The sequence below is a fragment of the Cobetia sp. 4B genome (assembly GCF_018831605.1).
GTDB classification, from domain to species: domain Bacteria; phylum Pseudomonadota; class Gammaproteobacteria; order Pseudomonadales; family Halomonadaceae; genus Cobetia; species Cobetia amphilecti.
Genome location: NZ_CP059843.1, coordinates 515,146 through 572,816, shown reverse-complemented (window position 1 = coordinate 572,816; position 57,671 = coordinate 515,146). Strand labels below are relative to the sequence as shown.

The window sequence follows — 57,671 nt, the reverse complement described above, 5'->3', positions numbered from 1 at the left end:
GAATTGTGATATTTAACTAACCAGTTATATTTGTCCATTACTTTCGCATTAGAATTATTAGTCACTCTATCAAGAGCACCTATTAACGACTTACGATGCACCTTATAAATACACCTTGAAAACCTACTGGCTTTAATTTGCTCCTCAATATTTAAACTATTTAGCGAAGGTGACCTTGGATCACCCTGTGCCAGAAGCAGCCCCAGCCAATCGAGATAATAAGCCTCATCATAATCTTTCTTCACCAGCTCTAGCTGGTAATACATTTTATTACATAGATCATTAAGAACAGCCATTAACCTCTTGTTACTATATATATTTTTATCCACGGCTATTCTAGGGTAGACAGCTATCTGAGATTCATTCTTGTAGGCTTTAACTAAGCCTTCGCCGACGGCAAAACTACCATCTATCTTACAAAAACCTTCGCACAACCCCCCTCTAAGAAAAATCCCTTTCTCTTTAAAGCATTCAACAATAAGTTTCATGCTTCTCATGCACAGTAGAAATAATGCATTGGCAGAGTGATACATGTATTTTTTCTCATCATATGGTTCATTAACTTCTTTCGGTACGAAAGTTATAACCATAGAATCAGATATACATGCATATTCAACAGAGTAAAACTCAAAAAAGTTAAAAGCCTGCCCCTTGTATCCATTCCTTAATATATTGTTATCCAATGAAATCTCAAGGTGCTCTTGAAGCCTATTCATGAAAGAAATTAGGGCATCGGCTTTTTCTTCATTAACAACCTTGCCATTTAACTGACTATAACCCAGCATATCTATAAACATAACCCATTGTTTCAACTTCACAACATCGACTCCTCAAAGCGACTGATCTACTCTAAACCAACATACACTTTCAAAAAACATAGATTCACTAGCTAAGCTATACACTAAAACAGCGCACTAAACTTAAAACACTACTAGAGACCTATCTATTTTAAAAACCAACAAACAACCGTGATTCTTATCTATAGTCAACCCTTACCACTATAAAACCACACACTAGATAAATAGTTACTTTTTATCCATGTCAACCATACGACTATACATCACTTGAGACACCATTAATTATAAAATATAAATATAAACATGTATAGAAATACCTACCCTCAGCAGTCGGCTAACACTGTCAGTTCTATCATTTGTACTAAAGATTGAAGTTCTGCATCCTATCTCACAAGCTGCTAGAATCACCGCCCGCTTGTCTCGACAGCGCCTGCACCTGATGCTCCGATCCCTGCTCCCACACCAGCCGATATGACTGCCATGCCAATGACACCGATTGACCGCACCTTTTCCGTTGCGCCGATGATGGAATGGACGACCCGTGACTACCGCGCCTTCGCGCGCGTGTTGAGCCGTCGTACGCTGCTGTACACGGAGATGGTGACCACCGGGGCATTGCTGTTCAATCCGGATCGCGAGCGCTTCCTCGGTCACGACGAGACGGAGCATCCGCTGGCGTTGCAGCTGGGTGGCAGCGACCCGCAGGCGCTGGCCGAGTGTGCGGCGATCGCCGAGAGCTGGGGCTATGACGAGGTGAACCTGAATGTCGGCTGCCCGAGCGATCGCGTGCAGAACAACATGATCGGTGCCTGTCTGATGGGCCATCCGGAGCTGGTGGCCAGGTGCGTGGCGGCGATGCAGGCGCAGGTGAAGATTCCGGTGACGGTGAAGTGCCGCATCGGGATCGATGATCAGGATGAGGACGTCGATCTCGAGCGCTTCATCACCACCGTGGCCGATGCCGGCTGCGACACCTTCAGCGTGCATGCGCGCAAGGCGTGGCTGCAGGGCCTGTCGCCGAAGGAGAACCGCGATGTGCCGCCGCTGAACTACGGCCGCGTGCATCGCCTCAAGCAGGCGCACCCGTCCTTGCATATCGGTATCAACGGCGGCCTGAAGCTGATGGACGAGCTGCACGAGCAGCTGGAGCATGTCGACAGCGTGATGGTCGGCCGTGAGGCGTACCACAACCCCTGGTTGCTGGCGACGGTGGACAGCGAGCTGTACGGCGAGGCCGAGAATCCGCACACCAGCCGCCACGATGCGCTGCGTGCCTTCCGCCCCTACATCGAGAAGCGTCTCGCCGAGGGCGTGCGCCTCAACCACATCAGCCGCCATCTACTGGGGCTGTTCCAGGGTCAGCCGGGCGGCCGCCAGTTCCGCCGTCATGTCTCCGAGAACGCCCACAAGCCGGGCGCAGGCATCGAGGTCATCGATGACGCCATGGCGCGCGTGCCGGAGCACCGGCCCGAGGCACAGGTCGAACAGGCCTGATCGAGCTGGCCTGTTCGCGCCGCTTCTGCTCTCTTCTTCCCTCTCGCTTCTGCCCTCTCCCTCGAGAGCAGCGCTTTCAAAAGACAGTCCCCCGACACCCGGCCCTCGCGCCGGGTGTCGTCGTCTTGCCAATCAGCAAAGTGACGGCACTGCACTGGCAGGCGTGATACCAGACGCAACCCTGCGTCGCCATCTAAGCTAATAACCCCTTAAATACCAACAACATGCATGACTTTCGTTTGATTGTCTGACAAAGCCATCTCACGCAGAATGGCTGACCATACGGACAACAACCGGTCTCGACATCGTCACGCCATGCTTGCGTGATGTCAGCCACACAACTGCTCCGTCATCGGCGATTCCTCCACAGTCCTCCTCTGCAGACCTGTGGGCCGGTCCATGCAGTCCCGTCATCCGGGCTGCGCTGCTTCTGCTGACACTTCCTTCGAGGTTCCATATCCACACACTCCCCTACCGGAGCCAACAGCCGTGAGCTGTTCGGGCATCCGGCCGGACTCTATCTGCTGTTCTCCACGGAACTGTGGGAACGCTTCTCCTACTACGCCATGCGTGCCCTGCTGGTGCTCTATCTCACCGATGCCGTCACCAGTGGCGGGCTGGGCTGGAATCAGGGCGATGCCCTGCAGCTGTATGGCATCTTCACGGGCCTGGTGTACATCACGCCGATGTTCGGCGGAGCGCTGGCCGACAACTGGCTGGGCGCCCGCCGTGCGATTCTGATCGGGGGCCTGATCATGGCGGCCGGGCAATTCGTGCTCGCCGTGCCGCCGGCCATGAGCGGCCTCGATCCCGAGATGCTGCTGTATGTCGGTCTCGGCCTGCTGATCGTCGGCAACGGCCTGTTCAAGCCCAACATCTCCACGATGGTCGGCGACCTCTATCAACAGGGCGATCACCGCCGTGATGGCGCCTTCACCATCTTCTACATGGGCATCAACATCGGTGCGCTGCTGTCGGGCATCGTCGCGGGTTCCATGGCCGAAGGCTATGGCTGGAACGCCGGCTTCCTGGTGGCCGGTATCGGCATGCTGCTGGCGGTCGCCATCCAGCTCATCTTCGCGCCGCGCCATCTGGGTGACCTGGGGGTCGAACCCAGCGCCCGCCGTGAGGCACGCCTGAGCAAGAGCAACAACCGCAAGACGCCGCTGAGCCGCGAAGAGCGTGACCGCATCAAGGTCATCATGGTGCTGGGCCTGTTCACCATCCTGTTCTGGGCCGGTTTCGAGCAGGGCGGCGGCCTGATGGCGCTGTATGCGCAGGACTACACCGACCGCATGCTGATGGGCTTTGAAGTGCCGGCGGCCTGGTTCCAGTCGCTCAATCCGCTGTTCATCATCCTGCTCTCGCCACTGCTGGCGGGTCTGTGGACGCGCATGGACAACCGTGAGCCCAGCTCGCCGGTCAAGTTCGCCTTCGGCCTGATCGCCCTCGGCATCGGCTTCGTGTGCATGATCGGCGCAGTGCTGGAGCAGAAAGCCGCAGGCAGCGCCTCGATGATGTGGCTGGTCGGTGCCTTCTTCTTCCACACTCTCGGCGAGCTGTGCCTGTCGCCGGTGGGGCTGTCGATGGTCACCAAGCTGTCACCGGTGCGCATGGGCGCGCTGATGATGGGCGCCTGGTTCGCCTTCGTGGCGCTGGCCAACTACCTGGCCGGCATGATCGGCTCGCTGGTCGGCGAAGCCGGTGCCATGAGCGTATTCGGCGGCATCGCCATCACCGGCGTGCTCGGCGGCCTGCTGCTGCTGGTGTTCGCCGGCAAGCTGGTGGACTGGATGCACGGCGCGGAAGCGCGTCATGACGGCCCGCTCGAGACCCAGACCAGCCACGGCTGAGTGCTCTGTGACGGTGACTATCGCTGTCGACCAGACGACAGACTGCTGCAACGCAAACGCCCCGCTCAATGAGCGGGGCGTTTGCGTTATCACTGCCAGCAACAGGGCCGTAAGAGAGCGTGATGCGCCTAGATGGAGTCCGGCTCGAACAGCTGCTGGAAGTTGTCGACGGCGCTCTCGGCATCGTCGATCGCATGGAAGCGCGCCACGTGATAGAGCGCCTCGCCCTCATTGGCCAGCGGCAGGTTGGCCATGCCGATGATGATGCCATCCGCGGGTGACAGCACCTCGCTTTCGCTGTTGCCGAAGGGGTCGGCGACGATGCCCAGCACCTGATGCTTCTCGACGCGGTCCCCCAGGCCCACGCGGCTCTGGACGATGCCATCGATGGAGGCACGCGCCCAGCTGGAGCCGTTGGACATCTCCACCGCACGCGAGCTAGGCTTGCGGTCGCGGTCCTTGGCCAGCATGCCGATGGAGCGCATCACGCGCTTCACGCCGCTGACCCCCGGGCGAATCGCCCACTCATCGAAGCGCAGTGCCTCACCGGCCTCATAGGTGATGACCGGCACGCCGCGCTCGCTGGCATAGGCGCGCAGACTGCCCTCGCGCAGCTCGGCATTCAGCAGCACCGGCGCGCCGAAGGCGTCCGCCATCTGGCGCGTGGCATCACTGCCGGTCATGGTGGCGCGGATCTGCGGCAGGTTGGTGCGATGAATCGCGCCGGTGTGCAGGTCGATGATGTGGGTGGCCTGATCGGCGATCTGCTCACGGAACAGCGCCGCCACCCGCGAGCCCAGCGAGCCGCTCTCGCTGCCCGGGAAGCAGCGGTTGAGGTCACGGCGGTCCGGCAGGTAGCGCGTGTGCTGCACGAAACCGAACACGTTGACGATGGGCACCGCGATCAGGGTGCCGCGCAGCCGCGAAAGGCTGGAACTCTTGAGCAGCCGCCGCACGATCTCGACGCCGTTGATCTCGTCACCGTGGATGGCACCGCACACCAGCAGCACCGGGCCGGGCTGACGGCCATGCACCACCTCGACGGGGATGTGCAGCGGCGCATGGGTGTAGAGCTTGGCGACAGGCACATCGACCTGGGCCCGCGTTCCCGGCGCGATGCGGGTACCGCTGATTTCAAATGGAGCGCGTGACATCGCCACCTCAGAGATTGTTCGACCAACGAGCGGCAGGCACTGCGACATGCCCGCCAGATCAGGCTACTCGCCCAGTGTCTCGAAAGAAAACACTGTGCGACATGCGCCTTTTAGCGCATTGGTGCGCCAAGGGAAAGACTTCATTGCAGCGTGTCGGGATGAAGCGCGGGCAGAATTGTTCAACAATGGGCCTTCACGACTCACCTTGCCCGCCCTCTCGACATGAGATGCCCGTGACCGATTCTCTCGACGCCCTGCTGACACTGCCCGATTACTCTGCGCTGGCCTGGAGCGCGATCATCTTCTCGACCTACCTGACCGGCATCTCCAAGGGCGGCTTCGCCGGTGGCTTCGGCTCGCTCTCGGTGCCGCTGATGGCGCTGGCCATCGGGCCGCTGGAAGCCGCCGGCATCCTGCTGCCGCTGTTGCTGGTGATGGACTTCCTGAGCTCCCGCGCCTGGTGGGGCAAGCAGCTGTGGTCGGAGGTGCGCATCATCCTGCCCAGCGCCGCCATCGGCATCGCGGTGGGCGTGGTGCTGTTCGATGAGCTGGACGAGAACATGATTCGCGGCCTGCTGGGTGTCATCTCGCTGCTGTTCGCCGCCTATATGCTGTTCAAACCGACAGCCAGGAAACCGCTGCCCCGCTGGCTGGCCATTCCTGCCGGGGCCACCGCCGGTTTCACCAGCTTCTTCGCCCACGCCGGCGCCCCGCCCTACAACCTGTACATGATTCCGCGCCAGCATCCCAAGGAGACCTTCATCGCCACCACGGTGATCATCTTCGCTGGCATGAACCTGATGAAACTGGGCCCCTACGTGGCGCTGGGCGAGATCAACCTCACCAGCCTCTCCACCTCGCTGCTGCTGGTGCCGGTGGCCTGGGCGGGGGTCAGAAGCGGCCTGTGGCTGCAATCCCGCGTCAACGAGAAGTTGTTCTTCCGCCTGATCATCATCGCGATGGCGCTGGTGGGTGTGCAGCTGATCTACAAGGCCTGGGGCTGATGGCCGCAAGGCCCATCACGGCCTGACGACCACTGCCGCCAGCCATTGAAAACACCCGCCACGGCCCTTGAGGTCGAGCGCTGGAAGCCCCCTTGAGAACGATCGAGACAACGCCATGACACACCACATCAGCTACTACCATGCCCATCTCTACTACACCGATGAGCAGAGCCTGGCCGCCGCTCGCGAACTGGCGGCCCAGGCCGAGCAGCGCTTCACGCTGCGCGTCGGGCGCTTCCACCAGCAGCCGGTCGGCCCGCACCCGCTGTGGAGCTGTCAGCTGTCCTTCCTGCCTGAGGAATTCGGGCGCATCATCCCGTGGCTGGCACTCAACCGTGGCTCGCTGGACATCTTCGTGCACGCCGGCACCGGCGATGACCTCTTCGATCACACCCAGGGCGTGATGTGGCTGGGCAACTCGCATACGCTGAATCTCGCTGCCTTCGCCAGCGAGTGAGCCCGCGGCAAGCATTGAGGCCCGGGCAATGGTTGACGCCCACCGCGGGCCTGACACGCTATCATCGCCTGACACCACTGACTCAAGGATGCCCCCATGACGCGACTGCGCCGCCTTTCCCCTCGTGCTGCCCTGCTGGGTGTGATGGCCTCAGGCCTGCTGCTGGCCGGCTGTGATGACAACGAGGTCGGGGATGTCTCGCTGGGCCTGTTCACCACCAAGGACATCAAGATCGAGAGCCTGATCGACCCCAAGGTGCCGGGCGTGACCTGCCACCTGAGCAACATCGAGGCGGACCTCGACTTCTCCGATCCCTCCGACATGAGCATCGCCTGCCGCCAGACCGGCCCGATCACGGCGGAGATGATCGCCGACATCGACACCTCCAAGAGTGGCGAGGAGGTCTATCGCAAGTCCAAGAGCGTGCTGCTCAAGAGCCTCAAGATTCGCCGCATTCTGGATCGCGACTCCCAGAGCCTGCTCTATATCGCCTACAGCACCAAGGAAACCAGCGGCAGCTTCAAGCATGCGCTGAGCAGCGTGCCGCTGTGGGGCAGCGACGCCTGGCAGGCACCGGCAGCGCAGTGAGGCACCCGAGCGTCTGAATCAAGCCCCGATTGATCAAGCGCTTACTCATCAAGCTCTGACTCAACAAGCTCTGGTTCATCAAGCGAAAGCTTCACCATCATCCCCTTGAAGTTGTGGGCTGTCGCTCCAAGGTCTTGTGTAACGGCTAGCCAGCCGGATTTTCATTCGCATGACGCAAAGGAGTGACACACGATGTCGAGCCCGGAGCACAAGCAGAAGATCTGGAAGCTGATCAAGGATGTGAAGGTCGGCATGTTGGTGACGCAAGGCGACGGCATGCCCCACGCCCGCCCGATGCATCTGGTGCAGGATGACTACGACGGCACCCTGTGGTTCTTCACCCGCGCCAGCGCCGAGAAGGTGTTTGAGGCCAAGAAGGACAGCGAGGTCTGCCTGAGCTTTTCCGATCAGGATGATGGCGTCTACGTGTCGCTGAGCGGTCATGCCAATCTGCACCGTGATCAGGGCCTGATCGACAAGTTCTGGAATCCGTTCGTGGCCGCCTGGTTCCCGGAAGGCAAGGATGACCCCGACGTCACCCTGCTGGAGATCTCGGTGCAATCCGGCGAGCACTGGAAGGCCAAGGAGAGCAAGGCCTATCAGCTCTACGAGGTGGCGCGCGCCAACCTCGACAAGGACCACACCCCGGACATGGGCGAGAACGAGAAATTCGGCACGGTGTAAGCAGAAGCCCGAGCTCGTCATGGAGAGCTCTTTGCAGTGCCCGTGTGAGAGCCAACGCGCACGACCATGCCAGACACGACAACGCCAGCCCTCGGGCTGGCGTTGTCGTGTCTGGCAGCCTGCCGTTTCCAGCAGGCCTGTCATCGGTGGTGAGGATTCAGGTCAGCGAACACCTCAGGCCTTCATGTCGAGCACGATGCGCCCTTCGATCTTGCCGTCGATCATGCGTCCGAAGATGTCGTTGATGTCCTCGAGCTTGCCGGTCTGCACGGTGGCGGCGACCTTGCCTTCCGCGGCGAAGTCCAGCGCCTCCTGCAGGTCCTGACGCGTACCGACGATGGAGCCACGCACCGTGATGCCATTGAGCACGGTGGAGAAGATCGGCAGCGGGAAGTCGCCCGGCGGCAGGCCGTTGAGCACCAGGGTGCCGCCACGGCGCAGCATGTTCTGGGCCTGATCGAAGGCCTTGGGTGATACCGCCGTCACCAGCGCGCCATGCGCGCCGCCGATGTCGCGCTTGATGACGCTCGCCGGGTCTTCCTTCATGGCATTGACGGTCACGGTCGCGCCCAGACGGCGGGCCAGTTCCAGCTTGGCATCATCCACATCCACCGCCGCCACGTTCAGGCCCATGGCGCGTGCATACTGCACCGCCATATGTCCCAGCCCACCGATGCCCGAGATCACCACCCACTGGCCGGGGCGGGTGTCGGTCATCTTGAGTCCCTTGTAGACCGTGACCCCGGCGCACAGCACCGGCGCGATCTCCACGAAGCCCACGCTGTCCGGCAGGCGGCCGACGTAGCCTGCGTCCGCCAGCGTGAACTGGGCAAAGCCGCCATTCACCGAGTAGCCGGTATTCTGCTGGCTCTCGCACAGCGTCTCCCAGCCACCCAGACAATGCTCGCAGTGGCCGCAGGCCGAGTAGAGCCAGGGCACCCCGACACGATCGCCTTCCTTGACGTGGGTGACGCCCTCGCCCACCGCCGCGATGGTGCCAACGCCTTCATGGCCGGGAATGAACGGCGGATTGGGTTTCACCGGCCAGTCGCCATGCGCGGCGTGCAGGTCGGTATGACAGACCCCGGAGGCGGCGACCTCGACCAGAATCTCGCCACGTCCCGGGCGCGGTACCGCGACCTCCTCGATCACCAGCGGTGCACCGAATTCACGTACCACGGCGGCTTTCATGCTGTTATCCATGACGTACTCCTCATCCATTGAAGACTGACGAACATTCAAGAAAGACGGACATTCAAGACAGACGAACCAGCAGAGTTGCGGCGGAGAGTTGCGCCGGAGAGTGTGGGCTTGCGCCTGCATGCGCCAGCGCCCGAGCCAGTGCAAAGCTTGCCTCTCCATTGAAACCGGACGCAGCGCTCCCTGCCCTGCGCCAGATCAAGCAATCGGATCTGGCGCGGGCATCGTTGTCATTTTCTCAAGCAAGAATCGCGGGAGGCGTGCAGCACCACCCAAGGCGGTGGCGCTGCCAGCCAGGCCTAGAAGAAGCCGAGCGGATTGATGTCGTAGCTGACCAGCAGGTTCTTGGTCTGCTGGTAGTGCTCCAGTGCCATCTTGTGGGTCTCGCGACCGACACCGGATTTCTTGTAGCCACCGAAGGCGGCATGGGCGGGATACTGGTGGTAGCAGTTGGTCCACACACGACCGGCCTGGATGCCACGCCCCATGCGGAAGGCGACGTTCATGTCACGGCTCCAGACGCCGGCGCCGAGACCGAATTCGGTGTCATTGGCGATGGCCAGCGCCTCGGCCTCGTCACGGAAGGTCGTGACGGCCACCACCGGCCCGAAGATCTCCTCCTGGAAGACCCGCATCGAGTTGTTGCCCTTGAGCAGGGTCGGCTGGATGTAATAGCCGTTGGCCAGCTCGTTCTCCAGCTGCTCGCTGCTGCCACCGGTGAGCACCTCGGCGCCTTCCTCGCGGGCGACATCCATGTAGGACATGATCTTGTCGAACTGCTCGCGGGAGGCCTGGGCGCCGACCTGCACGTCGGTGTCCAGCGGGTTGCCGCGCTTGATGGTCTTCACGCGCTCCATCACCCGAGCCATGAAGTCGTCGTAGATGCTTTCCTGGATCAGGGCGCGTGACGGGCAGGTGCACACCTCGCCCTGATTGAAGAACGCCAGCACCAGGCCTTCGGCGGCCTTGTCGATGAACTCGGGTTCGGCATTCATGATGTCGGCGAAGTAGATGTTGGGCGACTTGCCGCCCAGCTCCACCGTGGAGGGGATGATGCTGTCGGCGGCGCACTTGAGAATGTGCGAGCCCACGGGAGTGGAGCCGGTGAAGGCGATCTTGGCGATGCGCTTGCTGGTGGCCAGCGCCTGACCGGCCTCAGCCCCGTAGCCGTTGACGATGTTGAGCACGCCCGCCGGCAGCAGGTCATTGATCAGCTCCGCGAGCACCAGAATCGAGGCCGGGGTCTGTTCCGCCGGCTTGAGCACCACGCAGTTGCCGGCCGCCAGCGCCGGGCCGAGCTTCCAGGCCGCCATCAGGATCGGGAAGTTCCACGGGATGATCTGCCCGACCACACCCAGCGGCTCATGGAAGTGATAGGAGACGGTATTGGCGTCGATATCGGCCGCGGTGCCCTCCTGGGAGCGCAGGCAACCGGCGAAGTAACGGAAGTGGTCCGCCGCCAGCGGAATATCGGCGTTGAGCGTCTCGCGCACCGCCTTGCCGTTGTCCCAGGTCTCGGCGACGGCCAGCATCTCGAGGTTCTGCTCGATGCGATCCGCGATCTTGAGCAGGATGTTGGAGCGCTCCTGCACCGAGGTCTTGCCCCAGGCAGCGGCTGCCTTGTGGGCGGCGTCCAGCGCGAGGTCGATATCCTCCGCACTCGAACGCGGGATACGGCAGAAGGCCTCGCCCGTCACGGGGCTGACATTGTCGAAGTACTCACCCTTCACCGGCTCGACGAAGCGACCGCCGATATAGTTGCCGTAGATATCCTTGAACGTGACCAGCGCATCGGCGCTGCCCGGGGAGGCGTAGATCATGGCGAACTCCTGTTGGCCGGATTCACGAGTGGCGCTCGTGATCGACGGCCTGTTGTTGTCGTTGCTGCGCAGTTGTTGTTACTGAAAAGTCGTTGTCGTTGCTGAGAAGTCGTTGTCGTGTCAGCGAAACGCCTGTGTTGGCCCTTCTGCAGTGGCCCCGTTGGCGCTGACCCGCTGCCCGATCCATCAAGAGGTACTTGATCAGGCGACTCTCACAGTCTTGACCACCGACGCCAATCGCGACATGCCCCCATGGGCGGAGACCGTCTCATCCCTTGGGAGGAGAAAAGGAAGGAGAAACGAACGCCGCCATACCGCGAAGGCCGCAAGGCACGACACCACGCCATGACGTTATGCTCAGGCTAGCCATGAACAGAAAAGCCTTGATCAGGATATCGCCCGCCACCGGCCAGGAGCCTCCATGTACCGTCTGTTGATCGCGGATGACCATCCGCTGTTCCGTGATGCCATCAGTCGTACCCTGAGTCTGAGCGTCGCTGACACCCCGGCACCACCCTACGAGCTGCTGCAGGCCGCCAGTCTCGCCGAGACGCTCAGCCTCATCGACGCGCATGCCGATAGCCTCGACCTGCTGCTGCTGGATCTCGACCTGCCCGACAGCCACGGCCTGGAAGGCCTGACGCGCTTGCGCCAGGAGGCAGACTGGCTACCGGTGGCGATTCTCTCCGCCCACGAGGCGCGCGAGACGGTGCTGGAAGCCTTGGCACTCGGCGCGGTGGGCTATCTCTCCAAGTCGAGCTCGGCGGAGGTATTGCGCGAGGCGCTCGCGCGCATGCTGGCCGGTGAGGTCTATGTGCCCGCCCGCCTGATGCGCGCCGCCCCGCGTCCGGCGCTGGCGAGCCAGGCGGCTTCCTCCTCAGCCTCGGCATCGGCCTCTGCACCAGTGCCACCGCCAGCCCCTCAACTCGCGCCGAGCCTCAGCGAAGCGGAATTCGCGCAGCGCTGGCAGACCCTCACCACCAAGCAGCGCGGCGTGCTGGAGCGCATGGTGCTGGGCGAATCCAACAAGATGATCGCCTGGCAGCTGGGCGTGGCGGAAACCACCGTTAAGTCGCATGTCTCCGCCATCCTGCACAAGCTGGGGGTCGCCAGCCGGGTACAGGCGATTCTGCTGGCCAGCCACGCCCTGCCTGCCGTGTCTGGCGCGAGCGCGCCTCCTGCCGCCCCACAACGCGCAACGCCCCGCCGGGGCGCTCACGAATGAGGCACACAGCGGGGCGTTGCGAGGGCCTGCCACCGGCAGGGCTTTTACCTCTCACAAGGGCATAGGAACTGGGGCATAAAGCATGGGGCCTACATCAGCTCGCCGACCAGCACATAGCCATTGAGCAGGATGATGATCGCCGCGACCAGCACCCCGATGGCCGTCACCCAGTGACGATTGACCAGATCCCCCATCAGGCGGCGGTTGGCGGTGAACATCAACAGCGGCACCAGCGCGAAGGGAATCCCGAAGCTGAGTACCACCTGGCTTGCGACCAGCACCTGCTGCTCCGGCAGCTCCATCAGGATGATGGCGATGGCCGGTGCCATGGTGATCACGCGGCGCAGCCACATCGGAATGCGGAAGTTGACGAAGCCCTGCATCACTACCTGACCGGACAGGGTGCCGACGATGGACGAGGACAGCCCCGCCAGCAGCAGCGTGAAGCCGAAGATGAGACTCGCCGCATCCTGACCCATCAGCGGTGACAGCAGCTTGTAGCTCTCGGTGATGGAGGCCACGCCGGTCTCGCCGTTGCCGTGGAAGACCTTGGCGGCCAGCACCAGCATCGCCATGTTGATCAGCCCCGCCAGCGCCATGCCGATGATGACATCCAGCCGGTAGTAGCCCATCACGCGACGACGCTGACCGCTGTCACGCACCCGGATGCGATTCTGGGACAGTGCGGAATGCAGGTAGATGACGTGGGGCATCACGGTGGCACCGAGGATACCGGCCGCCAGGAAGATGGCGTGGCTATCCGGGAAGTTCGGCGACAGCAGACCGTAGATGATCGGCTCCACCGGCGGACGGCTGAGAATGATCTCGAGCAGGAAGCCCGCCGAAACCGCCAGAATCATCGCGCCGATGATCATTTCCATCATGCGGAAGCCGAAACGCTGCATCACCAGCACCGCATAGGTGATGGCGCCGGTCAGCAGCGCCCCTTCCAGCATGCTGAGCCCGAACAGCAGATTGAAGGCCAGCGCCGCCCCCAGGAATTCGGCCAGATCGGTCGCGATGGCGACGATCTCCGCCTGCACCCAGAAGGCCCACACCACCGGACGCGGGAAGCGTTCACGGATGACCTCGGCCAGATTCTTGCCGGTCGCCAGCCCCAGCCGCGCGGACAGGGTCTGGATCAGCATCGCCATCAGGTTGGCCCACAGCACTACCCACAGCAGGGTGTAGCCATAGCGGGAGCCGGCCTCGATGTTGGTCGCGAAGTTGCCCGGGTCGATATAGGCGACGGCGGCGATCATCGCCGGGCCGAGGAATGGCAAGGCGCGGCGCAGGCGGCCAGCGAGACGGACAGGGGAAGCTGTGTGCGCACCACCGGCAGCAGAGGCGTCGCCTTCGCTGCCCAGTGACATGCTTGCGGCATGACGTACGGATTTATCGGACATGACATTCAGCATGGGGGGAAAACCTGCCAGATCAATGACCCGCGAACAGATAGTGAAATATGCGGGAGGCTATGTGATCAGCATACGCTCCAAATACCATTGATTCTCATTAAAAATAAGCGTGATGCTCGATAGGCTCCTTCAATCATCCCCGTGGCGGACGCCTATTTGCCACTGTCCTTGCCTTCTCCCCTTTCCAGTCTCTTCTTGAGGCCCGTTTCCAGCTCCTTTTCCCTCCCCCCCTTCCAGCATCTCTTCCAGCCCTTCTGCGCACGGCTAGCGACGATTGACCAGCAACTGGCGCAGGCGCAGCGGCTTGACCGGCTTGAGCAGAAACCCGAACCCGAGGGCACGCGCCCTGGCCTTGAGCGGCGCCGAGTGGTCCGCGCTGATCACCACCACCGGCAGGCCCGGCCAGCGTTGCCGCAGGCGTTGCGCCTGCTTGAGGCCATCGGGCTGCCCTTCGCCCAGCTGATGATCGACGATCAAGACCTGCGGCGCGGCCACGGCCTGCTGCAACAGCACCTCGGCATCATCGGCGCAGTAAACACTCGCGCCCCAGCCCCCGAGCAATGACTGCATGCCGGCACACACCTCCCGATCATCCTCGACCACCCAGATAACGGTATCGAGCAGCGGCTGCGCGAGCGGTGATGCGCAAGGCTGGCCGGGAGAAGTCGCGTCAGCCGCCGGGCCCACTACGCTGGCAGGCTGCCGAATCGGCACGCGGACCGCGAAGGCGGCGCCGCGCCCCGGCGTGCTGGTCAGCGACAGGGGGTGCTCCAGCAGGCCGGTGATGCGCTTGACGATCGCCAGCCCCAGCCCGAGGCCGCGCTGCTCGTTGTCCTGGCGCGGCGCCAGACGTCGGAATTCCTGGAAGACCACCTCGCGCTGATGCTCGGCGATGCCGGGGCCGTTGTCGGCCACGGTGATCTCCAGCCAGTCACCGCGACGCCGGCACCCCAGCAGCACCCGCCCGCGCGTCGAGCCATCCGGCACATGGCGCAGCGCATTGCTCAGGAAGTTGCGTACCACCCGCGCCAGCAATTGCAGGTCCGACTCGATGCTCAGATGGCAGGCCACGTAATGCAGCTCGAGCCCACGGGCGGCGCCCAGTTGACGATATTCCTCGGCGAGCACATCCAGCAGTTCACGCACCGGGAAGACGGCGACATCCGCCGTCAGCACGCCGGCATCCAGCCGCGAGATATCGACCAGCGTACCCAGCAGACTCTCGACATCTGACAGCGAGCGCCCCAGCCGCGCCACCAGCTCGCTGGGCGTGGAGACGCCCTGCGAAGCATCACCCGGCGTGACGTCAGAAATGGCATCGCCCGGCAGGGAAGCATCCAGCGCCAGCCTCGCCAGTTGCTCTTCCAGGGCGCTGGCGAACAGCCGGGCGGCATTCAGGGGTTGCAGCAGGTCATGGCTGATGGCGGCGAGAAAGCGGGTCTTGGAGTGGTTGGCCGCCTCGGCGGCGGCCTTGGCGGCGGTGAGACGTCGATTGAGCGCCCCCAGCTCATCGAGGGTGCGATGCAGGGCATCGGTGCGCTCGCGCACCTGATCCGCCAGCAGCACCGCATGTTCGAAGGCGGCGTAGGGCGCGCTCGGTGAAGGGCTGCTGGATTCGACCCGCTCGATCAGGGCGGCGTTGATCTTCTCCAGCTGGCGATTGCGCGCCTTGAGGGCGGCGAGTTCGGCGCTCAAGGTGTCCGTCTGAGTCAGGGCGTCCGTCTGAGTCAGAGCGTCCGGCTCGCTCAGAAAGCCCTGTTCGGTCAGCGGCGTATCAGGCGACATCCTGTCCTCCCGTGCCGTCGGCAACCGAGCGGCGCTGGCCGATCACCACGCCCGTGAAGGTCTGGTTGATGTGCATGCCGTGGTGCTGCTCACCGTAGGTATTGAAGCCGATCACCCGATGCCGCCTGAGCATGCGTGAGGCCTCATCCTCCAGTGCCAGCGCCTCGATCTCCATGCGCCGCAGGAAGCAGTCGCAGCCGATGGTCAGCGCGGGCGGCCCCAGGCGCGCCTCCACCTCGGCCAGACGCTGCTCGAGCTGCTCGAGAATCGTCGTGGCCTGCATGGCGGTGAGCACGATGCCGGTCTCCACCGCGCAGTAGAAACTCAGACTGGCATCGTCATTCACGCGCTGGATGGAGCGCACGTAATGCGCCTCGCCGATGCGTACCGCCAGCGGACAACGCGCGAAGACCGCCTCCTCCAGCGCCTCGGGGGCGACGCCGGCCAGCCGGGCGTACTCCTCGGCGGCGGGTTCGGCATTCAGCTCCAGCACGCGGCGCGAATCGCGATCCACCGCCGTCACCACCAGCTTGTCAGCCAGCGGCGTGAGGTGATGGGTGCTGATGACCTCGAACGGCAGCCGCGTATTGACCACCACCACGACCGCCGCCTGATCATGGAAGACGCCATCGGCGTAGACATAGGTGTGCGACAGGCGATTGTCATCCCCGGCGGAGCCACCGAAGGCGGGAATGCTGCCCAGCGCCGCATCCAGCGTCGCCAGCACCTGCTCCTCGCTGCTCGAGAGCCCGTCGAGCAACGTCAACGCGAAGCTGTTGCCCATCACCGGCGCCACAGCCTGCTCGCGACAGCGTGCCAGCAGCTCGTCACTCAGCGCCTGGGCACGCGGAAGATCGAAACCGCTCAGATCATCGATCAGCACCTGCGCCAGCGCGAAGTCACTGCGCGCAAGGCCGATGGCGGTGATGGAGCCACGCGCATAGCCCGCGGGCGTGATCTCGCCAGCGGTGGTGCAGCCGCTCACCGGCACCTCGCCGAAGGTGGCAGCCAGCGCCTGGCCCAGTGCCGCCAGCGGATAATCCGCCGAGCAGAAGAACAGCACCCCGCCGAGACGCTCGCGACTTCCCAGCGCCAGATCAAGCGTTCGGGCCAGCTCAGCCACCGCCGCCTGCGGGTCCTTGAGCTGACTGGCCGCCGTGGCCAGCGCCACGGCATGCATTTCGCTCTGTGGCTGCGCCCTTTCCTTCACGCGACTGCTGACATCCGTCATGTCCCCTCCTCCCGTCGAGCGCGGCGGAGCCGGAGATGACGATCATCCGTCGGTGTCCGGCCTAGAGCACCAGCCCGCTGGCTCTCACCACGCGTCGTTCAATGGCGCCTTCCAGCGTCTCGCGGCGGGTTCCCGCCAGCGTGACCCGCGACTTGGCCCGCGTGATGCCGGTGTAGACCAGCTCGCGGGTCAGAATCGGGTTGGCGCCCTCAGGCAACACGAATAACACATGGCGGAACTCGGAACCCTGCGACTTGTGGACCGTCATCGCGAAGACGGTCTCCACCGCCTCGAGGCGTGACGGCAATACCGCGCGCACGCCACGGTGGAAGCGCTGGATATCGGTGTCCTGCCCGTCACGCTCGGTGTCTGACGTCGCCTCCTCCTCGACCGGGAAGAACACGCGCAGGCGCCCCCCGGCGGCAGGGTCCGGCAGGGTGATGCCGACATCGCCGTTGTAGAGCCCCAGCGCGCGGTCGTTGCGCGTCACCATCACCGGGCGACCGGCGTACCAGCCGCGCTCGTCGGCGATCAGGCCGCGCCGCATCAGCACCCGCGCCACGCGCTGGTTGAGGCCATCGACGCCGTAGGGGCCACGGCGCAGCGCGCACAGCAGCTGGAACTCGAGCAGCAGGTCGATCACCTCACGCGCCGGGCGCCGCTCACGCACGGCCTCCAGCGCCGGGCGGTAGCCGTTGACTACCAGCTTCTCGAGATCGCGGTCCTCCGGGCCACTGAGCTTGAGCCAGGCGATGTCGCGATAACCGGCCTTCCAGACATCGCGCAGCGCCTGACGATCGCCGGCGTTGCTGGCGCGTGCCAGGGCGCCGATGCCACTGTCGGCAGAGAAGCGATAGCTCTTCTGCAGCACCACCACGTGATCGGCGAGGCGGCCGCGTGTCGCTGATGTTTCCTCCAAGTCCTGGCCATCAGGCACGGCGATGGCCTGCTCCAGGGTTTCGCCGGTCAGGCGAGTGAGATCTTCACACAGCGCCGGTGAGTAGCGCGGCGGCAACGCATGCTCGCAGAGATCGCCCAGCACGGCGCCGGCTTCCACCGAGGCCAGCTGGTCCTTGTCGCCGAGCAGAATCAGGCGGGCGTGGGCGGGCAGCGCGCCGAGCAGCGCCGCCATCAGGTCGAGATCGACCATCGAGGCTTCATCCACCACCAGCAGATCCAGCGCCAGCGGGTTGCCGGCGTGATGGCGGAAGTGACGCGAATCCGGCCGTGCGCCCAGCAGGCGGTGCACGGTGCTTGCCTCGCGCGGGATGGCGGCGCGTACCGCGTCTGGCACCTCGAGCTTCGCCACCGCCCCCCGGATCGACTCCGACAGCCGCGCCGCCGCCTTGCCGGTCGGGGCGACCAGGCGGATATCCAGCGCCCGCCGCTCGTGCTGTTGGGCTGTCTCTTCGCTCTCCAGCTCGCCCTCTGCATCGTCAGCGCCACCCGCCAGCGCCTGAGCCTGCAACAGCGCCAACAGGCGCGTGACGGTGGTGGTCTTGCCGGTGCCGGGGCCGCCGGAGATCACCGTCAGGCGCTGACGCAACGCCAGGGCACAGGCCAGCTTCTGCCAGTCCGGCTCGCCGTGCGGGTCCGGCTGATTGCTGGCGAACAGCTCGCGCAGACGCTCGCCCAGCGCATCGCTGACCCGCGCCTCGCCCTCCTCGCTCGGCCCCATCCGCGCACGCAGCCCCGCCGCGACTTCACGCTCGGCCTGCCAGTAACGGCGCAGGTAGAGGCGCTCGCCCACCAGCACCAGCGGGCGCAGCGGTAGATGGCCTGCCGGGGAATCGGCCTGCGCCAGCACGCTGACCAGCCGCGATGCCGCCAATTGCTCGGCCCAGCGCCCGGCATCGAGATCCGCCAGGAAGGCTTCCGGCAGGGCCACGCTGACCTCGGCCAGATGCGCCTCGGACTGCTCCAGCGGCGGCAGCGACAGGGTCGCGCGTGGCTCGGCCAGCGCCCGCGACAGCGACAGGCACACATGCCCGCGCCCCAGCTGGTGGCTGGCCAACGCGGCCGCCAGCAGCACGCTGGCCGGGGCCTCCGGCACATGGCGCGCCATGAAGCGCACCAGATGGGCATCGACGCGCCTAAGCCAGCCCAGCTCCACCCACAGGCCGAGCGTGGCGAGCAGGGTGTCGGCAGTCGGGGCGTCAGGGGCAGCGCTGAGCTGCTGCGTTGGCACAGACATGGTGTCAGACATCGAAGGCCCCCTGCTGGCCGCTTTGCGTGAGTGGCGAGGTGTCGGTGGTGTTGAGGAGCAGGCTGTCCAATGCGGAGCTGTCGCCGCCCAGCCAGAGATCCAGCGCCTCGATCAGCGCCTGTGATGGCCGCCGCTGGAAGACGCCGGGCGTCGCTGTCCCTTCAAAAGGCCGGCCGGGCGTCGCTGTCCCTTCAAGGGGCCGGCCGGGCGGCGCTTCAGTCTCATCCACCGCAAGCGCGGGTGAGTCACCGCCGGCATCCAGGCCACGCAGGAAGACATACAGCACCCCGCCCATGCAGCGCTCGTAATCGTAGTCCTCACCGAGGCGCGCCTTGAGCAGACGATGCAGCGCGAGGGTGTAGAGCACGTATTGCAGGTCGTAGCGGTGCTCGACCATCGCGCGGGCCAGTGACTCGCCAAGATAATCCTCGGGGCGCTCGCCCAGATAGTTGGATTTCCAGTCCAGCACGTACCAGCGGCCGCCGGACTGGAAGGTCAGATCGATGAAGCCCTTGAGCATGCCGTGCATGCGGCGTGGCGCGAGCCTGGGCCGCGAGCGCGGCAACGGTTCCAGCGCGGTGACCACGGCATCCAGCGGCAGACTGCGTGCGTGCACGGCCGGCAGCCAGAATTCCAGCTCCGGCAGCCAGGCCTCCAGCCGGTTGAGCAGGATAGGCTCGCCCTCGAAGCCCTGCAGCGGGCGGGTCAGCGCCTGCTCCAGCCAGTCGGTGAGGCGCGGCTGCCAGCTGGCATCGAAGCCACCGAAATGCAGCCGCGAGCCCACCAGCCGTTCAAGCTCGCCGCGATAGTCATCCGCACCGAGGCGATCGAGATCCACCGCCTCCAGCAGACCATGCAGGAAGGTCCCCGGGCGCGGTCCGCGCGGGAAATCATGCAGATGGATCTCGCCCACCGTCATCGGCAGGCCACCGGCCAGCAGCGGGCCGGACTGCCCCGCCACCTCGCGGTCCGGGCGCGTCAGGCCCTGCTCGCCCTCTTCCAGCGCGATCTCGGTGGCGCCCTCGGGCACGCGGTCATCCGCGGCGTCAGCGGTGTCTTCCAGCGCCGCCGTCACCTGACGGGCATCGGTGAGCAAGGCGGTGTAGGAGGCGATCCACCAGTCATCCTCGATACCGCCCGCGAAGTGGCGCGCGCCGTGGAAGTGCTGATCGCGCTCCGCCGGGGGCTGATATTCGTGGCCTACTGGTGCGGGCAGGCCGGAAACGCGCGCCAGGCCGGCAGACTGCTGATCACACCAGCCGTGCAGCGCGGCCTCGATGGCGCTGGCCTCGATATCCGGGGTATCACTCAGGCCGAGCAGGTAGCCGACGGCGGTGGACGGCAGGCTCAGCTGCTTGCTGAAACCGCCCTTGCCGATGGGCGCCAGTCCCAGCCAGCAGGCGAACTTGGGACGCGTCAGCGCCACGTAGAGCAGACGCACATCTTCCATCAGCCGTGCATGGTCGGCCGCCGCGATGGCCTCCCTGGAGGGCTTCTTGACCAGGATACTGTCATCGAGAGCGTCATCCTCCTGATCGACTCTGTGAGCAGACACTTCCTCGTTATCGTCTTCCTCGTCAGCGCCTCCCTCGTCATCACCTTCCATGTCAGCCGTGGCCAGCCAGCGCTGCTTGAGGGTCAGCAGGCCGAAATTTTTGTCCGGCTCGGCCGCGCGGAAGCTGGCCATGAACGGCAACAGCACGATGGGATACTCAAGCCCCTTGGACTTGTGGATGGTGACGACGCGCACCAGCCCCTCATCACTTTCCAGTCGCTGACTGAGGCTGTCGCTGTCCAGCGCTTCATGGCCGGATTCCAGCGCCTGATGCCACCAGCGCAGCAGCGCCTGCTCGCCATCGAGGCGCTGGGCGGCATTCTGGGCCAGCTCACCAAGGTGCAGCACGTCCGTCAGGGCACGCTCGCCCCCGGCGCGCGCCGCCAACCGTTCCCCGACCCGGAAGTCGCGCATCACGCCGCGCAGCATCGGCAGCACGCCGCGCCGCTGCCAGTCGCGGTGATAGCCATCGAAACGCTCGACCTCACGCTCCCAGGCCAGCTCATCCACCGCGAGGCGTTCGACCAGCGAGAGATCCTCGGCCAGCAGCCGCGTCGCCAGGGCCGCGCGCAGACGGCGGTCATCACGCGGATGGGCCACGGCCTCGAACAGCTGCAACAGCTCGAAGGCCTCCGGCGTGTCGAATACCGAGCTCTTCTCGCTCAGATAGACGCTGCGGATGCCGCCTTCGGCCAGCGCGCCCCGCACCGCCGCGGCCTCGCGGCCGTTGCGCACCAGCACGGCGATATCGCTGGCGGCCACGCCACGCGGCGTCGCATCCGCTTCGTCCATGAACACCAGCCCCGGCTCGCCCGCCGCCAGACGCTGCTGTCCTTCCAGCAAGGCCTGGATCTGGGCGCGACAGGCACCACTCATGGCGCGGCGGTGGTCATCGGCGCTCAGACGCTCACCGCTGGCCCACCACAGGTTCAGCGCGCAGGCGGCCTCTTCGCGGCCATCCGGATGACGCAGCACCAGCCGGGTACGCGTGCCCTGGGCCTCGACCGGCTGGAAGGGAATGTCCTCACTGCCGAAGGGCGCCTGATGCTGGGCGAACAGGGCATTCACCGCGGATACCATCGCGGCGCTGGAGCGGAAGTTGCGCGGCAGGGTGAAGCGCGAGCTGGTGACCTTGCGCGCCGCCAGATAGGTGTCGATATCGGCGCCGCGGAAGGCATAGATGGCCTGCTTGGGGTCACCGATCATCAACAGCGTGCTGGGCGCCTCGCCAGCATTGCCATTGACGGCATCGTTGCCGATGGCATCGTCGTCGGACGGGCCATCGCCCGCCGTCTGCGGATAGATGCGCCGGAAGATGCGGTACTGGACCGGATCGGTGTCCTGGAATTCGTCGATCATCGCCACCGGCAGCTCCTGACGGATCTGGCGCGCCAGACGCTGGCTGGCCTCGCCATTGAGCGACGGGTCCAGCGCGTGATCGAGATCATTGAGCAGGTCCGAGAATTCCCACAGCCCGAGGCGGCGCTTCTCGCAGATCAGGGCGCGGGCGACGCTGTCACGCGCATGCACGGCGACCTGATCCAGCAGTACGGCGTCCGGTGCGGGCACCTCGGCCAGCATGTCCAGCGCCTCGAAGAAGGGATGGCGCGGCGTCTGGCAGTTCTTCTTGGTGCCCTTCTCGAGCTTGGCCTGACTCAGCCAGCACAGCTTCTTGCTGTCGAGCATGTCGGCGGCGAAGTCGTGCTCACCGCTGGCCAGCCAGGCGGCCGTCGCCGCCAGGCGGGGCTCGAGTTCGGCCTCCTTGTAGCTGTTGCCGTTGAGGGCCTTGCTGGCGAAGGCCTCGCCCATCACCGCACGGATGGCCGCCTCATCGAAGCTTTCCTCGACGGCGCGACGGGCGGCCTCCTGCTGCTGACGCCACTGTTCGGCATTGCCGAGCAGCTCGCTCAGGTCATGCGGGGCCTCAAGACATTCGCCGTCGCGGTACAGCGGGCGTGGCGTGCCATCCCGCAGCAGGCCGCGCAGCTCCTCTCCCAACGCGTCAGGCCCGGCCCAACGCCCACGGATCAAGGCCTGCCATTCGCGGGCCAGCGGATAGAACTCGCAGCGCCAGTAATCCTCGACGCAGCGCGCCAGCAGCGACTGGCCATCCTGCAACAGCTCGGCGCCGAAGCGTCCGCCGGCATCGAAGGCATGTCGACTGAGCATGCGCTGACAGAAGCCGTGGATGGTGAAGATGGCGGCGTCATCCATCAGGCGCGCGGCCTGATCGAGGCGCCGTGCCGCGGCAGCCTTGAGGCGCGCTGCGTCCTCGGCGGGTGATGATGTCAGCAGCGGCGCGAGCAACTCGGCCAGCACCGGATCAGGACTGGCACGCTCCAGCAGCGCCTCACGCGCCTGCTTGAGGCGTGCCCGAATGCGGTCACGCAGCTCGGCGGTGGCCGCTTCGGTGAAGGTCACCACCAGAATCTCCGGCGGCGTCAGCGGGCGCGGATAGCAGACGCCCGCGTCCTGGCCGGGCAAGGGCCCGAGCACCAGCCGCACGTAGAGCGCGGCGAGGGTGAAGGTCTTGCCGGTGCCGGCACTCGCCTCGATCAGGTGCTGACCGAGCAGCGGCAGCGTCGGAATATCGAGGGCCTGGCCCTGCTGGCTCTGATCCATCACGTCACACATTGCCGCTTCCTTGTCCTGAGCGATGCCACTCCTCACGCCACTCTCCACACCGCGCATGTCTTCCACTCCGGTATCGCTCATGACGTCGCCTTCCCGGTGGCAAGCTCCACCGCGCGTTCGCCGAGAATGCCCTGCCGCACACCGATCATGCTCTCGATCAGTGGCTGATAGAGCTGCACGCTGTTGAGCACGCCGCCGGCCTGTGCAAAGGCCTCGAACTCCGGCCACAGCTCGCCCAGCGCACCCTCCTGACGCCTGAGCGCCTGGGGGCCCTTGAAGATGTCTTCGCTGAAGCGGGTTTCCATGGCACGCGTCAGACTCTCACCAAGCCAGGGCTTGTGAATGGCCCCGAGCGCCGTCTCAAGGTTTGCGCTGCCGTCAGCGGCCTGCGCCTTGAGCGCACCGAACAGGGCATTGCGATCCTCCTCGCCCACCACCTCCCAGAGCGTGGTCGCCAGTTCCAGCGCGGCCGCCAGCGGCGCCTGCCAGCCCTGGGCATAGGCCTTGACGAGATGGCGCAGCGCGGCCTCGGCCTGCTCGATGCGCAGCGCGGGGAACAGCAGCCAGCGGTCCTCGAACACCGCAAGCCACTGATAGCCTTCACGGCTTGCGCCCTGATCACCTGTCACTTCCCCGAGGCCGGGACGCGCATTGGCCATCAGCCAGTCGAGGTAGCCGGCCAGCAGACGATGCGGCTTGCCGAGCTTCTTGTAGCGCCCCTCCTTGCCGGGCTTGAGGGTGCCGAAGTGGGTCGCCTCCAGCGTGGCCAGCAGGCGGCTCTCGCCCTCGGCGTCATCGCGTAGCTGCTGACGGCTGATCAGACGCGTGGTGAGAGTCACGCGCAGCATCTCGCCGCCCTCATCCTGCATGATCAGCGGTACCTCGAGGGTGCGCGGCGGCAGCGAGATGGCATCGCTGAGCTGGTCACGCCAGCTGGCCAGCTGCTGATCGAGACGCTTGAGACGCGGTTCGATCAAGGCATCGGCAAAGCCCAGCGCCGGCAGCCGCCCGGCTCGGCGCAGACGTTCGGCGGCCAGCGGCAGTGACTGCCCGGCAAGCGCGGCGTCCAGCAGCTCGCGGGTCAGGGTGAAGTTCTCCAGCCCGTCGGGGGCGAAGGGTTCGTTGTCTTCATCCGGCACCTCGGCATCGCGGAAGCGCACGCCGACGCGGTCCAGCCCCAGCTGCCAGGGGCGGCGCAGGAAGCGCGCCAGCGAATCGGCACCGAGGCGCAGATGGGACTCCGGCGCCTGCTCCACCAGCTGCTTCAAGGCAGTCGCTGCCGCCGCTTGCACCTGACTGGCATTGCTTGGGTTTTCCTTAAGTGTTTCAGGCACTTGAGCCTGACCCGCCGCGCGATACAGGCTCGACCAGCTGGCGTCATAGCTGAACAGATCGACGGCCGCTGCCTGGGAGGCATGGAAATAGCGCCGCGAGAACGGCTGCAGCGGGTGTTCGGTGATCAGGCGCTCACGCAGCGCCGCCTCGCGCGAACGCTTGGCGGAGTGCGGCTGCTCGGGCTCCCAGCCCAGCTCGATGTAGTCGAGCAGTTCACCGACCAGCACCGAGGGCGGCCGCTCGCCGTTGTCGCGCTGGTCACGCCCGACCCACGAGATCGACAGGCGATCCCGCGCCGCCAGCAGCGCCTCCAGGAACAGGTAGCGATCATCGTCGCGGCGTGAACGGTCGCCCGCCTGCGGGCGGCTGGCCATCAGGTCGAAATCCTGCGGCATGCGCACCCGCGGATAGTCGCCATCGTTCATGCCCAGCAGGTGCACTTCGCGGAAGGGAATCGCACGCATCGGCATCAGGGTGGCGAAGTTGACCCGCCCGGCGAGAAAGCGCTGGGCGAGACCGCCGCTGTCCAGCTCGCCGCGCAGCGCCTCGCGCACCACCTTGAGCGACAGGCAGCCCTCGAAACCGGCCTGCTGCCAGCCCTTGTCGAGGCGTGAGAGCGCCGCCTGCAGACGCGCCAGAATGTCGAATTCCTCGGCGCTGTCCGGGCTGAGGCTCTCCTCCCACAGCCGCTGCAGCGTGGTGGCCCAGTCCGCTGGCGTGCGCGAGGTATCCAGCCAGCGCCGCCAGCGATCCAGGCTCTCGATCAGCTCGCCGACCTTGCCTGCCAGCTCGGCCTCGAGACCGGCCACTTCATCGAAGGGCACCACGCCGTCGAAGCTCAGGCCGTTCATGTCGACAAGGCCGTCCATCAGATCGTCAATCGGAGCGCCATTCTGCTCATCCCCAAGTTCCCCCTGCGAGGGGCGGCCGGCCGCCGGGGAGCCGGTGGCGTAGCCCAGCAGCATGCGCTCGAGCCCGAAGCGCCAGCTGTTCTCGTCGAGGGGCATGAAGCCGAGCTGCTCGCGGTGCTCGCCGGAGAGGCCCCAGCGCACGCCGCTGTCGGCCAGCCAGCGCCGCAGACGCTCGAGCTCGCCCTCCTCGATGGCGAAACGACGCCGGAAGGCGGCGACATCCAGCGCATCCAGCACCTCGCTGACGCCGAGGCGCCGCTCCGGAAGCTCCAGCAACATCAGCACCAGCCCGAGCAGCGGGTTGGCCTGACTGGCCACGCGGTCGGCGATGGTGAAGGGAATATGGCGCGGATTGCCCGGCGGCAACTGACCGAACACCGCCTCGATATAGGGGGCATATCGGTCGATGTCGGGCACCATCACCAGGATGTCGCGCGGCCGCAGCGGCTCGCCCTCACCGCGCTTCTCGGCCTCATGGGCCCGCTCGAAGGCCGCCAGCAGGCGGTCGTGGAGGATCTCGACCTCGCGCAGCGCCGAGTGGGCACTGACCAGACTGATGGAGTCGTCATCGGCCGCGAGCACCCGCGGACTGCCCTCGGCCAGCGCACGCTCGCCGGGGTGGACCAGTTCGAGTATCTCGTCCTGGATCTGCTGCAGCAGCGGCGCCTGCTCGGGTGGCGTGTCCTCGCTGATGCGCGGCACGAAGACGTCCAGCTCGAGATCGAAGCCGCTGTCGCGCCCCGACAGCGCGCTCTCGAATTCATACAGGCTGACGATGAAGTCACGCCCCTGTGCGCCAAGCCCTGCCAGCAGCGGGTTGGCCTTGAGGTGCAACTCCTCCTCCGCCAGCCCGATCAGCGCCGGCGCCTCGGGGTGACGGGCACGCTGTTGCGCGAGGCGTTCGCTGTCCATGCGCTGGCTGTCTGCTCGCGAACTGCGCCGCACGGCTTCACGGTCGGAGACGATATCGCCCCAGTAATGGCGGCAGGGATTGGTGATCATCAGGTAGATGTCCATCACCCCGGACAGCGCATGCAGCGCATCCAGCGTCTGGCCCGGCAACGCCGAGATACCGAACACGAACAGGCGCGGCGGCAACGGATGACGGCGTGTCGAGGGCAGTGTCTCCAGCGCGCGCGCCGCCGCGACGAAGCGACCATGCAGGGCGGCACGGTGATGCTGGCGGCTGCTGGAGGGCGCATCGGCCAGCACCGCGCGCCACAGTGCCGGCTGCCACTGCTGGCTGTCCGGCAAGTTGTCGGGCAGCAGATTGGCCGGCAGCTCGCTTGCGGCCTGCTGGCGCGCGAAGGCATCCCGGAAGTTGTCGTCTTCCAGCCCGCTCTCCCAACTGCGCACCCACTCGGGGCGATAGTTGAGGTACTGATCGAACAGGTCCGCCAGCTGGCAGGCCAGCTGCCACTGCTGACGTTCGGCCTCGGGGCCTTCGGGCAGCGCTGGCAATGCGTCCTCACCGACCGCCTCGATCAGCTGGCCACGCTCGTCGCGACACAGGTAATCCCTGAGCGGCGCATAGCATTCGGCCTGGGATTCATCGGCCAGCAGCCCCGGCAGCAGGCGCAGCAGACGCCAGGCAAGCGGGCCCTTGTCGAAGGGCGACAGCTCCGGAATCTCGTCGCCCAGCACGCCACCCAAAACCCCGCGATAGGCACGCCATACGAAGCTTGAGGGCAGTGGAAAATCCACCGAGGCGGCGATGCCATCGGCCTCGGCCAATGACAATCTCAGCCACTGGGCCATGCCGTTGGACTGGACGAGGAAGGTTTCCGGCACCAGCGGAGGCTGAGGCGCGGCCTTGATCACCTTGAGGGCCAGATCGCGCAGGTCCTCGAGGTGATTGGCGTGAAGAACGGTAAACATGCGGGCATCCTGCTGGGAGTGACAACCCGGCCATCGTGGCCGTGGCAAGCCGCTGCGCGGAAGAGACAATGAATGGCTCTATCCTAGCGTCGCCGTGGCGCCGGCCCAAACGAAAAACGCGCACCACCCAGAGGGTGATGCGCGTTTTCAGGCAGAGGCAGGCCACAAGGGCCTGTCTCTCATCCTGCGATGCCGGATACGCTGATCAGACGATGCGCATCAGCTCGCGGCCGCGCGGGCTGATCGCCAGCCACAGGCCGAGCACCACGCCCATCAGCGACAGCGCCGCCACGTACCAGGTGGGCGACAGCGGCGAGACGGTCATCATCAGCGAGACCAGAATCGGCGTGAAGCCACCGAAGATGGCGTAGGCGACATTGTAGGAGAACGACAGGCCGGTGAAGCGCACCGCCGGCGGGAAGCCGCGGATCGCGATGCTCGGCACCGCGCCGACGATGCCGACGCTGAAGCCGGTCAGGCAGTAGAGCGGCACCAGCAGGCTGGGGTCTGAGTGCATGGTGGCGAGGAAGACCCAGTAGGTGATGCCCAGCAAGGCGCTCCACAGCACCAGGGTGACGCCGGCGCCGATGCGATCGACCATGTAACCGGAGACGATGCAGCCGACGCACACCGCCACGATCGCCAGACTGTTGGCGGAGAAGGCCGCGGCACGGCTCAGGCCCTCGAGGCCTGCGATCAGGCTCGGCGTCATCAGGATCACGACCACGATGGCAGCGGTCAGAATCCAGGTGACCGCCATCGCCACGGCAATCGCCGGACGCTGTTCCCGCAGGATCATCTTCAAGGGCAGCTCGGCGGCCAGCGCCTTCTTCTGCTGCATCTCGGCGAATACCGGCGTCTCGTGCAACCAGCGACGCAGATAGACCGAGAACAGCCCGAACACGCCGCCGATGATGAACGGAATCCGCCAGGCAAAATCACTGACTTCTTGCGGGGTGTAGACACTGTTGATGGCGCTGGCCATCAGCGAACCGAGCAGGATGCCCCCCACCAGCCCCATCGAGAGCGTGCCGCAGGCCAGGCCATTGTGACGCGGTGCGACGTGCTCGCTGACGAACACCCAGGCACCCGGCACCTCACCGCCGACTGCCGCGCCCTGGAACAGACGCAGGATGATCAGCAGCAGCGGCGCCCACATGCCGATGACGGCATAGGTCGGCAGCATGCCCATCAGCAGAGTCGGCAGCGACATCATGAAGATGGACAGCGTGAACATCTTCTTGCGGCCGAGCGTATCGCCGAAGTGGGCCATGATGATGCCACCCAGCGGGCGCGCCAGATAACCGGCGGCGAAGATGCCGAAGGTCTGCACCTGACGCAGCCACTCGGGAATGTCGGGCGGGAAGAACAGCTGGCCGACGACGGTGGCGAAGAACACGAAGATGACGAAGTCATAGAACTCGAGGGCGCCGCCGAGAGCGGACAGACCGAGTACCTTGATGTCACCACGCTTGAGCGAATTTTCGTTGGGCATATCGTGTGCAGCGGGGGCGGAGCCCGCTGCGGGGACGGAATCGTTCATGGATCTCTGTTTAGCGGGGGCTGGTGTCCAGCGATGGTCAAGGGTGATTCACGCGTCGCACATCTTGTCTTGGAGGCTTTCAGTCGGGGAGACATCATCCTGTCGAAAGACATCATCCTGTCGAGAGACATCATCGAATCGAGAGACATCATCCTGTCGAGGGACATCATCGAATCGAAAGACATCATCCAACCGAGAGTCATCATCGGTCACGGAGCGGAAGTCGTGCTGATGATGACTGAAAGCACCGGGGTTGCCCCGGAGGCGTGGCGATCATGCGGAATCCTGCCAGCGTACGACGCATCACTGCATTGCAAAAAACACAATACAGATCGATGCAATCATGCGTCTCATGTATCGCGTCCAGAGTAGCAAAGGCGACCTTGGCTGGGTAGCGTTCGCTCACTGTTTGGCAGGGGTCTTGCGGGAAATCACGCCGACCTTGCCAAGAGTTGGCATGAAAAACCCCGGCGCCTCGAGAAGGCGGACCGGGGTGGTGAACATCATCCTGTGCAGTTCAAGCAATGAGGGACGTGGTGGGCGTCATGCGGTGAGTCATCTTCCCTCGCCTGCCGGGCGACGCCCGAGGGCTGGATTCAAGCTCAGGTTCATCGACAAGCGTCAGCTGCAGTAGCCCCAGCCTTCCAGGCGCTGACGAATGTCCTCGACCCGCTGGCGGTTCTTGCCGAGATCGGAATGCCCTCTGCGCGAGACGCTGCGCACATGACAGACCCCCTCCTCTTCATTGCAGACGATTTCCACATCATCGACGAAGCCCAGCACGGGGGTGTGGAACTCGGCGTGCAGATAGCCGCCATCTTCGCTGACGATTTCAGCATGACCCATCGATTCTATGATGCCGTGCAACTTCTCCATCGCACTGACGCAGCAATCCTGCGGCATCGGGAGTGGCGCGACATAATGCTTGCTGTCAGTGGCCTGGGAACTGACCCCGTTGGGGGTGCTGGGGGCCGGAGCCAGCATGCCATCATGCAGGCCGAGATTGTCGGGACGAGGTGAAGCAAAAAGACCTTGGCGCATTTCGAATCCTTCCTGTCATCTCTGGGCGTCGGTAACAGCATCCTCTGTCACCAGCCTGATTGTTATCCAAGTCAGCTTGAAGACTTTGCGAAGACTGTGCGCAAGAAAGCCCCATGCGGGCTTCTCCGCTGATGTGATTCGCTGAGGCAACTCCCACACGCTGCCATCGCGTGGGCTTGTCGGTGAATGACAAGGGCCTCGACTTTCAGCGTAGCGACTTTTGTCGATTTTGCCCGTGGAAGGCCTTGATCCAGATCATCTGCCTGATAATGCGCCGCACCTTGAGCGGCTTGAGGCCGTGCCCTCTTCCGCCCCAGCGAAGCCAGACCGTACACTGGGCAGCATTTCACCCGGCCCGGCTTGCCCCAGCCCCAGCCGCCGGCCAGACGACTTCGCAAGGACCCCATCGTGAGCTTCCGCTTTCTGCACACTTCCGACTGGCATCTCGGCCAGAGCTTTCACGGCCAGAGCCGTCATGTCGAGCATGCTGCCTTTCTCGACTGGCTGCTCGGGCAGCTCAAGACTCTGGCGCCGGATGCGCTGCTGATCGCCGGAGACCTGTTCGATGTGGTCAACCCGAGCCTGGCCGCCCAGGAGCTGCTCTACGACTTCATCGTGCGCGCCCACGAGCAGGACGCGGCGCTGGAGATCGTGATGATCGCCGGCAATCACGATTCCGGCTCCCGCATCGAGCTGCCGGCCGCGTTGTTGGCACGTCTCAAGACCCATGCGCTGGGTCGCGTGCGCTGGGTGGATGACTCCGCCGACGGCGGCGATGCCCACAGTCTCGACTGCCAGCATCTGCTGGTGCCCCTGCATGATCGTGACGGCAAGCGCCGCGCCCTGTGCCTGGCGGTGCCCTTCCTGCGCCCGGCCGAGGTCACCGGCCTGAGCAGCGGCGAGCAAGCCGAGCAGGAAGGGCAAGCAGCAGGCAAGGCCGAACGCACCCGCAGCGAGGCCTACCGCGACGGCGTGGCCCGCGTGCACCAGCAGCTGGTCAGTGCTGCGCGCGCCGCCCGCCAGCCCGGCGAGGCGCTGATCGCCATGGGCCATGCCCACATGCGTGACGGCGAGGTGTCCGAGAACAGCGAGCGCCCGATCCTGATGGGCGGCGAAGAGGCGCTCTCGACCAGCCTGTTCCCCGACGACATCGCCTATGTGGCGCTGGGCCACCTGCATCGCCCGCAGCGCGTGGGTGGCGAGGAGCGCATCCGCTATTGCGGCACGCCGCTGGCGATGGACTTCTCCGAGGTCGACTACGGTCACCGCATCCTCGATGTCACGCTCAACAATGACAGCCTGGAGAAGGTCGAGGAGCATCGCGTGCCCTGCCATGTCGCTCTCACGCGCGTCGGGCCTGCGCCCCTGGCCGAGATTACCTCTCGGCTCACGGCGCTGGTCGCCGAGGCCCAGGCGGATCTCGAGCCGACACGCTGGCCGTGGCTGGAAGTGACCGTGCAGCTGGAAGCCCCGCTGATCGACCTGCGCGCCCGTATCGAGGCACTGCTGGAAGGCGCGCCGCTGCGTCTGATCAAGCTGGTCACCCGCTACCCGGCGCCCAGTGTCGAGCATCGTGCGCCGAAAGGCGTGAAGCTCGATGAGCTGGGGCCGATGGGGCTGTTCGAGCGTCACTATCGCGCCACCTATGACAGTGAGCCGGACCCGACGCTGATCGAGGATTTCGCCCTGCTGCTCGAGGAGGTCGAGGCAGCGCGCGAGACGCGCCTCGAAGGCGAGCCGGCCACTCGGTCCGCTCGCAAGCCAGACAAGACTGGCAAAGCAGACAAGGCCAAGGGAGGTCAGGCATGAAGATTCTCGCCCTGCGCCTCGACAACCTGGCGTCGCTTGCCGGCGCGCATGAAGTCGACTTCGAGAAGGCGCCGCTGTCCGATGCCGGCCTGTTCGCCATCACCGGGCCCACCGGGGCCGGCAAGAGCACGCTGCTCGATGCCCTGTGTCTGGCGCTCTATGGCACCACGCCGCGCCTGCGCCAGACGCCGAGTGGCGGCCAGCTGGAGGATGTCGGCGAGCATCAGTTGACGCTCAAGGACCCGCGCAGCCTGCTCCGGCGTGGCTGTGGCGAAGGCAAGGCCGAGGTGGATTTCATCGGCCGCGATGGCCTGCGCTATCGCGCCAGCTGGACGGTCAGCCGCGCACGCGGCAAGCCCGGCGGGCGCCTGCAGAATGCCAAGCAACATCTCCAGCTGCTGCCCACCGGCGATGACATCCAGCCGGCTCAGACCCTCAACACCACCAGCAATGACGCCAAGGCGTTGATCATCGACAGGCTCGGCCTGAATTTCGAGCAGTTCACCCGCGCCGTACTTCTGGCGCAGAGCGAGTTCAGCGCCTTCCTGCGTGCCAATGACAATGAACGCTCGGAGTTGCTGGAGAAGCTGACCGATACCGGCCATTACTCCGAGATCTCGATGGCCGCCCATGAGCGCGAGCGCGCCGCCCGCGAGGCCGTCAATGAACTGGAACGCAAGCTGGAAGGCCAGCTGCCGGCCAGCCCGCAGGAGCGTCAGGCGCTCGAGGAGGAGGTCCGCCTGCGCCAGACGGCCATGACCCGGCTCAGCGAACAGCATGATGCACTGACGGCCTATCACCAGTGGACCACCACGGCGGGCGAACTCGAACAGGCCCTGCGTCAGGCGCAGCAGGAGCAGACCGCGGCTCACGCCGCCAGCGATGGGCTTTCCCGTCAGCGCGAGCAACTCAGCGCCCTGGAAGCTCTCGCGCCAATTCGCCCTGCCCTGCTGCGCCTCACGGCGATCGCGCCGCAGCATGCGCAGCTGGCCACGCAACTGGCCCAGCTGGAGCAGCAGCTCGGCACCCTGTCGCCCAAGGTGGAGCAGGCCCGGGCCGCCAGGCACACCGCCGATGAACGCATGCAGCGCTGCGAGACCTGGCGCGGCGAGCAACTGCCGAAGCTTGAAGAGGCACGTCAGGTGGCTTCGCGTCTGGCGCAACAACGCGAAGCACACGCCAGCCAGCAGAGTGAACAGCACCGCCTGCGCGACACGCTCGGCCAACATCAGCAGGAGCTCGAGGCACAGGATCGCCAGCGCCAGCAGCTGGAGCAGCAACTCCAGCAGCTGCAGGCGACGCTGGTCGACGAGTCAGGCCAGCCGCTGCGCGATGCCGAAGACTATCGTGACCAACTGCAACGTCAGCGCGATGCACTACTGGAGCTCAAGCCCGTACTCAGCGAGCAGATCAGTGGCCTGGCTCGCCGTGATGAGGTGCAGCAGCGTCTTGTCGAGCTGGAGCAGCAGCTGCCCCGACAGCAACAGGCGTTGCGGGATGTAGCTGCCCGGCAGGCGCAGGCATTGCAGGCCCGCGACCAGGCGCGCCACGAGGAAGACGCCGAGCGCCGCCAGCAGGAGCAGGAGCGTCTGGCACGCAGCGACAACGTGATGGCGCTGCGCCGCGGGCTGGTCCAGGGCGAGGAGTGCCCGGTGTGCGGCAGCCACGAGCACCCCGCCGCCGGCCAGGCCGCACCGGCCGAGGCGCTGATCGCTCAGCTGGAGCAGCAGGCCCGCGAGCGCCTTGATCAGCGCCGTCAGGCCACGGCCACCGCGCAGCAAGCCATGGAGTCAGCCAGTCACGAGCACGCCCGCCTCGAGCAGCAGCTCGGCTATCTTCAGCAGGAACAGACCCAGCTGCACACGGAGCTGCAACGCCTGCAGCAGCAGGCGCAGAGCTGCCAGACGAACCTGACCGAGCTTCTGGCCCGGCACTCGCTGTCGGAGCAGCCCCAGCTTGCCCCCTTGCCGCAGCTGCCGGCTGCCCACGCACTGCAACTGATCGAGCAGCGCCTTGGGGAACTGGACGCCCGCCAGAACACACTGGTGACGACACTGCGTCAGCTGACGCCGCTGCGTGAGCAACGCCAGGCACTGGCAACACGCCATGCCACGCTGACGACGCAATGCCAGCATGGCGAAGCACAGCTTCAGCAGTGCGAGACGCAGATCACTGCGCTGGCGCGCGAGATCGAGCAACTCAGCGCCACGCTTGCCCAGCAGCTGAGCGCAGACCCCAAGCGACAGCATGCCAGCGTGAGCGACTGGTCCGACTGGATCGAGTCGCTGACCACCCGGATGCGCAACGAACAAGAGAATGCGCGGCAGGCACTGCAGGAGTTGAGCGACCAGCAACAGCAGCTGACGCAGCAGCAGGCCAACCTGCAGCAGCGCCAAGCGGAGCTGCGCGAGGAGCAAGACTCGCTCGACCGCGAACGCGCGGATTGGCAGGCAGCGAATCCCGGCCTGGATGACGCGCGCATCGCGGAGTTGCTGGCTGTCGAGGATCACGAGCTGCAGGCACTGCGCCAGCAACTGCGCAGTGCCCACGAGCGCGTGGCACGCGCGGATGCCCTGTGTGAGGAGCGCAATGCGCGCCAGCTCAAACACTGGCTGGCCGCTCGGACCTCCAGCTGGCAGACGGTACTCGAGCAGCTGGCAGGACTCGAACAGCTGGCAGCGCCCGCCGTGGAGACGTCAGGAGCAGGTACCGCTGGAGAAGGTCCGGCGAGAGAAAGCACGGCGGGAGAAGGCACCGCAGGAGAAGGCACGGCGGGGACTGAAGAGACGGGCGTCATCCGCGCCCAGGCCCAGCAGGCCCTGGCGCTGCATGCTCGCTTGCAGACTCATCTGCAATCCCCGCAAGAAGATGCCGCTGGAGAGCCGGAGGATGCGCAGACACAGCCCGAGGAAGACACCCACGCGCTTGGCGAGGCGTTGGCCACTCTGATCGCGGCGCTCAAGACACCGCTCACTACCGTGCGCGAGGCCCATCAATCGGCGCAGGCGGCGATACTCAATGATGATCAGCGCCGCAGCGGCAGCGCCGAACTTGGCGAGCAGCTGGCCCGCGCCCGCGCAGTCCATGAACGCTGGGGCGCGCTGTCGGAGCTGATCGGCAGTTCCAGCGGTGCCAAGTTCCGCACCATCGCCCAGGCCTTCAATCTCGAGCGCCTGATCGAGCATGCCAATCTGCATCTGGCCAATCTGGTTCGCCGCTATCGTCTGGCGCGCGGCGCCAGCCCGCTGGGACTGGTGGTGGTGGATACCGAGATGGGTGACGAGCTGCGCAGCGTGCATTCGCTGTCCGGCGGCGAGACCTTCCTGGTCTCGCTGGCGCTGGCGCTGGGCCTGGCGGGCATGGCCTCCGGTGAGCTGCGCATCGAATCGCTGTTCATCGATGAAGGCTTCGGTAGCCTCGACCCGGATTCGCTGGCCCTGGCGATGGAGGCGTTGGATGGCCTGCAGGCCAGCGGCCGTCGCGTCGGGGTCATCTCGCATGTGGCCGAGATGCATGAACGCATTCCGGTGCGTATCGCGGTGCGCCCCTCGGGCAACGGCCAGAGCCGACTGGAGATCGAGGGCTAGCGGCGGTCAGGCGTCACGAAGCCAGGTTCAGCGTAGCCGCTTGAGGCAGCTAGGCATCACGAAGCCGCTTGAGGCGGCGGCTGGCGAGCTGGTCCGCCAGTCGGGTCGGCTCGGGCAGCTTGGTCTTGCCCAGACAGTGCAGGGTCATCGCCAGCGCCGTATCCAGGTTCATGCGCTGGCCCGGCGAGACGAACACCGGCTTGACCTTCGCGCGCGAGCGCAGCACGGCGCCCAGCTGGCTGCGCTGTTCGCGTTTGGGCAGCTCGCTATTCTCGATGATGCCGAGCTCGCCATCCGCTTCACGCACGCGATCCGTCAGTGCGACCCAGTCGCCGCGCGCATCGCCCGGTTCGCCATGCTTGCCGCACAGGCGCTTCTTGGCCACGCCGAAGGATGGCAGGTCACACCACAGGCCGAGATGCGCCGCCACACCCAGGCGGCGCGGGTGCGCGATGCCATGGCCGTCCACCATCAGGCATTCGGGCGCACGCTCCAGCGATTCGAGGGCGGCGATGGCGGCGGGCAGCTCCCGGAACGACAGCAAGCCCGGAATATACGGCATGCGTGTCGGCTGACGGATCAGCTGCTGCTCGAGGGGCTCCAGCGTCGCCAGATCCAGCGTCACCACCGCCGCGCGTGTCACCTCGCCCCCATCCTCGAAGCCGATATCGACCCCGGTGATGGTCGCTGGCCACTCGCCGGGGCTTGCTCCCCAGGGCGGCGTCAACGTCAGTCGAGTGGCCATTTCGCGTTGCTTGGCAACGGCGGCGGCAGGGTCGAGATTCCAATCGTGCAGTGCTGTCATCCACTCACTCATGCATTCCCTCTCGGCGGTTGCGGGTCTCTCTCCCTCAGATGCTATCGATCGCCCTCACCTTCAAGCTGCTTGCCCAGTGAACGCAGCACCTCCGCCGCCTGATTGCGGAAGGTGTCCAGCCCATTGCCGACCTCCCCCATGCTGCGTTCCAGCTGGCGTGACAGGCGATTGGAAAGCGGCTGGTCCGCGCTTGCCGTCAGCTGCTCCGGCGTCATGTCGAGCACCAGACGGTAACGGATATCGCCGGGGGCCTCAGCCGCCAGCGGGTCACTGACCGCCTCACGGGTAAAGCGCGCGAAATCGATGCTGGCCGCCTTGTCACCGCCGTCAGGGCGAATCAGCAGGCGATGGATCTGACCACGCGTATCACTGAGCACATCCTCGACCTTGCCCAGCGCCTCGCCCTGCGGTGAGACCACCGGCGCCAGACGCAGGGCCTCCAGCGAGACCAGCGGCACGCGAATCTCCGGCGTGGCGCTGCTGGTCGGCATGCCGGACTCGGCGTGGGCCGCACCGAGTGGCAGCCAGGGGGGCGCCAGCAGAGCGCACAGCAACAGCTGGCGGGCAGGCGTGGCCTGCAGGCCACGGCGCAAGGCATCGAGTGAAGAGATCATGTGGGCATCCTCGGGAAATGATGAGCGGTGGAGCTATGATGAGCGGTGGAGCTATGATGAGCGGTGGACCTACGCCAGCACAGGATACCAGCCCCCGTAGCGCCTTTCGTCCAGGCACAAAAAAACCGGTACCTCGTGAGAGGTACCGGTCTTTTCAGAAGCCGTGGCCAGCACTGCGATCAGTGCTGACCCGACTCAGGCCTGATCAGGCGCGACGACGGTCGTCGTTGCCACCTTCACGGCGCTGCGGACGAGCGCCCGCACCGTCTTCTGCCAGTTCCAGCGGGCGGCCAGCGACGCGAGCACGCGCCATCTTGGACACGATGCTGGTCGGCAGACCGCTCGGCAGTTCCACGACACTGTGCGTGTTGCGGATGTCGATGCGACCGATGCGTGAACCTTCGATGCCGCCTTCGTTGGCGAGAGCGCCAACCAGCTGGCCCGGCTTGACGCCGTCACGGTGGCCGACGGCCACACGGTAGAGCTTCATGCCTTCACGTGCGACCGGCGCGGAGTTGCGACGCTCACCGCGTTCCGGACGCTCGGTGCGCTCACCGCGCTCGGAACGCTCGTTGCGACGCGCACCCGGCTTCGGCAGAGACTGGATCGGCGTCTCTTCGGCGCGAGCCATCTTGACGAAGACAGCGGCCAGCTCGACCGGGTCGTGACCTTCTTCGACCAGGCTCTGGACCAGAGCGCGGTGACCGTTGGAGCTGCTGCCCAGGGCTTCGACGACGCGAGCACGGAAGGCGGCGTCACGGTGGCCACGGATCTCTTCTTCGCTCGGCAGCTGGCGTTCGGTGATGCGCTGGCCCAGGGCCTGCTCCATCCAGCGAACCTTGCGCATTTCGCGACCGCTGACGAAGGTGATGGCGCGACCTTCACGACCGGCACGGCCAGTACGGCCAGTACGGTGGACGAAGGATTCGCTGTCACCCGGCAGGTCGTAGTTGAAGACGTGGGTGATACGCGCCACGTCCAGACCACGAGCGGCGACGTCGGTCGCGACCAGCACGTCGACCTTGCCACGCTTCAGGCGAGTCACGGTGCGCTCGCGCAGGGACTGGTCCAGATCACCGGACAGCGCTGCCGCGGAGATACCGCGAGCGATCAGCTGTTCGACGACAGTGGTACAGGCGGCACGAGTACGCACGAAGACGATGGCCGCATCGACGGTCTCGACTTCCAGCAGACGGGACAGCGCTTCGAGCTTGGCGCCGCCTTCGACACGCACCATCATCTGTTCGATGGTGGAAGCGGTACGCGATTCGGACTTGATGGCAACCTTGACCGGATCAACCAGGTAGCGGTTGACGATACGCTCGATCTCGGTCGGCAGCGTCGCGGAGAAGAAGACGCGCTGCGCTTCCTTCGGGGTATCGGCGACGACGCGCTTGACGTCATCGATGAAGCCCATGCGCAGCATCTCATCGGCTTCATCCAGCACGAGGGCTTTCAGGCCGTTCAGGTTCAGGCTCTTGCGGTCCAGGTGATCGATGACACGACCCGGGGTGCCGACGACGATCTGCGCGCCGCTCTTGAGGCTACGCATCTGCTCGCGGTAGTCCTGACCACCGCAGAGAGTGGCCACTTCCAGGCCACGCATGAACTGACCGTAACGTGTGAAGTTGACGGCGACCTGTTGGGCCAGCTCACGGGTCGGGGCCAGCACGAGAACCTGCGGTTCACGGCGGTCGAGGTCCAGACGGGTCAACAGCGGGAGTGCAAAGGCAGCGGTCTTGCCGGTACCCGTCTGTGCCTGGCCGATCATGTCACGGCCTTCGAGCAGACTCGGGATGGTCTGAGCCTGAATCGGGGACGGAGTTTCGTAGCCCAGCTTCTCGAGAGAGGTCAGGACGGCAGGCAGCAGGGCAAGATCGCTGAAGCGATCGACGACGGAAGTCGTGGTCATGTATATCTCACACCTAAATGGCTACAAGTAAGGCTTGCAGCTGAAGAATGGGTCGGGTTGAACCGACACGAAGCGTAAGGGCTCCGTCTGGCGATGCAGTCAGGCACGAGGCGCTGGCATCATCAGAAAAAACGTACGAGTGCTGGACGTCTTGGCATGGACGGGCCCGGGTTGCTCTGAAGATGGACGCAATTCCACTTTCAGGCACAACGCTGCGGCGACCGTACAGCAACCAGAGGCTCTTCTACTCAGAGTCTCGGGGCGCTCCATCATGCACACTGTGGACAGGGACGGGTCTTGCATCGCGGCGGCCGGACATCGATCGAATCGAGGGGTCACGGATGGCTGGGGCAAGCTACGCCACGCGGTCCGGGAGGCGCGAAATACCGGCTGATGGCCACAAGAAACGGCGATCACGTCGGGCTCGGCTACTCAGGATGGTGGGTCACTACATGCGAGGAGCTGGCATTCTAGCAGCCTCTCACGCATTCTGCATCCTTTCTTTTGACCTTGGTCGCAGGCCGGCCGCCCTCGGGCAGGCATGCGCCCCGCCATCACGACTCGCTGAACAACCACCTGACAGGAGCCTGCATGACTGACGCGCAAGACCATGACGCCCCCTCCCCACAACATCCCGCCGAGCATGTCACCACACTGTGGGTCGACGCCGATGCCTGTCCGCGCGCCGCGCGTGACATCCTGGTGCGCGCGGCGGAACGCACCGCGACCCCCACCTGGTTCGTCGCCAACCATCAGGTGCCGCTGCCGCGCTCGCTGCACGTCAAGGCGCTGTCGGTCCCACAAGGAGCAGATGCTGCCGATCAGTTGATCGTCGAGCGCGCCCACCCCGGCGACATGGTGATCACCTCCGACCTACCGCTGGCGTTGGAGGCGATCGAGAAAGGCGCGCTGGTGATGACGACCCGCGGCGAAGCGCTGGACAGCAACAACATTCGCGCCAAGGTGCAGATGCGCGACTTCATGGAGAGCATGCGCTCCAGCGGCGAGCACACCGGTGGCCCGTCCGCCTACGGCCAGCGCGAGCAACGCGACTTCGGCAATGCACTGGACCGCTGGCTGGCCAAGATCAGACGCCCGATACCGCGCGCCTGACCCAACCGCCGCTGCTCGCCATCAACTCGGGCGCCACCAACTCGGGCGCGATCAACTCAGACTTCAAGACCTCAGGCGTGACGACGAATGCCCTGGCCCGGCAGACGCTCGCGGTCATGGGGAGCGTCGAGCGCCAGGCTCGGGCCGAGCGGCACGATAGCGGTGGGATTGATGGTCTGCTGACTGGCGTAATAGTGGGTCTTGATATGCGCAAGATCGCAGGTCTCGGCGATGCCCGGCCACTGATACAGCTCGCGCAGATAGTGCGAGAGGTTGGGATAGTCGGCGATACGGAGCTGATTGCACTTGAAGTGCCCGAAGTAGACGGCATCGAAGCGGATCAGGGTGGTGAACAGGCGGATGTCGGCTTCGGTCAGCCACTCACCGGTGAGGTAACGCGAGTCGGCCAGCCGGCGCTCCAGTGAATCCAGGCACTCGAACAGCGCCGTGAAGTGACGCTCGTAGACCTCCTGCCGCGTGGCGAAGCCGGTCTTGTAGACGCCATTGTTGACCTTGTCATAGACCTCGGCATTGATGGCATCGATCTCGCCGCGCAGGTCTTCGGGATAGAAGTCCAGATCATTGCCGGTCAGCGAATCGAAGGCGTCATTGAAGATGCGCACCAGTTCCGCCGACTCGTTGTTGACGATGCGACCGGTCTGCTTGTCCCAGAGCGCCGGCACGGTGACACGGCCGGTGTAGTGCGGGTCGGTCAGGGTGTAGAGCTGGTGGTGATAGCGCACGCCATTGATCGGATCACCGCTGGAGCCTTCTTCCTCGAGATAGCTCCAGCCATGTTCGAGCATCAAGGGGCTGGTGTAGGACATGCCGACCAGCGGCTTGAGCCCCTTGAGAGAGCGCATGATCAGCGCGCGATGCGCCCAGGGGCAGGCCAGCGAGACGTAGAGATGGAAGCGGTCCGCACTGGCGGGCACGGCCGCTTGTCCCTGCGGCCCTTCGAGCGGGGCATCGGGCGCCACGACCCAATCCCTGAGCCGCGCGCTCTCGCGCTTGAATTCACCGCCGGTGCTGTCGGTGTCATACCAGCGATCCTGCCACTTGCCGTCGACCAGTAAGCCCATCTTGCACGCTCCTTATATGGCTTGAGGGGATGCCCCCAGCCTAAGAGTCGAGCGCGACAGCGCAAGCGAATTCACTGCGTGGCAACGATCGAGTTTCTCGAACGATCACGTTGTGCGAGCCCTGTGCTTTTCTCAAGCCCTCACGCTTTTCAGACCCTATACGCTTTCAAGAGCGCCGCTCGCTTGCCTCCTGCTCGACGGCAGCGTGCAGCTGCGCCTTCATCGCTCGGACGGCGGGGCCCGCGCGATCATCGTCCGGCAGATAGAGCATCAACGACACTTCGCGTTCGCCGCCATTGGCCAGCGGCAGTGGCAGTAGCCGCCCCCGGGCCAGGGCCTCGCTCATGCGGGTACGGGGCAGCCAGGCGAAGCCCAGCCCGCGTTCGGCAAGATCGACTGACGTGGCCAGGTGGCTCACCGTCCAGCGCGCCTCGGCCTTGAGCCAGCCGGCATCCATGCCGCTGGAACGACTGCTGTCGCGTACCACCAGCTGGCGATGCTGCACGAGATCACGCAGATCCAGCGGCCGCCCGAGGGCGTGCAGCGGGTGCCCCGGCGCCGCCACGGCGATGAAGGTTTCACGCAGCAACGGGGTGCCGAGATGGCCATCCAGCATCAAGCCGCTGATCAACAGGTCCGCTTCCTTCTCCTCGAACAGCTCGCGCCCGCCGGTCAGCGTCGTCTCGTGCAGCTGGACACGCACCTGCGGGTAGGCCGTCGAGAAGGCTTCCAGCGCCCGTGCCAGCACATCCGGCGGAAACAGCTGATCCACCGCGATGGCGATCTCGCTCTCCATGCCTTCCGACAACGCATCGGCCACATCCTCGAGTGCCCGCGCATTCTCGATCAGCTGACGCGCCCGGCGCAGCAGCAATTCACCCGCCTCGGTCAGCCGGACATTGCGCCCGACCGGCTCCAGCACCTGCACGCCCAGCAAGGCCTCCAGGCGATGCACGGCGTGATTCAGGGTCGAGGGGCTCTTGTGGATCGCGGCCGCCGCGCGCGCGAAGCTGCCGTGGTCCACCACGGCGGCCAGCATCTGCCACTGAGCCAGTGTCACGCGTGACGACATCGGGATTCCTCTTGCAGAACGTACGGAAATGCACGGGGCAATCCTGACATGCCAGACGCAAAAAACCAGACACCTGATACTGCAACCCGACGGGAGCAAAAGAGCATTCTGTGCTGTCAGACTCCCGACATCTGGTCGCAATCCTCGGACATCAGGACGGCATCCTCTGAAATGCAGGAGGCCAAATACGCTATTTTGCGTAACTTTACAAAATTTAACACCAAGCAGGATTTACTGCCTGAACAGCGTTTCCTAAGCAAAAATGGCGCTATTTTCGCCAGACCTCATGTTGCCGGTACCGCCAATTGCGCCGTCAATGATCTAAACAGGGTTGAATTACTCATACTGGACATGCGTCCAGCCTATCGAACGATGGGAACCTTGGTTAAGGTTCGAATGCCTCATTGTTGCCATCTTTTCATTTCACATAACTTTATCGGTCACATATGCTGCGAATCCTTCATTCGCTCCCTCGCGCGCACAAGTATCTTCTTTTACCTGTTGCCACCATGGTTACCGTGCTGGGTGCTCACAAGCTTCTCGAAACATTCGATGCTCCTGATGTCTCTACGGCCTCACAGTCCATCGCCATCGACCTGGCCAGTGCAAATTCCAGCACCCCGGCCAAGCTGCCGCTGGCGATTGCTGCCGCAGACGACACTCAGTCTCCCCTGAGCCCGGCGCAGCTCGCCAATCAGACGGCGACCAGCTCGGCCTCCGGTGACATTCCGCTGGCAGCACTGACGCCCAGCGAGATCGTCGCCATCGATTTCGACATGCCGACGCTGCTGACGGATGCCAACTATCATCCCGACAGCCAGACGACAGGTCCGATCGTGGCACTGGCGCCGGCGGCAGTGAAGACCGCAGAAGCCGTCATCGGCACCGCGACCGACGAACAGGCCGGCGGCACCTCCTATGACGACCTCTCCGTCGACCCGGTCGAGCTCGGCGAAAGCCCGACGCTGCAGACCGAGCTGGCGGCCGAGGAAGTCTATGTGCCCGAGTGGCAGACCTATACCGTGCAGGCCGGCGATACCTTCGCCGTGATGGCGGAGCGCTCGCTGGGCCTTGGCTACAGCGAGACCACGCGCATCCTCAAGGCGCTGCCTGACAAGCGCGTGCTGACCCATTGGCGCATCGGCGACAGCTTCGATTACAAGCTGGATGAAGACGGCAACCTGCTGGCGTTGCGCATCATGAAGGACGCGCGTCGCGGCTTCATGGTCAAGCGTGAGGCCGGCGGTGAAAGCTTCAATGTCGCCAAGATCGAGAAGGCGACCCAGGCCACTCAGCGCATGTTCGCCGGTACGGTCAGTGGCAGCTTCTCCCTGTCAGCGGAAGCCACTGGCCTGGGCGTCGCGGAAGTCAGCCAGCTGACCCAGGTGCTGGGCAAGAAGATCGATTTCCGTCGCGATACGCGCAAGGGTGACAAGTTCCAGGTGCTGGTCGAGTCCGACATGATCGACGGCACCAGCATGGATTCCCGCATCCTCGCCGCACGCTATGAAGGTTCTCGCAAGTCACTGACCGTAGTGCGCAACAGCAGCGACGGCCGCTACTACACCCCCGACGGCAAGGGCCTCGACCCGGCCTTCAATCGCTATCCGCTGGCGCACAAGGCGCGCATCAGCTCGCCGTTCAACCTCAGCCGTCGCCATCCGGTTACCGGACGCATCAGCCCGCACAAGGGCACCGACTTCGCGGTGCGTATCGGCACGCCGGTGCTTTCCACCGCGGATGGCGTCGTCGAGCTGGTCGGCAACCACCCGCTGGCCGGTCGCTATCTGGTGCTGCGCATGGACAACGGCTACAAGACCCGTTATCTGCACCTGTCACGCCCGCTGGTCAAGAAAGGCGAGCGCGTGACCATGGGTGAGAAGATCGCCCTGTCAGGCAACACCGGCCGCTCCACCGGCCCGCACCTGCACTATGAGGTGATGGTCAACAACCGCCAGGTCGATGCCATGCGCGTTCAGCTGCCGAACAACAAGTCTCTGTCCGGCAAGGCGCTCGCCAACTTCAAGCGTCAGTCAGAGAACATGCTGGCCAAGCTGGAAGCCGCCGACAACACTGGCGCCATCGCCAAGGCCTCCACCCCAAGCCAGGGTGACGAGAGCTAACGCGAACCCAGGCGCGGGCCCGCAAGCACAGGGCCTGCGCCTGACATGAAATGTGCCCGATAAAAGAAAAGGCCCCTCACCTCACGGTGGGGGGCCTTTTCTTTTGTCGGTGTCTCATGCCAGGGATCAGGTCACTTCTTCATGCCCTTGTTGGACGCCTGCTCCAGCAGCTCTTCCGCTTCGCTGCTCGCGCCCTCCTCTCGCATCTTGGCCACATCGGCATACAGGCAGACGTAGGTACCGCAGGATGCACAGAACACCTTGTCGTCGGGATTGTGGACCTGCGAGACGCGGACTCGCTGGCTGCCACAGTCCGGGCACGGCTTGGGAATACGCAGTTCCTCGGAAAGATCTGACATGAAGCATTCTCCTGTTCGGTGTCTGGGCCGCTCGCCTTGAAGCTGGTCGATTGGCGTCTCCCCAAGACATGGGGCCACTCGCACGGCATGCAACCCCGCTGGCGGGGAGTCGCTCGTCATTCGGCTCGAGCTACCTCACCGAGATACATCGCCCAGGCACTGCCCGGCACTGCGCTCAGACGCAAAGCCCCGGCACGGTGGCCGGGGCTTGAGGAGCAGACTCGAACAGACAGATGTCACGCGGCGCTGATGCTGCCGGCAAGCGACTCATGGCTGGTGGCGTGGCTTGCGGTGTTGGACATGCGCGCGACGGGGCGCTCCGGCACACGGTGCTGGCCGTGTGACCTGGCGCCATCACGCGTCAGGCGGAACTCTTCCTGCAGCGCCATCTCACGTGCCGCCAGGCGAAAATCGCCCATCGAACACAACGCATGGCCGTTGGGGCACTTGAGGATGTGATCATCCGGCAGATCACGGGCAGGCCAATCCAGCGCTTCGTTGCATTCGGGACACTGAGGGCCATTACGGGTCGGGACTGATGGGGTAAACATGCGCGAACTCCTTTTCGACGCAAAAGATGACGATGTCATGACCAGATTCTCAGTACAGAAAACATCAAGACGTGGCTCGGTTTGCGTGCGCATGATGGAGACAGATAGCGACAGACTCCATTGCACTTTCGGTTAGATGCCACAATTTTATCGCTGGTCAGTCTCTGCGCTCACGGCTGCGGAAGGTATCGCGCAGAGCGCGGAACACACTTCATGGCAGCGCGACCGGCAAGAGTCTGACAGCACTATCTTACAGTCTGATAACACCTCGCGAATGACGCAGATCAAACGCATACCAGATCAGGGGGTATCCGCCGCACCGTTCTTCAGACGGGCGTCAGACGGGTATTCATGGGCTTGAAGCCAAAAAAATCCCGACCAAAGGCCGGGAAAACACTCTCAGGCAGAACAGGACCTATCGCGGAAGCAACGCGGCTCGCCGCAGGTCGACCAGGACGCTGAACAGTCGTCAGCGGTATCACGGAAATCTCGACTCCACCTGCAGTGCCAGATATTCAGTTTCGTTGCCTTGGGCAACAAGCCCGCGACCAGGGCGAAACAGCGAATCCGACTGGCACTGAGGTAAAAATTCTTGTGCGCCCTCACACGCACTGGCGAACACTGGACCTTACAAGCGCTTGCTTCAGGCCGAGGCGTCCAGCTGCTGGACCACCTTCTGCGCCATCAGGGCCGGGTCAATCGCAGCTCGCTTGCGGGCACTGACTTCAAGGCGATCACGCAACATGAACCAGACACCCAGAAACTCATCACATTCTGCACAACTGACGATGTCATCATCTGCCGGGGAATCTTCGAGGTGAACCCGGTTGCTGCCACAGCGTGAACACTCCATGGGAACCTTGCGTACTGTGTTCATCTCGATGCCCTCCATTGGATCCATGATGAAAACCTTGTGCTCGAAACCGGTGGAGCGGGCGACATGACGATGTGAAAACTTGCGGCAACCTGACAAGGGATTGAAAAAGCGCCTCTGCGGCTCCATCAATGTTGTATCAGGTAATCTCCTGCCTGCCCCGCCGTGCTTCGACAGTTGCAAAGTTAGACACTTCCAAAACCTTGTACAAGTTTTAACGCGTATCAGAACGTATCTGTATAGCTAATGTAGACGCATTGGCAGGCGCTTTCGTGTGCGCTGATCAAGCGTTTACCTCTCCCCATGCGCCCGCTGTGGCACGAGAGCGCCCCGCCAGAGCCGTGTAACACTTCGCTACAAAAAAGCCTCTTTTGACGTGCAAAAACATCTTGCCCCACTCGTCAGGCAGCCAATCAGCGAGCAGAAAAGCCTTGAACGCGCACTGATTGCGACATATCCACGTGCATCATCTCGACTTCTTGCCTTGAACGGCGCGGGCCTTGGCATCCAAGCGATCCTTCAGCACCTCATCTCTCTGCTCGCCCCTCTACTCGAACCCTTCGTCAGAGCCCTGCTGACAGAGCGCTTGCGGGCGGCCTGTTCGCGACAGTTATGGAGCACCAGAAAGCCCACTTTCTTGGCACGACGACATTGCCCCTTTACACCTTGCATATGACAGACAGAGAAATTCTCGTACAAGTTTTTCTTCCCCCCCTTGAAACTTGTCGGTCTCGTCAGGATCTCAGTGGGTAGGGTCATGGTTCTGGCGAATCATTTGCGCCACGAGCGAGAAGGAAGCGCTTGAGGGACCGGACCAGAAGTACCGATTCAACACGCAAGGAGTACGGCATGAGCAATATGAACCGCAAACAGATTCTGGGTGCGATCACCGCGACCACGCTGCTGTCCACTACCAGCATGGCCATGGCCAGTCCGCAGGGGCTCTACTCCGCAGATGAGCTGATGGATGCCGATGTCTACCTGCAGAACGATGACAACAACGTGATCGGTGAAGTCGAGGACATCCTGCTCGACGACAATATGCAGGTCGCCGCTCTGGTCGTCGAAAGCGATGACTCCATGGGGCTGGACGAGAACCAGTACGTCGTGGAAACGGGCAAGTTCACCCTCGAGACCGAACAGGGTGATGATCTGGATGCCCTGGAATATCGCATCCACCTCGACATGGATGTGAGCGAGTTCGAGCAGCAGCCGAACTACACCACCGACTGGTGGCAGGACACGCGCAAGAGCGCCGCAGCGGCCTGGGATGAAACCAAGAACACCGCTGCCAGCGCCTGGCAGGACACTCGTCAGGCGACCGCCAATGCGCTGACCACCGCCGGCAACGCCATCAGCGGTGCCGCCAATGACACTGAGCAGGAAATGGAAGAAGAGACTCAGTGATAGCGACCCTGCAAGAGATCACCCGAACCGGATGATCCGCGCCAATGCAGAGGAAAACGCCTCATGCCCCACGGCATGGGGCGTTCGTGGTTCAGGACCACGAAAAATCACGCCAAAGATGCACTGGTGGGGGAAAGAAGGGAAAGAAGGGAAAGAACAGCAAGAGAGGCCGAAGTGACAGGCACAAAAAAAGCCGCCATTGGCGACTTGTCGGGGCACTGGAGCTTTTGAGCATCAGCTGAATGAAACCCCACTGGAAGGCATGCATGGTGGGCCCAGCAGGACTTGAACCTGCGACCAATCGATTATGAGTCGAGTGCTCTAACCAACTGAGCTATGGGCCCATGCAGCGCGCATATGATAGCGAAAGCATGAGCCTCGGGAAAGCCCGAAAACTCAACAACATAGCGATTCCCCCCTCCCGGCTGCGGCGCGAGATGTGCGTTGATCATCCCCGTCAGGCTGCGGCTGCGACGAGTGTCGCGAACCCTTGGAGCCGCCGCCTGTCCAATGTCCCATCTGCAGTATCGAATCTTTTCCAGGCGCTCATGGCGGGCCTCGCCCGATCAAGCCCCTGGCCATCAGGAGTCATGACATGTCATTGCCTTTCTCTCGCTGGACCCGCGCCCTGAGTCGCACGCTTGCACGTCGCTCGACCGGCAAACCCGCCAGCCGCCTCACCGCCACAGCCGCCAAAAGCCGCTTCGGCGCCCCGATCAAGGCCGCGGCACTGGCCTTCGCCATGAGTGGTATCGGTGTCAGCCTGCCGACACAGGCCGCCTGGCAGCTGGTGCCCGACAGCAGCGGCGCCACCGCGACGCTGACCGCGCAGGGCAGCCAGGGCAATGTGGAGCACGTGCATCACCTCAATGGCCTGAGCGGCACCGTGGGAGATGACGGCAAGATGAGCATTCCCTTGAGCGTCGGCCAGACCGACCTGCTCGACAAGGTCGGCGAGCTGCCGCCATGGCTGTCCGGCGTCAGCCAGATGCGCCTGGCCACGCTGACCCTGAATCTTGACCCGCTGGCCATCGCGGCGCTGGAACCCGGCCAGACGACGCGCATGCAGGTGCCCTTCTCGGCCACCGATGGCAACCGCACCCACCGCGAGACCCTGCCGCTGGAGGTCACCCGTCAGGATGCCACCCACCTGACCTTCATCAACGCCGACCCCATCTCGCTGGACAGTGCAGAAGTCGCCAGGAATCAGGTCGGCAGCACTCTGCTCAACCTGCTGGGCTACGGCAAGCTGGTAGGCGACATTCCCGTCACGCTGCAGGGCGAGATGGTCGACCAGTAACCTTCAGCACAGCGCGACGCCGCCAGACAAGCGCGGCGATCCCGTCGCAAGCACGTTCATCGCGTCATCAGAACCGCCCTACGGGGCGGTTTTTTTGTGCCGGTAGCAGCCAAGGATAACGGCCTGCGCCAGCCAGCAAGGACGAGCATGACGGCGATGGTCCGCCCTCATGACGCCACGACATAAGAGAATGATAAAAATAATTCTCATTCATGGTTCAGAAAGCGGTCATCTGAACGTCTACCCACAGGAGAGAACGACGAACAAGAATCATTCCTATATAAATCATTCCGGATGGAACACCGCACTCATGAAAGACTCCGCCGCACATAAAGCCACTCGCTCCCTGCTGATGACCCTGCCCAGGCACCCTCTGGCACTGGCGATTGGCCTTGGCCTGCCCTTCGCCGGTCAGGCCATGGCGGCCGACCACCGTGAGTCTCAGGACGAGACCCTCGACACCATGACGGTGACCACCACAGCGGCTACCAAGACCGACACCGGCTATCTGGAAACCCCCCAGGCCGTCTCCACCATCACGCGCGACGATATCGACAAGCGCGCAGCCGAGACGGTACAGCGTGCCGCGGATTACACGCCGGGCGTCTTCACCAACCAGATCGGTGCCTCCAACCGCTATGACTATCTGGTGCTGCGTGGCTTCTCCGACGGCAGTGTCAGCAACACCTTCCTGGATGGCCTGAAGCTGATGGGTGACTCGGGCTCCTATAGCTCGATGACCATCGACCCCTACTTCCTCGACAGCATCGAGGTGGTGAAAGGGCCGTCTTCCGTTCTCTACGGTCGCTCCTCGCCGGGTGGCCTGGTCGCGATGCAGTCCAAGCGCCCCGAGTTCCAGGACTCCGGCCAGGTCCGCTTCACCGTCGGCGACGACAACGAACGCAGCGCGGCCTTCGACCTCACCGGCCCGCTGGATGACGAGCAGCGCATCGCCTATCGCCTGACCGGCCTCGCCAGTGCCGAGGACACCCAGGTCGACTCCGTCGAGGAAGAGCGTTACGCCTTCTCGCCTCAGATCACCATGGACGTCACCGACGACACCACCGTCACCCTGATGGGCTACTTCCAGAAGGACCCGGAAGGCGGTTACCACTCCGGCCTGCCCTATGAAGGCACGGTGGTCAGCTACAACGGCACCAAGCTCGGCAACGACTTCTACGAAGGTGACGAGGACTACGAAGAGTTCGATCGCACCGAACGCATGCTCGGTTACGATTTCGAGCACCGCTTCAATGACGCTGTCACCGCACGCCAGAAATTCCGCTATCTGCGCTCCGATGTCGACCTCGAGCAGGTCTACGCCTATGGCTGGGCCTCGGACACCGAGCTGACCCGCTACTACTCCGGCGGCGAAGAAAGCCTGCGCGCCTGGACCGTCGACAACCAGCTGGAGAGCCGCTTCTCCACCGGCGCCTTCGATCACACCCTGCTGTTCGGTGCCGACTATCAGACGCGCACCAATGACGTGGACTGGGAATACGGCACCGCCAGCACGCTGGATGTCTCCAGCAGCAGCGATGCCGATGTCTCCATCTATGCCACCGAGAACCAGAAGCGTGAACTGGACCAGACTGGTGTCTACCTGCAGGACCAGATCAGCTGGGGTCGCTGGAACCTGGCCGCCGGCCTGCGTCAGGACTGGGTCAACATCAAGAACACCGATCGTGACTACAACACCACCAGCGAGCTGAACGACAACGAGATGAGCGGCCGCATCGGCCTGATCTACGGCTTCGACAACGGCATCTCGCCCTATGTCAGCTACTCCACGTCCTTCTCGCCGAACTCCTACACCGATGAAGACGGTGACCTGCTCGACCCGACCACCGGCAAGCAGGTCGAGGTCGGTATGAAGTACCAGCCCAACGGCACGCGTGATCAGTACAGCGTCTCGCTGTTCCGCATCAATCAGGAAAACGTCGCCTCCAAGGACCCGGAAGACAGCTACTACACCGCCTACGGTGAAATCGAGTCCCAGGGCCTGGAGCTGGAAGCCCGCACTCAGGTGACCCGCGACTTCGCGCTGCAGGCCGGTTACAGCTACACCGACGTGACCTATGCCAAGGCGGAAGATGGCACCGAAGGCAACGACGCCAACCAGGTACCCAAGCACCAGGTCAGCGTTTGGGGTGACTACGCCTTCAATGAAGGCCCGCTCACGGGGCTGAATGCCGGCCTCGGCGTGCGCTACTACGCCGACATGTGGGCGGATTCCGAGAACACCGAGAAGGTGCCGAACTACGCGCTGGTCGATGCCCTGGTCGGCTACGACCTGAGCCAGATCGGCTGGAGCGGCACCAGCGTGCAGCTCAACGTCAGCAACCTGTTCGACAAGGAATACATCGCGTCCTGCTACAACACCAGCTTCTGCTACTACGGTGCCGAGCGCAGCATGACCGCGACACTGACCTATGATTTCTGATCTCGAAAACTCCGCAGTCCGTCGATTCTGAATCGACCCGCACGACCCGCCGGCGGCAAGGATGTCGCCGGCACCATCGCCCTGAACCCCTCATCGTCTGATAGCTCTGGCGTGTCCAGCACATGACACCGTATTTGCCCGATACAGGGGCGCTCGGTGACGACTCACTCTGCCGATGCCCACGGCAGACGTGACTGACCACGCCGACGGCTTTGCCAACAGCTTCACCAACAACAACGACCGCAAACGCGGCACTTGATGAATGTCCTGACTGGTCCTCGCACCTGAGCCATCTGTCCCAGCTGGCTGCGAGTCTCTTCCAAGTCTTTATCTGCGAACATTCGCATAAGGTTATGTAATGCACAGCCTTCAAGATTCCGCCGCCACCTACGGCGCTGCCGCAGGATCCTCCGTGTCTGACGCCCAGACCGACGCCTGTGCGCGCTCACTGTCCAGCTCGCCACGCGCCGCCTTGTTCTCGCCTGCCAACATGGATGCCTGGCAGACAGGCATGGACCGCATCAGCCAGCTGGTGGCTGAACAGCTCGACAGTGTTCAAAAGCCGTTCAGTGGCATCACCCCGGAGGCCCTGCGTCCGGCCTTTGCCGACCTCGACCTCGAGACGCCCCTCGAGAACCTCGAAGCTGGTCTGGAGGAGCTCAAGTCGCTCTACCTGAAGGATGCCGTCTACTTCCATCACCCCCGCTACATCGCGCACCTCAACTGTCCGGTCGTGCTGCCCGGTGTATGGGCCGAGAGCCTGCTGGGCGCGATCAATTCCTCACTCGACACCTGGGACCAGAGCGCCGGCGGCACCCTGATCGAGCAGCGCCTGATCGACTGGACCACCGAGCGCCTGGGGCTGGGTCCGACCGCCGATGGCATCTTCACCAGCGGCGGCACCCAATCCAACCTGATGGCACTGCTGCTGGCCCGTGATGCGGTCTGCGAGAAGCTGCCCAACCACCCCGGCAACCAGACCCACGGCCTGCCGCCGGAAGCCGGACGCCTGCGCGTCTTCGCCTCCGGCATCAGCCATTTCAGCCTGCAGAAGGCCTGTGCCCTGCTCGGTCTCGGCCACAACGCCGTCATCCCGGTCGCCGTGGATGAGCGCCGCCGCATGGACCCCGTGGCCCTGCGTGACGCCCTCGACAACGCCCGCGCCGAAGGCCTGATCCCGATGGCCGTGGTCGCCACTGCCGGTACCACCGACTTCGGCAGCATCGACCCGCTGCAGGCCATCGGTCGTGAATGCCACGCCCGCGGCATCTGGTTCCATGTCGATGGCGCCTATGGCGGCGGTCTGATCACTTCTCGCCGCCACGGTCACTGGCTCAAGGGCACCGAGATGGCGGACTCCGTCACCATCGATTACCACAAGACCTTCTTCCAGCCGGTCAGCTGCAGTGCCTGCGTGGTACGTGATCGCACCCAGCTGCGCCACGTCACCTATCACGCCGACTACCTCAACCCGGAGCTTCAGGCCCGCGAAGGCACGCCGGATCAGGTCAACAAGAGTCTGCAGACCACGCGCCGTTTCGACGCCCTGAAACTGTGGATGACACTGCGCCTGATGGGCGCCGATGCCCTCGGCGACATGCTCGATTGCGTGATCGGCCTCACCCGCGAGGGCTACCAGCTGCTCGAGGCGGCGCCGGACATCGATGTCGTCCAGGCACCGGAGCTCAGCACCCTGGTGTTCCGCTTCCATGACGCCAGTGAAGAGACCCTCAGCGCCGAGCAGTGGGACGCCTTGAACCGCGAGATCCGCAAGCGCCTGTCACGCAGCGGTGAGGCCATCGTTGCCGCCACCAAGGTCTCCGGCCGTCAGTACCTGAAGTTCACCCTCCTGAACCCGGAAACGCGCCAGGAAGACCTGGCCGCCGTGGTCGAGTTGATCCGCCAGCACGGCCAGGCGCTGGTCAAGGCGCATCAGCTGGCCGTCAGCACTACCGCCCAACCGAACCATGGCGCACCACTGGCCGACATTCCGACCGCCAGCCGTCGCAGTCACACCACAGAAGCCAAGGAAAGCCGTCATGCATGACACCTCGAACCCTCACGTCACATACACTCTGGAAGCGCGCGATGATGTGCTGGACTTCGTTGCCATCGGCATCGGCCCCTTCAACCTCAGCCTTGCCTGTCTGAGCGAGCCGCTGGAAGACGTCCAGGGCGTCTTCCTCGAGCGCAAGGCCGACTTCGACTGGCACCCGGGCATGCTGCTGGAAGATGCCAGCATGCAGACGCCCTTCATGGCGGACATGGTCTCGCTGGCCGACCCGACCAGCCACTTCAGCTTCCTCAACTATCTGAAGCTGCATGACAAGCTCTACAACTTCTACATCCGCGAAGACTTCTTCCTGCTGCGTCGCGAGTACAACCAGTACTGCCAGTGGGCGGCGCGCGAGCTGAGCTGCCTGCGCTTCGATCACGACGTCCAGGACATCCAGCATGTCGGCGACATCTATATCGTACGCGGCACTCGCCCCAGTACCGGCGAAGCCTTCGCCTATCGCGCACGCAAGCTGGTACTGGGCACCGGCACCCAGCCCTACCTGCCGAAAGCCGCCGACGCCGTGCGTGACGTGGTGCCGGTCGCGGGCAGCCGCGTGTGCCACAACGCCCACTATCTGGCGCGCAAGGAGGAACTGACCTCCCAGCCGGCCATCACCATCATCGGCTCCGGCCAGAGCGCCGCCGAGATCTATCTCGACCTGCTGCGCGAGATCGACCAGCACAGCTACCAGCTCAACTGGATCACGCGCTCGCCGCGCTTCTTCCCGCTGGAATACGGCAAGCTGACGCTGGAGATGACCTCGCCGGATTACATCGATTACTTCCACGCCCTGCCGCGTGAGCAGCGCAATACCCTGCTGGCGACCCAGAAGGGCCTCTACAAGGGCATCAATCTCGAGCTGATCGACGAGATCTACGACACCCTCTACGCCAAGCAGCTGCAAGGCGTGGTGCCCACCACCCTGATGACCAATACCGAACTGACCTCGCTGAACAAGCAAGAGACCGACGGCGACTTCACGCTGGGTCTCTATCAGCGCGAACAGCAGCAGGCCTGGCGTCATGACACCAGCGCCGTGGTGCTGGCCACGGGCTATCACTACGTGGCGCCGCCCTTCCTGCGCAGCATCGAATCGCGCATTCGTCGTGACGAGGAAGGCCGCTACGCCGTCGGTCGCTTCTACGCCGTCGACACGCAAAGCACCGCGGATGCCGACGGCAACGAGGGCGATCAATCACCGTTCGCCGGCGAGATCTTCGTCCAGAATGCCGAGCTGCATACCCACTCGCTGGCCGCGCCGGACCTGGGCATGGCCTGCTATCGCAACAGCTGCATCCTGCGCGCCATCACCGGTCGTGAGGTCTATACCATCGAGAGCCGCATCGCCTTCCAGAGCTTCGGCGCGCCCGGCTCTGAAAAGGGCTGTGGCAATGGCTTCACACCGCTGCCCGCCGCACACCTGCCCTACGGCGAGACGGATATTCACGCCGGCACCGCCTCTACCGACAGCTCCTCTATTGGCACCGTCTCTGACACCCAGGCCGACACGACTCACACCGCTGCACCGCAACACCGGGAGACCACCGCATGAACATGCCAGTCGACATCACCAGCGCCGCAAGCGCCGAACAGTCCAGCAGCGCGGCAAGTTCTCACAGTGCAGCGACACCGTCACAGCAGCTGTTCGGGACAACCTCACTCGCCGCGCCGGCACCGCTCGATCTGCTCAGCCCGGCGCCGGGAACGCGCTTCACCCGCCGCGCGGTGGAGCTGGAGCAAGCCCAGGCACGCCTGCGCAAGCCGCAGGATGACAGCACGAGCGAGCGCGCCGAATTCGCGCTGCGCCCGCTCGACCTTGCCGCCGACATGGCGATGGTGGATGAGTGGACCAGCGGTGAACGCGCCAGCTTCTGGGGCATGAGTGATGACCTCATCACCACCAAGTACGACTTCTACCAGGGCCTGGAAGAGAGCCAGCACGCCCAAGGCTGGGTCGGTTTCTACAATGACCAGCCGGCCTTTCTGGTCGAGCTCTATGACCCGGCGCACGACCCGCTCGGCAAGCATTACAGTGTGCAGCCCGGCGACTTCGGCATGCACTTCCTCGTCGCGCCGCGCAGCGAGGACCAGGTCCCCATCAGCGGCTTCTCGCGGGCGGTGATCGAATCGATCATGGCGATGATCTTCGCCGGCCAGTTCCGCGATGAGCATGCCGATGAAGGGAAAGATGCAGTCCGTCCCGTGACCCGTGTGGTGGTGGAGCCGGACAGCCGCAATCGCGCCATTCATCCGCTGAATGCCGCAGTGGGCTTCGTCGATCATGGCCCGCTGGATCTCGACGGCAAGCCGGCGCGCCTGTGCTTCTGCACCCCGCAGGACTTCCGCGCCGCCCTGGCCAGCCGCAGCCCGCGTCTGGACAACGGCGTGACCGCCAACCCGGTCGCGGCCAGCCAGCATCTCACCGGGCCGGACTGGCAGCAGGCCAATCGCCTGCTGGTGCGCAAGGCGCTGGCCGAGTTCAGCCACGAGCGTCTGATCCATCCGCAATGCGCCGATGACTGCGGTACCCGCACCGCCTGCCAGAGCCATGACAACTGGCATCACTTCCGCCTGCCGCTGGCGGCGCAGGTCAGCGACACGCCGCCGGTCAGCCGCCGCGCGGCGGAATATCGCTTCGTGGCGCGCCGTTTCCAGCTCGATCACTGGCTGATCGATGCCGCCTCCATCCAGCGTCTGGATGCCGACGGCAACGCCCTGCCGCTGGACGCGCGTGAGCTGATTCTGGAACTCAACGACGTGCTGGAGATTCCGCCGCGCCTGCTGCCGGTCTATCTCGAGGAGGTCAGCGCCACGCTCGCCTCCAGCGCCTGGAAGATGCAGCGCGCCGTGCGCGAGAATCAGTCCGCCCGCGTGCTGGCAGGTGCCTCCTTCCAGACCCTGGAATCGGCAATGAGCGAAGGCCATCCGTGCTTCGTCGCCAACAATGGCCGCATGGGCTTCGATGCGCTGGACTATCGCGCCTACGCGCCGGAAGCCGCGCAGCCGTTCTCGCTGGTGTGGATCGCCGTGCATCGCGACAACGCCCATTACTCGGCCGTGGATGGTCTCGATCCGCGCCGTCTGCTCGAGGAAGAGCTGGGTGAAGCCGAGCTCGCCCGCCTGGAACAGCAGCTGACCGAGAAGGGTCTTGCGCCCTCCGACTACCTGATGATGCCGGTACACCCGTGGCAGTGGAGCCACAAGCTGGCGATCACCTTCGCCGCCGAGATCGCCAGTCAGCACATCGTCTGTCTCGGCCTGGGGGAGGACCGCTATCAGGCGCAGCAGTCGATCCGCACGCTCTACAACCGCAATCAGCCGAATCGCCGCTATGTGAAGGTGGCGCTGTCGATCCTCAACATGGGCTTCATGCGCGGCCTGTCACCCTATTACATGCGTGCCACTCCGGTCATCAATCAGTGGCTGCAGGGCCTGATCGATTCGGACCCGTCCTTCGAGAAGTGGGGCTTCCGCCTGCTGCGTGAAGTCGCGGCCATCGGTTATCGCGATGATGTGCTGGAAGACGCGGACCCGGCGGCCGTCGGCTATCGCAAGATGCTGGCCAGCCTGTGGCGCGAGAGCCCGGAAGACGTCAAGGACGAGGGCGAGCGCCTGATGACCATGGCCGCGCTGCTGCATGTCGACAACGATGAGAAGGCCTTGCTGCCGGCGCTGATCGAGCGCTCCGGCATCGGCGCCGAAGCGTGGATCGACAAGTGGCTGACGGCTTACATGACGCCGCTGCTGCACTGCTACTTCAAGCACGACCTGGTGTTCATGCCACACGGCGAGAACCTGATCATGCGTCTGCGCGATGGCGTGCCGTGCGGTGCGCTGATGAAGGACATCGCCGAGGAAGCGGCGCTGTTCGCCACCGAGGAGACGCGTGCACTCGAACTGCCGGAAGGGGTCGAGCGTCTGGTGGTCGAGGTGCCGGAACCGATCCGCATCCTGTCGCTGCTCACCGATGTCTTCGACTGCATCTTCCGCTTCGCGGTACCGCTGCTGGTGCGCGAGCAGGTGATGACGGAGGAGGCCTTCTGGTCTCGCGTCGCGGCCTGCATCCATGACTACCAGGATGCCCACCCGGAGATGGCCGACAAGTTCGCGCGTCATGACCTGTTCGCGCCGCGCTTCACGCTGTCGTGCCTCAACCGCCTGCAGCTGCGCAACAACCAGCAGATGGTCGATCTCACCGATCCGTCCGGCGCCCTGCAGCTCAAGGGCGAGCTGGATAACCCCATCGCGGCCTTCGCCCGCCGCTAGGCGGTGACGCTTGGCGATCACCAGGTCGCGATGACCTGGTGATCGCCATGACCCGTCAGCTACGGCCCGTCAGCCAAGACCAGCTAACTACGACCAAGCAGCACCGGGACCGCCCTCGAGACATTCGGGGGCGGTCCTTGGCGTGTCTGACACACAATCATTGATAATGATTCGTAACAACAATACCATTACCCTCCCATCACGACAGATCTCATTGCGAGCCGTGGATGTCCTCTCACGCCAAGCCCCCAGTTCGGCCTCATCGCGACACGGATGAGCGAACGCCTGACGCACACGGGCCAGAAGCTGAAACGCCCGCTGAGCTGCAGGCTTGTGCTGCACAGCAATACCGTCACTCGCTGGACCAGCTGTTTGCCGAGCATCGTCACGAACTGACCGGCTTTCTGGTGCGCCAGCTGGGCTCGCATGAGCTGGCGGAAGACATCAGCCATGAGGTCTATCTGCGTCTG

General features: G+C 64.2%; 38 protein-coding genes and 1 tRNA gene (2 of these 39 only partly in view). 18 read left to right on the top strand and 21 right to left on the bottom strand.

Features of this window, described 5'->3' with window-relative positions; all coding sequences use genetic code 11:
- Positions 1-818: the 5' portion of a hypothetical protein gene (locus H2O77_RS02455; protein ID WP_215823834.1), read on the bottom strand. 91 nt of this gene lie to the left of the window's left edge; the window shows 818 of its 909 coding nt (coding positions 1-818); it begins with the start codon at positions 816-818; its stop codon lies off the left edge, out of view.
- Between the two features lie 465 nt (positions 819-1,283).
- On the opposite strand from H2O77_RS02455, the gene dusA reads away from it, so the two are divergent.
- Positions 1,284-2,291, top strand: a complete 1,008-nt coding sequence (gene dusA / locus H2O77_RS02450; protein WP_215823833.1) for a tRNA dihydrouridine(20/20a) synthase DusA — start codon at positions 1,284-1,286, stop codon at positions 2,289-2,291.
- Between the two features lie 455 nt (positions 2,292-2,746).
- Complete coding sequence (locus tag H2O77_RS02445; RefSeq protein ID WP_225347520.1) at positions 2,747-4,144, top strand: peptide MFS transporter; 1,398 nt, start codon at positions 2,747-2,749, stop codon at positions 4,142-4,144.
- A 128-nt stretch (positions 4,145-4,272) separates the two neighbouring features.
- On the opposite strand, the gene H2O77_RS02440 is transcribed toward H2O77_RS02445, so the two are convergent.
- Positions 4,273-5,298: a succinylglutamate desuccinylase/aspartoacylase family protein gene (locus H2O77_RS02440; protein ID WP_215823831.1), complete on the bottom strand. Its 1,026-nt coding sequence runs from the start codon at positions 5,296-5,298 to the stop codon at positions 4,273-4,275.
- 233 nt (positions 5,299-5,531) lie between these two features.
- Here H2O77_RS02440 and H2O77_RS02435 point away from each other — a divergent pair, with 233 nt between their 5' ends.
- The 4 genes from H2O77_RS02435 (at position 5,532) to H2O77_RS02420 (ending at position 8,031) form a co-directional block, all read left to right on the top strand.
- A complete protein-coding gene (locus tag H2O77_RS02435; RefSeq protein WP_234368262.1) occupies positions 5,532-6,302 on the top strand; it encodes a sulfite exporter TauE/SafE family protein in 771 nt (256 codons plus the stop codon).
- A 115-nt stretch (positions 6,303-6,417) separates the two neighbouring features.
- On the top strand, positions 6,418-6,759 hold the full coding sequence (locus H2O77_RS02430) for a DOPA 4,5-dioxygenase family protein (protein ID WP_043333117.1): 342 nt from the start codon (positions 6,418-6,420) through the stop codon (positions 6,757-6,759).
- Positions 6,760-6,855: 96 nt separating this feature from the next.
- Positions 6,856-7,347 (top strand): CreA family protein, encoded by a 492-nt coding sequence (locus tag H2O77_RS02425; protein WP_107335524.1) that lies wholly within the window; start codon positions 6,856-6,858, stop codon positions 7,345-7,347.
- A 192-nt stretch (positions 7,348-7,539) separates the two neighbouring features.
- Positions 7,540-8,031, top strand: a complete 492-nt coding sequence (locus H2O77_RS02420; RefSeq protein ID WP_054555360.1) for a pyridoxamine 5'-phosphate oxidase family protein — start codon at positions 7,540-7,542, stop codon at positions 8,029-8,031.
- Positions 8,032-8,205: 174 nt separating this feature from the next.
- On the opposite strand, the gene adhP is transcribed toward H2O77_RS02420, so the two are convergent.
- A complete protein-coding gene (gene adhP, locus H2O77_RS02415; RefSeq protein ID WP_215823830.1) occupies positions 8,206-9,234 on the bottom strand; it encodes an alcohol dehydrogenase AdhP in 1,029 nt (342 codons plus the stop codon).
- A gap of 296 nt (positions 9,235-9,530) precedes the next feature.
- A complete protein-coding gene (locus tag H2O77_RS02410; protein ID WP_043333120.1) occupies positions 9,531-11,051 on the bottom strand; it encodes an aldehyde dehydrogenase family protein in 1,521 nt (506 codons plus the stop codon).
- Between the two features lie 421 nt (positions 11,052-11,472).
- Between H2O77_RS02410 and H2O77_RS02405 the strand changes: the two genes are divergently transcribed.
- A complete protein-coding gene (locus H2O77_RS02405; RefSeq protein ID WP_215823829.1) occupies positions 11,473-12,276 on the top strand; it encodes a response regulator transcription factor in 804 nt (267 codons plus the stop codon).
- An 89-nt stretch (positions 12,277-12,365) separates the two neighbouring features.
- Here H2O77_RS02405 and H2O77_RS02400 read toward each other — a convergent pair whose 3' ends face one another.
- The 8 genes from H2O77_RS02400 to H2O77_RS02365 form a co-directional block, all read right to left on the bottom strand.
- Positions 12,366-13,682 carry an Nramp family divalent metal transporter gene (locus H2O77_RS02400; RefSeq protein WP_240548686.1) on the bottom strand — a complete coding sequence of 439 codons (1,317 nt, stop codon included), beginning with the start codon at positions 13,680-13,682 and terminating at the stop codon, positions 12,366-12,368.
- Positions 13,683-13,958: 276 nt separating this feature from the next.
- Positions 13,959-15,479 carry a hybrid sensor histidine kinase/response regulator gene (locus H2O77_RS02395; RefSeq protein ID WP_215823828.1) on the bottom strand — a complete coding sequence of 507 codons (1,521 nt, stop codon included), beginning with the start codon at positions 15,477-15,479 and terminating at the stop codon, positions 13,959-13,961.
- A complete protein-coding gene (gene nosP, locus H2O77_RS02390) occupies positions 15,469-16,659 on the bottom strand; it encodes a nitric oxide-sensing protein NosP (protein ID WP_215824461.1) in 1,191 nt (396 codons plus the stop codon). The genes H2O77_RS02395 and nosP overlap by 11 nt, the downstream gene beginning before the upstream one ends.
- 112 nt (positions 16,660-16,771) lie before the next feature.
- Complete coding sequence (recD, locus tag H2O77_RS02385) at positions 16,772-18,904, bottom strand: exodeoxyribonuclease V subunit alpha (protein WP_215823827.1); 2,133 nt, start codon at positions 18,902-18,904, stop codon at positions 16,772-16,774.
- 4 nt (positions 18,905-18,908) lie between these two features.
- Positions 18,909-23,186 carry an exodeoxyribonuclease V subunit beta gene (gene recB / locus H2O77_RS02380; RefSeq protein ID WP_215823826.1) on the bottom strand — a complete coding sequence of 1,426 codons (4,278 nt, stop codon included), beginning with the start codon at positions 23,184-23,186 and terminating at the stop codon, positions 18,909-18,911.
- Positions 23,183-27,229, bottom strand: coding sequence for an exodeoxyribonuclease V subunit gamma (recC, locus tag H2O77_RS02375; protein ID WP_215823825.1), 4,047 nt, complete (start codon positions 27,227-27,229; stop codon positions 23,183-23,185). The genes recB and recC overlap by 4 nt, the downstream gene beginning before the upstream one ends.
- Before the next feature lie 205 nt (positions 27,230-27,434).
- On the bottom strand, positions 27,435-28,772 hold the full coding sequence (locus H2O77_RS02370) for an MFS transporter (protein WP_240548685.1): 1,338 nt from the start codon (positions 28,770-28,772) through the stop codon (positions 27,435-27,437).
- Between the two features lie 621 nt (positions 28,773-29,393).
- Positions 29,394-29,813 carry a DUF1499 domain-containing protein gene (locus H2O77_RS02365; RefSeq protein ID WP_043333122.1) on the bottom strand — a complete coding sequence of 140 codons (420 nt, stop codon included), beginning with the start codon at positions 29,811-29,813 and terminating at the stop codon, positions 29,394-29,396.
- A gap of 408 nt (positions 29,814-30,221) precedes the next feature.
- Between H2O77_RS02365 and H2O77_RS02360 the strand changes: the two genes are divergently transcribed.
- Positions 30,222-31,622: an exonuclease SbcCD subunit D C-terminal domain-containing protein gene (locus H2O77_RS02360; protein ID WP_215823824.1), complete on the top strand. Its 1,401-nt coding sequence runs from the start codon at positions 30,222-30,224 to the stop codon at positions 31,620-31,622.
- On the top strand, positions 31,619-35,209 hold the full coding sequence (locus H2O77_RS02355) for an AAA family ATPase (protein WP_215823823.1): 3,591 nt from the start codon (positions 31,619-31,621) through the stop codon (positions 35,207-35,209). The genes H2O77_RS02360 and H2O77_RS02355 overlap by 4 nt, the downstream gene beginning before the upstream one ends.
- A 49-nt stretch (positions 35,210-35,258) precedes the next feature.
- On the opposite strand, the gene H2O77_RS02350 is transcribed toward H2O77_RS02355, so the two are convergent.
- From H2O77_RS02350 to H2O77_RS02340, 3 genes are all read right to left on the bottom strand, one after another.
- Positions 35,259-36,014, bottom strand: a complete 756-nt coding sequence (locus tag H2O77_RS02350; RefSeq protein WP_215823822.1) for an endonuclease V — start codon at positions 36,012-36,014, stop codon at positions 35,259-35,261.
- A 53-nt stretch (positions 36,015-36,067) separates the two neighbouring features.
- Positions 36,068-36,640: a hypothetical protein gene (locus H2O77_RS02345; protein ID WP_215823821.1), complete on the bottom strand. Its 573-nt coding sequence runs from the start codon at positions 36,638-36,640 to the stop codon at positions 36,068-36,070.
- Positions 36,641-36,845: 205 nt separating this feature from the next.
- On the bottom strand, positions 36,846-38,552 hold the full coding sequence (locus H2O77_RS02340; RefSeq protein WP_043333127.1) for a DEAD/DEAH box helicase: 1,707 nt from the start codon (positions 38,550-38,552) through the stop codon (positions 36,846-36,848).
- 591 nt (positions 38,553-39,143) lie between these two features.
- Between H2O77_RS02340 and H2O77_RS02335 the strand changes: the two genes are divergently transcribed.
- Positions 39,144-39,665: a YaiI/YqxD family protein gene (locus tag H2O77_RS02335; RefSeq protein WP_215823820.1), complete on the top strand. Its 522-nt coding sequence runs from the start codon at positions 39,144-39,146 to the stop codon at positions 39,663-39,665.
- A gap of 71 nt (positions 39,666-39,736) precedes the next feature.
- Here the strand turns inward: H2O77_RS02335 and H2O77_RS02330 are convergent, their stop codons facing one another.
- Together H2O77_RS02330 and H2O77_RS02325 are read right to left on the bottom strand one after the other, a co-directional pair.
- Complete coding sequence (locus tag H2O77_RS02330; protein WP_215823819.1) at positions 39,737-40,747, bottom strand: glutathione S-transferase family protein; 1,011 nt, start codon at positions 40,745-40,747, stop codon at positions 39,737-39,739.
- Positions 40,748-40,913: 166 nt separating this feature from the next.
- A complete protein-coding gene (locus H2O77_RS02325; protein ID WP_175090186.1) occupies positions 40,914-41,819 on the bottom strand; it encodes a LysR family transcriptional regulator in 906 nt (301 codons plus the stop codon).
- Positions 41,820-42,328: 509 nt separating this feature from the next.
- Between H2O77_RS02325 and H2O77_RS02320 the strand changes: the two genes are divergently transcribed.
- Complete coding sequence (locus tag H2O77_RS02320) at positions 42,329-43,942, top strand: peptidoglycan DD-metalloendopeptidase family protein (RefSeq protein ID WP_240548684.1); 1,614 nt, start codon at positions 42,329-42,331, stop codon at positions 43,940-43,942.
- A gap of 131 nt (positions 43,943-44,073) precedes the next feature.
- On the opposite strand, the gene H2O77_RS02315 is transcribed toward H2O77_RS02320, so the two are convergent.
- The 3 genes from H2O77_RS02315 to H2O77_RS02305 all read right to left on the bottom strand — a co-directional run bounded on the left by H2O77_RS02315 (position 44,074) and on the right by H2O77_RS02305 (position 45,909).
- Positions 44,074-44,301: a hypothetical protein gene (locus H2O77_RS02315; protein WP_054555349.1), complete on the bottom strand. Its 228-nt coding sequence runs from the start codon at positions 44,299-44,301 to the stop codon at positions 44,074-44,076.
- Positions 44,302-44,537: 236 nt separating this feature from the next.
- Positions 44,538-44,852, bottom strand: coding sequence for a hypothetical protein (locus H2O77_RS02310; protein WP_215823817.1), 315 nt, complete (start codon positions 44,850-44,852; stop codon positions 44,538-44,540).
- A gap of 643 nt (positions 44,853-45,495) precedes the next feature.
- Positions 45,496-45,909, bottom strand: a complete 414-nt coding sequence (locus H2O77_RS02305) for a hypothetical protein (protein ID WP_215823816.1) — start codon at positions 45,907-45,909, stop codon at positions 45,496-45,498.
- A gap of 666 nt (positions 45,910-46,575) precedes the next feature.
- Between H2O77_RS02305 and H2O77_RS02300 the strand changes: the two genes are divergently transcribed.
- Entirely contained in the window at positions 46,576-47,133 is a 558-nt protein-coding gene (locus H2O77_RS02300) for a hypothetical protein (protein ID WP_052384472.1), read from the top strand.
- Positions 47,134-47,400: 267 nt separating this feature from the next.
- Here H2O77_RS02300 and H2O77_RS02295 read toward each other — a convergent pair.
- Positions 47,401-47,477, bottom strand: a tRNA-Ile gene (locus tag H2O77_RS02295).
- 251 nt (positions 47,478-47,728) lie between these two features.
- Between H2O77_RS02295 and H2O77_RS02290 the strand changes: the two genes are divergently transcribed.
- The 6 genes from H2O77_RS02290 to H2O77_RS02265 form a co-directional block, all read left to right on the top strand.
- On the top strand, positions 47,729-48,433 hold the full coding sequence (locus H2O77_RS02290; protein ID WP_043333134.1) for a hypothetical protein: 705 nt from the start codon (positions 47,729-47,731) through the stop codon (positions 48,431-48,433).
- A 310-nt stretch (positions 48,434-48,743) separates the two neighbouring features.
- A complete protein-coding gene (locus H2O77_RS02285; protein WP_240548683.1) occupies positions 48,744-50,876 on the top strand; it encodes a TonB-dependent siderophore receptor in 2,133 nt (710 codons plus the stop codon).
- A gap of 412 nt (positions 50,877-51,288) precedes the next feature.
- Positions 51,289-52,923, top strand: a complete 1,635-nt coding sequence (locus H2O77_RS02280) for an aspartate aminotransferase family protein (protein ID WP_240548682.1) — start codon at positions 51,289-51,291, stop codon at positions 52,921-52,923.
- Positions 52,916-54,487, top strand: a complete 1,572-nt coding sequence (locus H2O77_RS02275) for a SidA/IucD/PvdA family monooxygenase (RefSeq protein ID WP_215823815.1) — start codon at positions 52,916-52,918, stop codon at positions 54,485-54,487. The genes H2O77_RS02280 and H2O77_RS02275 overlap by 8 nt, the downstream gene beginning before the upstream one ends.
- Positions 54,484-57,201: a GNAT family N-acetyltransferase gene (locus tag H2O77_RS02270; RefSeq protein ID WP_215823814.1), complete on the top strand. Its 2,718-nt coding sequence runs from the start codon at positions 54,484-54,486 to the stop codon at positions 57,199-57,201. The genes H2O77_RS02275 and H2O77_RS02270 overlap by 4 nt, the downstream gene beginning before the upstream one ends.
- Before the next feature lie 227 nt (positions 57,202-57,428).
- Positions 57,429-57,671 carry the 5' portion of an RNA polymerase sigma factor gene (locus tag H2O77_RS02265; protein WP_215823813.1) on the top strand. Its footprint extends 525 nt past the window's final position, so 243 of the gene's 768 nt are visible here — the first part of the coding sequence; its start codon is at positions 57,429-57,431; its stop codon lies off the right edge, out of view.

Excerpts from the sequence above, each read along its gene's own strand:
- dusA (WP_215823833.1), top strand. The coding sequence starts at position 1,284 with ATGACACCGATTGACCGCACCTTTTCCGTTGCGCCGATGATGGAATGG.
- H2O77_RS02440 (WP_215823831.1), bottom strand. The coding sequence starts at position 5,298 with ATGTCACGCGCTCCATTTGAAATCAGCGGTACCCGCATCGCGCCGGGA.
- H2O77_RS02430 (WP_043333117.1), top strand. The coding sequence starts at position 6,418 with ATGACACACCACATCAGCTACTACCATGCCCATCTCTACTACACCGAT.
- H2O77_RS02425 (WP_107335524.1), top strand. The coding sequence starts at position 6,856 with ATGACGCGACTGCGCCGCCTTTCCCCTCGTGCTGCCCTGCTGGGTGTG.
- H2O77_RS02420 (WP_054555360.1), top strand. The coding sequence starts at position 7,540 with ATGTCGAGCCCGGAGCACAAGCAGAAGATCTGGAAGCTGATCAAGGAT.
- adhP (WP_215823830.1), bottom strand. The coding sequence starts at position 9,234 with ATGGATAACAGCATGAAAGCCGCCGTGGTACGTGAATTCGGTGCACCG.
- H2O77_RS02410 (WP_043333120.1), bottom strand. The coding sequence starts at position 11,051 with ATGATCTACGCCTCCCCGGGCAGCGCCGATGCGCTGGTCACGTTCAAG.
- H2O77_RS02405 (WP_215823829.1), top strand. The coding sequence starts at position 11,473 with ATGTACCGTCTGTTGATCGCGGATGACCATCCGCTGTTCCGTGATGCC.
- H2O77_RS02400 (WP_240548686.1), bottom strand. The coding sequence starts at position 13,682 with ATGTCCGATAAATCCGTACGTCATGCCGCAAGCATGTCACTGGGCAGC.
- H2O77_RS02395 (WP_215823828.1), bottom strand. The coding sequence starts at position 15,479 with ATGTCGCCTGATACGCCGCTGACCGAACAGGGCTTTCTGAGCGAGCCG.
- nosP (WP_215824461.1), bottom strand. The coding sequence starts at position 16,659 with ATGCATGCCGTGGCGCTGGCCACGGCGGCCAGTCAGCTCAAGGACCCG.
- recD (WP_215823827.1), bottom strand. The coding sequence starts at position 18,904 with ATGTCTGTGCCAACGCAGCAGCTCAGCGCTGCCCCTGACGCCCCGACT.
- recB (WP_215823826.1), bottom strand. The coding sequence starts at position 23,186 with ATGAGCGATACCGGAGTGGAAGACATGCGCGGTGTGGAGAGTGGCGTG.
- recC (WP_215823825.1), bottom strand. The coding sequence starts at position 27,229 with ATGTTTACCGTTCTTCACGCCAATCACCTCGAGGACCTGCGCGATCTG.
- H2O77_RS02370 (WP_240548685.1), bottom strand. The coding sequence starts at position 28,772 with ATGAACGATTCCGTCCCCGCAGCGGGCTCCGCCCCCGCTGCACACGAT.
- H2O77_RS02365 (WP_043333122.1), bottom strand. The coding sequence starts at position 29,813 with ATGCGCCAAGGTCTTTTTGCTTCACCTCGTCCCGACAATCTCGGCCTG.
- H2O77_RS02355 (WP_215823823.1), top strand. The coding sequence starts at position 31,619 with ATGAAGATTCTCGCCCTGCGCCTCGACAACCTGGCGTCGCTTGCCGGC.
- H2O77_RS02350 (WP_215823822.1), bottom strand. The coding sequence starts at position 36,014 with ATGACAGCACTGCACGATTGGAATCTCGACCCTGCCGCCGCCGTTGCC.
- H2O77_RS02345 (WP_215823821.1), bottom strand. The coding sequence starts at position 36,640 with ATGATCTCTTCACTCGATGCCTTGCGCCGTGGCCTGCAGGCCACGCCT.
- H2O77_RS02340 (WP_043333127.1), bottom strand. The coding sequence starts at position 38,552 with ATGACCACGACTTCCGTCGTCGATCGCTTCAGCGATCTTGCCCTGCTG.
- H2O77_RS02335 (WP_215823820.1), top strand. The coding sequence starts at position 39,144 with ATGACTGACGCGCAAGACCATGACGCCCCCTCCCCACAACATCCCGCC.
- H2O77_RS02330 (WP_215823819.1), bottom strand. The coding sequence starts at position 40,747 with ATGGGCTTACTGGTCGACGGCAAGTGGCAGGATCGCTGGTATGACACC.
- H2O77_RS02325 (WP_175090186.1), bottom strand. The coding sequence starts at position 41,819 with ATGTCGTCACGCGTGACACTGGCTCAGTGGCAGATGCTGGCCGCCGTG.
- H2O77_RS02320 (WP_240548684.1), top strand. The coding sequence starts at position 42,329 with ATGGTTACCGTGCTGGGTGCTCACAAGCTTCTCGAAACATTCGATGCT.
- H2O77_RS02315 (WP_054555349.1), bottom strand. The coding sequence starts at position 44,301 with ATGTCAGATCTTTCCGAGGAACTGCGTATTCCCAAGCCGTGCCCGGAC.
- H2O77_RS02310 (WP_215823817.1), bottom strand. The coding sequence starts at position 44,852 with ATGTTTACCCCATCAGTCCCGACCCGTAATGGCCCTCAGTGTCCCGAA.
- H2O77_RS02300 (WP_052384472.1), top strand. The coding sequence starts at position 46,576 with ATGAGCAATATGAACCGCAAACAGATTCTGGGTGCGATCACCGCGACC.
- H2O77_RS02290 (WP_043333134.1), top strand. The coding sequence starts at position 47,729 with ATGTCATTGCCTTTCTCTCGCTGGACCCGCGCCCTGAGTCGCACGCTT.
- H2O77_RS02285 (WP_240548683.1), top strand. The coding sequence starts at position 48,744 with ATGAAAGACTCCGCCGCACATAAAGCCACTCGCTCCCTGCTGATGACC.
- H2O77_RS02275 (WP_215823815.1), top strand. The coding sequence starts at position 52,916 with ATGCATGACACCTCGAACCCTCACGTCACATACACTCTGGAAGCGCGC.
- H2O77_RS02270 (WP_215823814.1), top strand. The coding sequence starts at position 54,484 with ATGAACATGCCAGTCGACATCACCAGCGCCGCAAGCGCCGAACAGTCC.